The sequence below is a fragment of the Streptomyces huiliensis genome (assembly GCF_020037025.1).
GTDB lineage: Bacteria > Actinomycetota > Actinomycetes > Streptomycetales > Streptomycetaceae > Streptomyces > Streptomyces huiliensis.
On record NZ_JAIQLH010000036.1, the window covers coordinates 54,898 to 98,563 of the forward strand.

The following is a 43,666-nucleotide window of genomic DNA, read 5'->3' on the forward strand; positions in this document are numbered from 1 at the left end:
GACGAGGACGGGGAGGCGGACGCCGATTCCGTCGACGAGGGGCAGGAGCTCCTCGGCGTCGGCCAACTGCGGGACCCACTCGGGGCGGACGAAGCTCGTCGCCTCGATCGTGCGCAGGCCCGCGTCGGCGAGGCGGCGGATGAAGTCCGCCTTCACCTCGACCGGGACGATCGCCTTCTCGTTCTGCAGCCCGTCGCGGGGGCCGACCTCGTGGATCCGGACGCGGTCCGGGAGGGCGGGGTCCCGTACGGGCATGGGCAGGCCGTCGGCCGTCATGCTTCCTCCTGGGCGGCGGGCTGGGCTGCGGGCTCCGCGGCGAGCTCCGTGGCGGGCTGGTCCGGGGTGACGACGGCCAGGACCTGGTCCATGGCGACCGTGCTGCCGGGGGTGACGTCCAGTTCCGTGACCGTGCCGTCGTGGGGGGCGGCGATGACGCGCTCCATCTTCATCGCCTCCACGACGAGCAGGCTCTGGCCGGCGGTGACCGTGTCCCCGACGGCCGCCTTGACGACGGTGACCGTGCCCGGCATGGGCGCCGTGAGCGCTCCGGCGTGCGCGGCGGCGTTCGCGCCCCCGGCGGCTACGGGGTCGTGGTCGAGGACGTGCCAGGTGTCGCCGGCGTGCGCCAGCCACGCTCCGTCGGGGCTGGTGACGAAGGGGGTGGTGCGGCCGTCGAGGTCGAGGGTGAGGCGGTGGGGGCCGGTGCGGAGGAGGCGCGCGCGGCGGGGGGCGCGGTGAGGCGCGCCTGCGGCGGGCTGTTCCCCCACCCCGCCCCTTCCCGAAACCGGGGGCAAGCCCCCGGGCCCCCCGACGCCCTTGCCCTGCTGCGCCGGGCCGCCCGCGGGCTGGCCGCCGGCCGCCGCTGCTCCGGCGGGAGCGCCTGCGGACCGCCCGCCGGCCGCCGTACCCGCGCCGGCCAAGCCGGCCCGCGCCTCCGCGCCCTCCGGCGCGTCCAGCAGCACCTCCGCCCCCGACGCCGTCGCCCGGACCCGGACCGTCACAGGATCCCGCCCCGGAACCCGCAGGTGGTGCGGTGTCCAGGCGGGCTCGCCGCCCAGGCGCCAGGCGTCGGGGACGGAGAAGGGGTCCGTCCAGTCGTCGGGAGCGGCGGCCGGGGCCAAGGCGTCGTGGCGCGCCAGGGCCGCCGTCGCGTACACCTCGTCCGGGACCGTGTCCGTCAGGAGCGACGGGCCGTCGCGGTCGACCAGGCCCGTGTCCAGGTCTCCCGAGACCACCGACGGGTGGGCGAGGAGGCGGCGGAGGAAGCCGGTGTTGGTCTCCAGGCCGAGGATGGTCGTGTCGGCGAGGGCGGCGCGCAGGCGGCGGAGGGCCGTGGCGCGGTCGGGGCCGTACGCGATGACCTTGGCGAGCATCGGGTCGTAGTCCGTGCCGACCTCCGTGCCGGGGAGCAGGCCGGAGTCGACGCGGACGCCGGGGCCCTCCGGTTCGTGGAGCGCGACGATCCTGCCGGCGGACGGGAGGAAGCCGCGGGCCGGGACCTCGGCGCAGATGCGGGCCTCGACGGCGTGGCCGGTGAGCGACACGTCGTCCTGGGCGAAGTCCAGATGCTCGCCCGCCGCCACCCGGAGTTGCCATTCCACCAGGTCCAGGCCCGTGACCAGCTCCGTCACCGGGTGCTCGACCTGGAGGCGGGTGTTCATCTCCATGAAGTAGTAGGCGGACGGGTCGCCGCCGGGGACGATGAACTCGACCGTGCCCGCGCCCGTGTAGCCGCACGACCTGGCCGCCTGGACGGCCGCGGCGCCCATCGCCGCGCGGGTGGCCTCGTCCAGCAGGACGCTCGGCGCCTCCTCGATGATCTTCTGGTGGCGGCGCTGGAGCGAGCACTCGCGCTCGCCGAGGTGGACGACGTTGCCGTGGCCGTCCGCGAGGACCTGGATCTCGATGTGCCGGGGGCGGTCGATCCACCGCTCCACCAGCAGCGTGTCGTCGCCGAAGGAGCCGCGCGCCTCGCGCCGGGCCGCCGCGATCTCCTCGGCGAGCAGCGCCTCGTCGCGGACCAGCCGCATGCCCTTGCCACCGCCCCCGGCGGATGGCTTCAGGAGGACCGGCATGCCGATCTCCCGTGCCGCGTCGGTCAGTTCGGCGTCGGTCAGGCCGCTGCCCGTCGAGCCCGGCACGACCGGGACGCCCGCCGCGCGGACCGTCTCCTTGGCGCGGATCTTGTCGCCCATGAGGTCGATCGCGTCGGCCGGCGGGCCGATGAAGACCAGCCCGGCGTCCGCGCAGGCGCGGGCGAAGGCCGCGTTCTCGGCGAGGAAGCCGTAGCCGGGGTGGACGGCCCGCGCGCCGGACCGCTCGGCGGCGGCCAGCAGCCGTTCGACGGACAGGTAGCTCTCCGCGGCGGAGGCGGGGCCGAGGCGGACGGCCGTGTCGGCCTCGCGGACGTGCCGGGCGTCGGCGTCCGCGTCGCTGTAGACGGCGACCGAGCGGATGCCCAGCTCCCGCAGGGTGCGGATGACGCGGACGGCGATCTCGCCTCGGTTGGCGACCAGGACACTCTCGAACATCGTCGACATCGTCACGTCTCCTCTCACATCCGGAAGACGCCGTAGCCGGGCGCGTTCGGGTCGCGTTCGGGCAGGGGCGCGTTGGCGCAGGCGGTGAGGGCGAGGCCGAGGACCCGGCGGGTCTCCAGCGGGTCGATGACGCCGTCGTCCCACAGCCGGGCGGTCGCGTAGTAGGCGTTGCCCTGGGTCTCGTACTGCTCGCGGACGGGCGCCTTGAACGCCTCCTCGTCGTCCGCGCTCCACTCCTCGCCGCGCGCCTCCAGCTGGTCGCGCTTGACGGTGGCGAGGACGGAGGCGGCCTGTTCGCCGCCCATCACGGAGATCTTGGCGTTGGGCCACATCCACAGGAAGCGGGGCGAGTAGGCCCGGCCGCACATCGAGTAGTTGCCAGCGCCGTACGAGCCGCCGATGACCACCGTCAGCTTGGGGACGCGGGCGCAGGCCACCGCCGTCACCATCTTGGCGCCGTGTTTGGCGATGCCGCCGGCCTCGTACTGCCGGCCGACCATGAAGCCGGAGATGTTCTGGAGGAAGACGAGCGGGATGCCGCGCTGGTCGCAGAGCTCGATGAAGTGGGCGCCCTTCTGGGCGGATTCGGCGAAGAGGATGCCGTTGTTGGCGATGACGCCGACCGGGTGGCCGTGGATCCGGGCGAAGCCGGTCACCAGCGTCTGCCCGAACTCGGCCTTGAACTCGGCGAACCGGGAGCCGTCCACCACCCGCGCGATGACCTCGCGGACGTCATAGGGGGTGCGGGAGTCGACGGGGACGGCGCCGTAGAGGCCGGCCGGATCGACCTTGGGCTCCTCGACGGGCTCCACCCGCCAGGGGAGCGGCCCGCGGTCACCGAGCGTCGAGACGATCGTGCGGACGATCCGCAGCGCGTGCGCGTCGTCCTCCGCGAGGTGGTCGGTGACGCCGGAGACCTTGGAGTGCACCTCGCCGCCGCCCAGCTCCTCGGCGGTGACGACCTCGCCGGTGGCCGCCTTCACCAGCGGCGGGCCGCCGAGGAAGATCGTGCCCTGGTTGCGGACGATCACGGCCTCGTCGCTCATCGCGGGGACGTACGCGCCGCCGGCCGTGCAGGAGCCCAGGACGGCGGCGATCTGCGGGATGCCGGCGCCGGACATCCGGGCCTGGTTGTAGAAGATCCGGCCGAAGTGCTCGCGGTCCGGGAAGACCTCGTCCTGCATCGGCAGGAAGGCACCGCCGGAGTCGACCAGGTAGAGACAGGGGAGCCGGTTCTCCAGGGCGATCTCCTGCGCCCTGAGGTGCTTCTTGACGGTCATCGGGTAGTACGTGCCGCCCTTGACCGTCGCGTCATTGGCGACGATCACCGTCTCGCGGCCCGAGACCCGGCCGATGCCCGCGATCACCCCGGCGGCGGGGGCGGCCCCGCCGTACAGGCCGTCGGCGGCCAGCGGGGCCAGTTCGAGGAAGGGCGAGCCGGGGTCCAGCAGGGCGTCCACCCGGTCCCGGGGGAGCAGCTTGCCCCGCGCGGTGTGCCGGGCGCGGGCGCGCTCGCCGCCGCCCAGCCGGGCCGCCTCCAGCTTCTCGCGCAGCCGTGCGACGAGCTCGCGGTGCGCGGCCTCGTTGCCGCGCCAGCTTTCGGACGTCGGATCCGCGGCGCTGACCAGCGCCGGTGCCTGCTGCATGGACTCGAAGCTCCCTTGCTTCCGTGCCACGTGCGGTGAGTAACCGTTGCGTTGTACAGCCGTTGGTACAGCCGTTGCGGTTAATGAGCGTTAACAGATCCTCTTCAGGTTAACGGCCGCTAACGGCGCTGTCTACAATTTGTTCGGTGACCCCTGTGAACCCCGCCCCCACCGATGCGAGCCCCGCCCGCACCGCTCCCTCCGTCCCCGCCCCCACGCGCCGCGAGCAGATCCTCCGCGAGGCCGCGCGCCTCTTCGCCGAGCGCGGTTTCCACGGCGTCGGGGTGGACGAGATAGGGGCCGCGGTCGGCATCAGCGGCCCGGGGCTCTACCGCCACTTCGCGGGCAAGGACGCGATGCTCGCCGAGCTGCTGGTCGGCATCAGCGGCCGGCTCCTGGCGAGCGGCCGGGAGCGGCGGGCCGCGGCCGAGGCGGCGGACGCCGGTCCGGCCGCCGTCCTGGGCTCGCTCATCGACGGGCACATCGACTTCGCCCTGGACGACCGGGCGCTGATCATCCTGCACGACCGGGAGCTCGGCCAGCTCCGCGAGGCCGACCGCAAGCAGGTCCGCTCGCTCCAGCGGCAATACGTCGAGCTGTGGGTGGACGTGGTGCGCGCGCTGCACTGCGGGGTCGCCGAGGACGACGCGCGGGCCGCCGTGCACGCGGTGTTCGGCCTGCTCAACTCCACCCCGCACCTCGGCCGCGTCGGCGGGCTGCCCGGCCGCGACGCCACCGCGGCGCTGCTCCGCCGGCTGGCGCACGGCGCCCTCGCGGCCCTCACCGGCCCCGCCCGCCACTGACGTTCCGGACGCGCCCAACCCCGGCGGGATCTGGACAGTCCCGGAGACCGCCGGGTAGCTTTCGCTGAGCAAGCGCTCAGCCGACCGCGGGCCGGCGGAACCGGCCCCGCCGAGGGGGTAGTTGTGCGTCGGACGGTGTTCAACGAGGACCATGAGGCGTTCCGGGAGACCATCCGCGCCTTCGTCGCCGCGGAGGTCGTCCCCTGTTACGACGAGTGGCGCGAGGCCGGGCAGGCGCCGCGCGACTTCTACAAGAAGCTCGGCGAACTCGGCGTCTTCGGCATCGAGGTCCCTGAGGAGTACGGCGGCGCCGGCGAGACCAGCTTCAAGTACCAGGCCGTCATCACCGAGGAGTGCGCCCGCGCGGCCGTCAGTTTCGGCGGCAGCAGCGTGCACACCGCGCTCGTCCTGCCGTACCTCCTGAAGTACGCCACCGAGGAGCAGAAGCGGCGCTGGCTGCCGCCGTTCGTCAGCGGCGACATGATGACCGCCATCGCCATGACCGAGCCCGGCACCGGCTCCGACCTGGCCGGCATGAAGACCACCGCCAAGCTCTCCGCGGACGGCACCCACTACGTCCTCAACGGCGCCAAGACCTTCATCACCGGCGGTGTGCTCGCCGACCGCGTGATCGTCTGCGCCCGCACCGCCCCGCCCACCCCCGAGGACCGGCGCGGCGGGATCACGCTCCTCTTCGTCGACGCCCGCTCCGAGGGCTACGCGGTCGGCCGCAAGCTGGAGAAGCTCGGCCTGAAGACCTCCGACACCGCCGAACTCTCCTTCACCGACGTCAAGGTGCCCGTCGGCGACCGGCTCGGCGAGGAGGGCAAGGCCTTCTCCTACCTCGCGCACAACCTCCCGCAGGAGCGGCTGGGCATCGCCTTCTCGGCGTACGCGCAGTCCGCCGCCGCCGTGGAGTTCGCGCGGAAGTACGTGGCCGAGCGCACGGTCTTCGGGCAGCCGGTGGCCTCGTTCCAGAACACCAAGTTCGTCCTCGCCGACTGCAAGGCCGAGGTCGACGCCATGCAGGCCGTCGTGGACCGGGCGCTGGACGCGCACGACGCGCGCGAGCTGAGCGCCGCCGACGCCGCGTCCGCCAAGCTCTTCACCACCGAGCGCGCCGCCGTGGTCATCGACAAGTGCCTCCAGCTGCACGGCGGTTACGGCTACATGATGGAGTACCCCATCGCCCGGCTGTACGCCGACACCCGCGTCAGCCGGATCTACGGCGGCACCAGCGAGGTCATGCGCTCCATCGTCGCCAAGTCGATGGGCCTCTGAGCACCTTCGGAAACGGAACGGCACCGCACGTGAACGAACCCCCGGCCCCGCTGCAGGACCTCCTGGACCTCCTCGACCTCGAACGGATCGAGGAGGACATCTTCCGCGGCACCAGCCGGCCCGCCCTCATCCCCCGCGTCTTCGGCGGCCAGGTCGCCGCCCAGGCGCTGGTCGCGGCCGGCCGGACGGTCCCGGACGACCGGTTCCCGCACTCCCTGCACGCCTACTTCCTGCGGGCGGGCGACCCCGGCGCGCCCATCGTCTACACGGTGGACCGCATCCGCGACGGCCGCTCCTTCACCACCCGCCGTGTCGTCGCCGTCCAGCGCGGCCGGCCGATCTTCCACCTCTCGGCCTCCTTCCAGCTTTACGAGGAGGGGCTGGAGCACCAGGAGCCGGCCCCGCCCGCGCCCGACCCGCTCACCCTGCCGACCGCCGCCGAGCTGCTGCCCCGGTACGCCGACCGGTTCGCGGGCCCGGACGTCGTCGAACGGCTGCTGGAGGCCCGGGCCGCGGTCGACCTGCGGTACGTCGGCGACCCGCCGTTCGCCCGCTACGGGGAGCCGCGCGAACCCCGGTCGCAGGTGTGGTTCCGCACCAACGGCAAGCTCGCCGACGACCCGCTGCTCCACGTCTGCCTGGCCACCTACGTCTCCGACATGACGCTGCTCGACTCCGTCCTGCTCGCCCACGGGCGCGGCGGCTGGGTGGTCGGCGACGTCGTCGGCGCCAGCCTGGACCACGCGATGTGGTTCCACCGGCCGTTCCGCGCGGACGAGTGGCTGCTCTACGACCAGGAGAGCCCCACCTCCCAGGGCGGCCGGGGGCTGGCCCGCGGCCGGATCTTCACGGAGGGCGGGGAGTTGGCGGTGTCGGTGATTCAGGAGGGGCTGGTGCGGACGCCGCGTGCGCTCGGCTGAAGGGTCGTCAGTGCCGCCCGGTAGGCTCTTCCGCCGGAAGAGGGGGAGAGACCTGTGCGCAACGTCCTGTTGATGGCCGCGGGGGCCGTCGTCATCGTCCTGACGATCCTGCTGATGTTCTTCTGGCACCAGTGGCTCCTGGACCTCGCCGGCAACCCCCGGTTCGCCGCCGGCCTCGCCGGACGCGCCGCCGAGGCGGGGGCGCTGTACGGCGGGACGTGGCTGTGCGTCCGCGGCTGGAACGGGCGGAACGGGCGCCGGGCGGCCTGACTATCCAGCCCGTTGGGGGTGCCCCCTCTGGGGGAGTTTGAGGACGAGCGGCGAAGCCGCGACAGGGGGTCTGGGGCGCAGCCCCAGGAAGCGGCGAAGGGGTGGGACCGGGGCAGCTCACCCCACCGCCGGCAACCCCGCCGCGTCCAGCAGGTACGCCGTCATCGGCTCGTAGAACCGAGGGTCGACGACATGGTCGTCGAGCGGCACGGCGACCCGGAGCAACCCCTCCGCCTCCGCGAGGAACAGCGCCGGATCGTTGCAGTCCGCGAAGCCGACCGTGTCGATCCCGCGCTGCGCCGCGCACCCCGCCCAGCCGTGGTCGGCGACCACCAGGTCGGGCCGCGGGCGGCCCTCGCGGGCCAGCCCGTCCAGGACCGCCGCCATCGGGGCGGGGGAGTGGGTGTGCCACAGCGTCGCCCCGCGCTCGAACACCGCCACGTCCGCGACCTGGTACACCACGCCCTCGTCCGCCCGCAGCCCGCCGGGCACGGAGACGATCTCGCAGCCGGCGGCGCGCAGGGCCGCGGCCGTCGCCCGGTGCACGTCCAGCAGGCCGCCGGGGTGGCCGGTGGCGAACAGCACCCGCCGCCGCGCCTCCGCCGCCTTCCGCAGGAACAGGGCCGCCCGCTCCAGCGCGGCGATCGTCAGCTCCGGGTCGATGGCGTCCTGCCCGGACCGCAGCGCGGGGTCGTCGCTGACCCCGCAGCGCTCGGCCATGACGGCCAGCACGTCCTGCTCGTCCGTCCAGCGGTCGCCCAGCTCCACGCCCAGCCAGTGCGACCGGTCGCCGCGGGCGAGCGCGCGGTAGTGGTCGAGGCTGTTCTGCCGGGGCGTGGCGACCACCCCCGCGATGCGCGTCCGGACGAGGTGGTCGAACAGCTCGGCTCGGCTGGGTACGGTCTGCGGCGTCGGCATGCCCCCCATTCTTCCCCGCGGGCCGCGATGGACGCCGTGTCCATAAGGGGAGCCCGGACCCACAGTTCCGTATATGTGCGGAATCCCGGCCCCTGCCTACCCTCTGGTACGTCCCCGTACGTCCCAGGCAGCGATCCGAGAGGCTCCCCGCATGACCACCGTCGCCCCCCGTGAACCGCGCGGCCCCGTCGACTCGTCCCGCATCCCGCGCTACGCCGGACCGGCGACCTTCGCCCGCCTGCCGCGGCTCGACGAGGTCGGCACGGCCGACGTCGCGGTCGTCGGCGTGCCCTTCGACACCGGTGTCTCCTACCGCCCCGGCGCCCGCTTCGGCGGCAACGCCATCCGCGAGGCCTCCCGGCTGCTGCGCCCCTACAACCCGGCGCAGGACGCGTCGCCGTTCGCCCTCGCGCAGGTCGCGGACGCCGGTGACATCGCCGCCAACCCGTTCGACATCAACGAGGCCGTCGAGACGATCGAGGCCGCGGCCGACGACATCCTCGGCACCGGCGCCCGCATGATGACGCTGGGCGGCGACCACACGATCGCGCTGCCGCTGCTGCGCTCGGTCGCCAAGAAGCACGGCCCGGTCGCGCTGCTGCACTTCGACGCGCACCTGGACACCTGGGACACCTACTTCGGTGCCGAGTACACCCACGGCACCCCGTTCCGCCGGGCCGTCGAGGAGGGCATCCTCGACACCTCCGCCCTCTCCCACGTCGGCACCCGCGGCCCGCTGTACGGCAAGAAGGACCTGACCGACGACGAGAAGATGGGCTTCGGCATCGTCACCTCGGCGGACGTCTACCGCCGCGGCGCCGACGAGGTCGCCGACCAGCTCCGCCAGCGCATCGGCGACCGCCCGCTGTACATATCGATCGACATCGACTGCCTCGACCCGGCGCACGCCCCCGGCACCGGCACCCCCGAGGCCGGCGGCATGACCTCCCGCGAGCTGCTGGAGATCCTGCGCGGCCTGGCCTCCTGCAACCTGGTCTCGGCGGACGTCGTCGAGGTGGCGCCCGCGTACGACCACGCCGAGATCACGGCCGTGGCCGCGTCCCACACGGCGTACGAGCTGACGACGATCATGTCGCGGCAGATCGCGGCCGGGCGGGCGCAGGGCTGACCCCGCACGACGGGCCCGTTGCGTGGCACGTGGTGGCCCGCCGCGTGGCGCACGTGGCGGGCTCGTCGCGTAAAAGCGGCGTAAGCCCGGGCAGCCGGAGCGACAAGGGCGCGTAAGGAAGCGGTCACCGGGCGTGCCCGGCACGGTTGGGTGGGGTCACCGTCCACCCCGCCGCGACCGCGAAGGCCACCCCTCTGATGCTGCGCCTGCTCCCCGAACAGGAAGCCACCCCGCCGAGTCCCGCCCCGGCCGGAGGAGGGCGGCGCCGGCACCGGCGGGTGGCCGGGGGCGCGGTCGAGCCGCGGCAGCTGCTCGCGTCCTTCCCGGACGCGGTCCGCAAGCTGGACCCCCGGGTGATGGTGCGCAACCCGGTGATGTTCGTGGTGGAGGTCGGCTCCGTCCTCACCACGCTCTCCGCGATCGTCTCGCCGTCCGTCTTCGCCTGGCTGATCAGCTGCTGGCTGTGGCTCACCGTCGTCTTCGCCAACCTCGCCGAGGCCGTCGCCGAAGGGCGCGGCAAGGCGCAGGCGGAGACCCTGCGCCGGACCCGGAGCGCGACCGTCGCCCGCCGGCTGCGGTCCTGGCGGGTCGGCATGGGACGGGACGGCTGGGAGGAACAGCGGGTCCCCGCGGCCGAGTTGAGGCCGCAGGACTTCGTGGTGGTCGAGGCCGGCGAGACCGTACCGGGGGACGGCGAGGTCGTCGAGGGCGTCGCCGCCGTCGACGAGTCGGCCGTCACCGGCGAGTCCGCCCCGGTGATCCGCGAGGCGGGCGGCGACCGCTCGGGGGTCACCGGGGGCACGACGGTGCTCTCCGACCGGATCGTCGTCCGGATCACCTCCCGCCCCGGACACACCTTCCTCGACCGCATGATCTCGCTCGTCGAGGGCACCACCCGGCAGAAGACCCCCAACGAGCTGGCCCTCAACATCCTGCTCGCGTGCCTGACGGTCATCTTCATCCTCGCCGTGGTGAGCCTCCAGCCCATGGCCGGCTGGGCGGGCGCCCAGCAGAGCATCACCGTGCTCGTCGCCCTCCTGGTCACCCTCATCCCCACCACCATCGGCGCGCTGCTCTCCGCGATCGGCATCGCGGGCATGGACCGGCTGGTCCAGCGCAATGTGATCGCCCTGTCCGGGCGGGCCGTGGAGGCCGCCGGGGACGTCAACACCCTGCTCCTCGACAAGACCGGCACCATCACCCTCGGCAACCGGCGGGCGGACTCCTTCGTCCCGGTCAAAGGCGTCCCCCGGGAGCTGCTCGCCGACGCCGCCCAGCTCGCCTCGCTGTCCGACGGGACGCCCGAGGGCCGCTCGATCGTCGAACTCTCACGGCGGCAGGGCGTCCACCGCGACGAGGCCGACTTCGCGCACGGCCGGTTCGTGCCGTTCTCGGCGCAGACGAGGATGAGCGGCGCCGACTTCGCGCACGGCGACGCGTTCTGCCGCATCCGCAAGGGCGCGGCCGCGTCCGTCATCCACTGGGTCACCCAGCGCGGCGGCGAGGTCCCCGTCGACGCCCGCTGGATCGCCGACTCCATCGCGGCCGGCGGCGGCACCCCGCTGCTCGTCGCCCTGGAGGACCACGACGGCACCCGCGTCCTCGGCGCCGTCCACCTCAAGGACGTCGTCAAGGACGGCATGCGCGAGCGGTTCGAGGAACTGCGCCGCATGGGCATCAAGACCGTCATGGTCACCGGGGACAACCCGCTCACCGCCAAGGCCGTCGCGGCGGAGGCCGGCGTGGACGACTACCTGGCCGAGGCCACCCCGGAGCGCAAGCTCGCCCGCATCCGCGAGGAGCAGGCGGGCGGCAACCTCGTGGCGATGACCGGCGACGGGACGAACGACGCGCCCGCGCTGGCCCAGGCGGACGTCGGCGTCGCCATGAACACCGGCACCTCGGCCGCCAAGGAGGCCGGGAACATGGTGGACCTGGACTCCAACCCCACCAAGCTCATCGAGATCGTCGAGGTCGGCAAGCAGCTGCTCATCACCCGCGGGGCCCTCACCACCTTCTCCATCTGCAACGACGTCGCCAAGTACTTCGCGATCGTCCCCGCCATGTTCGGCGGGGCGGCGGGCTACGGAGGACTGGAGAAGCTCAACATCATGGGCCTGCACAGCCCGTCCTCGGCCATCGCCTCGGCGATCGTCTTCAACGCCCTGGTCATCATCGCCCTCATCCCGCTGGCCCTGCGCGGGGTGCGCTACGCCCCCTCGTCCGCCCACGACCTGCTCCGCCGCAACCTGAGCCTGTACGGCCTGGGCGGCCTCGTCGCCCCGTTCCTCGGCATCAAGGCCCTCGATCTGCTGATCCAGTACGTGCCGGGCATGTGATCCCGCCGGCCCCTCGTGTAGCGCCCCTCGTGTTGCGGCGGGATGAAATCCGCCGCCCCCGGCGTTTGCGCCTCTCGGTAAGGCGTACGAGGCGGGAGGACCCGGGTGGCGGTTCAGGCGGAGAAGGCGGCGAAGGCGGAGCATCGGACGGACGGTCCCGGCTGGGCCAGGCGGCTCGCCGGGTACTGCTGGCGGTACCGGCGGGCCGTGCTGCTCGCCCTCGGGTCCTCGCTGGGCGGCATGGCCGTCACGGCCCTCGTCCCGCTCATACCCAAGGTGATCATCGATGACGTCATCGGTGGTCACCACCGCTCCCTGGCCCCCTGGGCCACCCTGCTGATCGTCGCCGCGGTCGTCGTCTACGGCCTCACCTACGTCCGCCGCTACTACGGCGGCCGACTGGCGCTCGACGTCCAGCACGACCTGCGTACCGAGATGTACGCGTCCATAGCCCGGCTGGACGGCAAGCGGCAGGACGAGCTCTCCACCGGCCAGGTCGTCGGCCGGGCCACCAGCGACCTCCAGCTGATCCAGGGCCTGCTGTTCATGCTGCCGATGATGATCGGCAACATCCTCCTCTTCCTGATCTCGCTCGTCGTGATGGCGGTCCTGTCGCCGCTGCTCACCGTCGTCGCCCTCGCCGTCGCCCCCGCCCTCTGGTTCCTCGCCTCCCGCAGCCGCGTCAAGCTCTTCCCCGCCACCTGGTACGCCCAGGGGCAGGCCGCCGCCGTCGCCGGCGTCGTGGACGGCGCGGTCGGCGGCGTCCGGGTCGTCAAGGGCTTCGGGCAGGAGGCCCAGGAGTCCGGGAAGCTCCGGAAGGTCAGCCGCCGGCTGTTCGCCGGGCGGCTGCGCACCGTCAAGCTCAACTCCCGCTACACCCCGGCCCTCCAGGCCGTCCCCGCGCTCGGCCAGGTGGCCATGCTCGCGCTCGGCGGCTGGCTGGCGACCCGCGGGCAGATCACGCTCGGCACGTTCGTCGCCTTCTCCACCTACCTCGCGCAGCTCGTCGGCCCGGTCCGGATGCTGACGATGATCCTCACCGTGGGCCAGCAGGCCCGCGCCGGCGTCGAGCGCGTCCTGGAACTGATCGACACCGAGCCGGTGATCGACGAGCGTCCCGACGCCCACGAGCTGCCCGCCGACGCCCCCGCGACCGTCGAGTTCGACGACGTCTCGTTCGGCTACGACCCCGCGCGGCCCGTCCTCGACGGCGTCACCCTGCGGATCGAGCCCGGCGAGACGGTCGCCGTCGTCGGCGCGTCCGGCAGCGGCAAGTCGACGCTGTCCCTGCTGCTCCCGCGCTTCTACGACGTGACGTCCGGCGCCGTCCGCATCGGCGGGCACGACGTCCGCGACCTCACCCACGCCTCGCTGCGGGCCGCGATCGGGCTGGTGCCGGAGGACAGCTTCCTGTTCTCCGACAGCGTCCGCGACAACATCGCGTTCGGCCTGCCAGGCGCCACCGACGAGCAGGTCCGCACCGCCGCCCGGGCCGCGCAGGCCGACGGCTTCATCTCCGCGCTGCCCGAGGGCTACGACACCAAGGTCGGCGAGCAGGGCCTGACCCTCTCCGGCGGCCAGCGGCAGCGCATCGCCCTCGCCCGCGCGATCCTCGCCGACCCCCGGCTGCTCCTCCTCGACGACGCCACCTCGGCGGTCGACGCGCGCGTCGAGCACGAGATCCACGAGGCGCTGCGCGGCGTGATGGCCGGCCGGACGACGCTGCTGATCGCCCACCGCGCGTCCACCCTCGGCCTCGCCGACCGCATCGCGGTGCTGGACGGCGGCCGGCTGGTGGACGTCGGCACGGCCGACGAGCTCCAGGAGCGGTGCGCCCTCTACCGGCGGCTGCTCACCGACCCCGACGAGCTCGGCGGCGTCGCCAAGGACCCGGCGGGTGCGACGGAACCGCCCGTCGACACGGTCGAGGACGCGGTGGACGGCCGCGTGGACGGCGTCACGCCCGCGCTCTGGAACCGGGACGGCATGGCGGAAGCGGACGATCCGCACGGCTCCCTCACCGGCATGCCCGCCACCCCCGAACTCCTCGCCAAGGTCGCGGCCCTGCCGCCGGCCACCGACACCCCGGACATCGACGAGGAGCGGGCCGCCCGCCCCGAGGAGGCGTACGGGCTGCGGCAGCTGCTGCGCGGCTTCGGCGCGCCGCTGGCGGTGAGCCTGCTGCTGGTGGCGGTGGACGCGGTCGCCGGGCTGCTGCTGCCGGTGCTGATCCGGCACGGCATCGACCAGGGCGTGGAGCGGATGGCGCTCGGCGCGGTCTGGGCGGCGTCCGGGCTGGCGCTGCTGGTCGTCGCCGCCCAGTGGGCGGCCCAGGTCGGCGAGACCCGGATGACGGGCAGGACCGGCGAACGCATCCTGTACTCCCTCCGTCTGAAGATCTTCGCGCAGCTCCAGCGCCTCGGCCTCGACTACTACGAGCGCGAGCTCACCGGCAAGATCATGACCCGGATGACGACGGACGTGGACGCCCTGTCCACGTTCCTCCAGACCGGTCTCGTCACGGCCGTCGTCTCCGTCCTCACCTTCCTCGGCATCCTCGTCGCGCTGCTCGTCATCGACGTCCAGCTGGCCCTGGTGGTCTTCGCGACGCTGCCGCTGCTCGTCGTCGGCACGGTCTTCTTCCGGCGGCAGAGCGTCAAGGCGTACGAACTCGCCCGGGAGCGGGTCGGGCTCGTCAACGCCGACCTCCAGGAGAGCGTCGCCGGCCTGCGCATCGTCCAGGCGTACCGCCGCGAGGAGGCCGGCGCCGACCGGTTCGCCGAACGGAGCGACGGCTACCGGCGGGCGCGGGTGCGGGGGCAGTGGCTGATCTCGGTGTACTTCCCCTTCGTCCAGCTCCTGTCGTCGGTGGCGTCGGCGGCGGTGCTGATCGTCGGTGCGGGGAGGGTGGACGACGGGACGCTGACGACGGGCGCGCTGGTCGCCTATCTGCTGTACATCGACCTGTTCTTCGCCCCCGTGCAGCAGCTCTCGCAGGTCTTCGACGGCTACCAGCAGGCGACGGTGTCGCTGGGCCGGATCCAGGCGCTGCTGCGCGAGCGGACGTCCACGCCGGTGGCGGCGGACGCGCGGGCGGTGGGGAAGCTGCGCGGCGAGATCGTCTTCGACGACGTGCACTTCCGCTACGGTTCGGACGACCCCGATTCCGACTCCGGCACCGGTGGTCGCGCCCAGGCCCTCACCGGCATCGACCTGACCATCCCGGCCGGCCAGACCGTCGCCTTCGTCGGCGAGACGGGAGCGGGCAAGTCCACGCTGGTGAAGATGGTCGCCCGCTACTACGACCCGACGTCGGGGGCGGTCCGGGTGGACGGGGACGACCTGCGGGAGCTGGACCCGGTCGCGTACCACCACCGCCTGGGCGTCGTCCCCCAGGAGCCCTACCTCTTCCCCGGCACGGTCCGCGACGCCATCGCCTACGGCCGGCCGGACGCGTCCGACGCGGAGGTGGAGGCGGCGGCGCGGGCGGTCGGGGCGCACCCGATGATCGCGACGCTGGACGGCGGCTATCTGCATCCGGTCGCGGAGCGCGGCCGCAACCTGTCCGCCGGGCAGCGCCAGTTGATCGCCCTGGCGCGGGCGGAGCTCGTCGACCCGGACATCCTGCTGCTCGACGAGGCGACGGCCGCCCTCGACCTCGCCACGGAGGCCCTGGTCAACGAGGCGACGGACCGCCTGGCGGGGCGGCGCACGACCCTCGTCGTCGCCCACCGCCTGACGACGGCCGCGCGGGCGGACCGGGTGGTCGTCCTGGACGGGGGCAGAGTCGTGGAAGACGGCACCCACGCCGAACTCCTGGCGCTGGACGGCCGGTACGCGGAGCTGTGGCGCACGTTCGCGGGCGGCGCGGGCCGGGAGGAGGCGCTCGGGGTGGGCGCCTGAGGACGGGCTTGGGGCGTGTCATGGCGTCACCTCTAGGCTGACGCCATGACGTCACACCCGCACCAGCCGTTGCTGCGCCTGCTCTCCGACACCCACGTCCCCGCCGACGTCCGGCACGCCTTCGGCTACCTCCGCCCGGTGGCCGAGGGGCTGGTCGAGGGCATCGCCCTCGACACCCCCGACTCGATCGTGCTCCTGGACGACAAGGGCGTGGCGTCGGACGGCGACCCGGCGGCCCTGCGCGCGGCGGCCCGCGCCAACCTCGCGGCGCTGCCGATGGGCCACGACCGGCTGGACCGGCCCGACGGGACCGTCCTGTACATCGTGGGCGCGGGTTCCGCGCACGCCGCCAGCAAGATCCTCGTCCTGGACGAGCTGGTCCGCGAGGTCACCGGGCAGGCGCCGCCCGCCGAGGGCGTCCTCGTGACCGTACCGAGCCGGCACAACCTCGCCTTCCACCCCGTCGTGGACGGAACGATCGTCAGCGCCGTCAACGACCTGGCGGCGTTCGGTCTCGGCGCGTACCAGGACAACCCCGATACCTGCCTCTCGCCCCGGGTCTACTGGTGGCAGAACGGCACCCTGACCTCGCTGACGGTCATCGACCACGAGACGCGTCAGTTCTCCATCCGGCCGCCGGAGGAACTCCTCGCCATTATGCGGCGGTTGGCCGGGGTCTGAGTGGAGGTCCGCCTTCCGAACCATCCGCAGGGCTACAGGAGATCACGGATCGGGGGATACGGCACGGCTCCGGAAGTGAACTCCTTGTAGGCGCCCTGCGGGTACGTCATGATCGCCCAATGGGCGCTCTTCGCCCCTCGGACGGTGCGGAGTGCGCACATCACCGCCCCGGCACGCGACGTCGCGTTTCCGGGAATCCTTCGCCGTTGAGGAGTGATGGGCAGCATGCGAGGTTCAGGAAGGGCGAGATTACGTCCCGGCGGGCGCGGACGGAGCAGACGTCTGCGCGGCCACTGCCTCATCGCGTTCGCCTTGGCGATGGCGTTGCTGGTGGCGGGGGCCGGGGAATCCGCCGTGGCGCAGGGACGCGCCGAGACGTCCGGTGAGGCGTGCGGCGCGCACGCCACCTCCTTCGCCATCGAACAGAACGCGCCCGTGACGCTCCGGATGGGCTGCGCCCGTGACGCCGGGATGCTCCGGACGCTGGGGAAGAGCGATGACGACTTGATCGTCGCCCTCGATTTCAACGTTCCCCCCGAGGGTCGGGACCAGTTGGACAAAGTCACGTCGGACTGGGTCGCCTCGATCCGTGCCGACCAGGACGCGGGCATGACCTTGGGCCAGTCGGTGGCCAAGCGGCTCCAGCGGAACAGCGTGGGGATCTATCCCCCGAAGGACTGGAGTAACACCGCCGACTACGACGGGCGCGTGGTCTCCGTCGAGGACAGCGTCGTGATCGTGGTGCCCAAGGCGCAGGTCGGTACCACAGCGAACTACTGGCAGAAATTCATAGCCGGTGCTGTCGCCTTCGCAGTCACCGTCGTCTCCGGCGCCGCGTGCCTGCTCGCGTTCAACGTGGGGGCTCCGGCGGCGGCCCCGGTATGCGGAGCGGTGAGCGGGGCGATGGGCGCACTCGTCGGTGAGCTGATGAACGCCTATTTCGACAACCGTTCGCTGGGCGACGCCGACGTGTGGATGGAGGCGCTCGCCGTCGCGATATGGGGCGGCGTCAGCGGCGGCCTCGGCGGTCAGCTGCTGAAATGGGCTGCCTCGGGCACCACCTCCCTCATAACGGATGCTCAGCGAGGTCTGCGAGGCTGGATGACGAAGCTGGGGAACATGGGCAATGTCCTCGGATTCGTGGCCGACCGCCTCCAGGGCATGGCGCCGAGACTGCTCGAGAACCTGCAAAGGCTTTCCCGCGGCGTCGGACAGTCCGAGGTGCCGCTGAAGGTCATGGTGGTGGGCGATTCGATGTCCCAGGGCTACGAAGGGGACTGGACCTGGCGCTATCGCCTGTGGGAATGGTTCAAGCAGGAGCACATCGACGTCGACTTCGTCGGCCCGTACGAGGGAACCCGGCCGCAGGAGGCCCCCAAGGCCCCTGCTGCCCCGCCACTGCAGGGACAGGCGACGCAACCGGCCGAGAGCGCTCCCCTCACCTCGGGCGGGTACGCCGCCGGGGTGGCGCCGGAGTTCGACACCGACCACTTCGCGGTCTGGGGACGGCAGGCGGCGCAGGACAAGAAGCTGATCGCCGAGCAGGTGGCGAAATACCAGCCGGACATGCTGCTGGTGGGGCTCGGGTTCAACGACATGGGCTGGTTCGTCAGTGGCCCGGAAGGCACGCTGGACAGTATGCGGACGCTGGTCGACCAGGCCCGCGCCGTCAAACCGGACATCAATTTCGCTCTGGCCAATGTCCCGCAGCGGACGTTCATCGACGGCCGGGACGACCTGCCGGTGAACACCGAGAAGTACAACAGCATGCTCGCGGCCGCGATCCCGAAGTGGAGTACCGACAAGTCCCACGTGGCCCTGGTCGACTGGGCTCGCAACTACAGCTGCGACAGGGACAGATGCCATGCCGGTTACGACGGGCTGCACCCCAACGCCCTGGGCGAGTACCAGATCGCCCAGGCATTCGTGCGTACCTTGCACAACAGCTACGGCCTCGGCGAAGAACTGGTCCGCTTCCCCACGAACATCCCCGACCGGCCGGCGCTCACGCCGGGCACGATCTGGATCGATTCCGGACCGAGCGGAATCACCCTGAACTGGAAACCGGTCTACGGCGCCCGCGGTTACACGGTCCGGAACCGGATCAAGGGCTCCGGCACCTGGAACGAGGCCCCGGTCAGGGCGCCCCGCTTCGACACCACCTGGACGCTCGACGGCTGGGAGTGGGAATACCAGGTCCGCACCGACAACGCGGATGACGGGAAGTCCGGGTGGTCCGAGACGTTCAGCGCCACCGCACACCCGAAGACCGCCGCGGCGCCCAAGAAGATCGTCACCCGCGCCACCGCCACCGGCGTGGACGTGTCCTGGGACGCGCCGACCGGCCCGTACACCGACACGATCGACCGGTACGAGATCATCACCTGGGACAGGGACACCCCCGGGGCGTTCATCAACAGCACTGCGGTCAGGGGGACCTCAGCGCACATCGACGGGTTGATCCCGGACCACCACTACCTCGTCGCGGTGGTCACGTGGAACGCCGCCGGCGGTGGAATGCCGGGCGTCGCCCGTTCCGTCACCGTCGGCGCCGGGACGCCACCAGCCCCCGGCGACCTGAAGGTCACCTCCACCGATCCCACCACTGTGCAGTTGACCTGGGCCGGTTCCCGCCAGGCCGCCGGCTACCGCGTCTGGGTCCGCAATATCAACAGCGACAGCCCCTCCAAGGCCGACGAGTACGTCACCAACGAGACCAGCCGGGGCATCGCCTTCCTGTTCCCCGGCGTGTGGAACTACGAATTCTGTGTCACCGCCGTCAACGGCGAAGCGGAATCCGGCAAGTCCAACTGCGTGATCGCACCGCGGCCCCCGTCGAAAGGCACGGCCGCGGCCCCGCCAACGGCCCTCAGGAAGCCGGGCAACCCACTCTCCGCCCTGATCCGAGCACCCCGGACGCCGGCCGCGTCGGCCGGATAGCCCCGCCGGACGAGACGGCGCCTGGCCGTGCGGCTGGGCACCTTCACGCGTCGTCGCGGACAGGGGCTCCCCAACCGGACGTCAACGAAGATACGTCTCCTGCCACTGCACCGACGTCATACGCAACGCCGCCTCGGCGAGGGACTGCGCAGATGCGGTCTTGAGCCGAGAGCGGCTGGTGTCGATCCAGTTCTGGACGTTCTGATATCCCTGCTCGCGGTATTCCACTGCCTGAATCAGACACTCCAGCTTGTCGGCGTCATGGGCGCACAGAACCTCCAGTCCGGTTCCGTTCTCGTACTCCTCCACGATGCGCTGAACGCCAGCCCTGACAGCCGGATGGGCGCCCGAGACCTGGTCCGCGGTCACGCTCTCATTCGACGCCGCGGTCAGATACCGGCGTCCGATGTGCGGAATGTCCCCGACGCGCGTCTCCTGGGTGTCGTGGAAGAGGCAAAGGAGAGCCACCTTGGCAGGGTCGGCCCCCTCCATCATGGCCAGGACAGAGCCGATGATCCCCGTCCGGAACGAGTGCTCCGCGATCGACTCCGGTTCCTTCACTCCGGCGATCCACCACCCTGACCTCTTGGCCCGCTTCAACATGCCCATTTCCAGCAGGAAGCCGGCCGTCCCGTCGGTGTGCGACTCGCCCGTCATGGGGTGCCTTCCGGTGGTGAGATGACGTCAGAATTCGATGTCGGCTTTTTGGGCGAGCCTGACGAGTCGCGGATTGCTCCGCTTGTGCAGCGTCGTCAGGACTCGGATGAGTTCCTGGCTGGTGGGGTGCACTTTCGCCATTTGCGGAGCGATGCTCCAAGCCTTTTCCAGTTCCTCAAGAGCTCCGTCCCGATCGCCCAGCGCCAACTTGGAGCGAGCGGTGTTCATGTACATCGGGCTGGTTCGTGTGGCGGGAAGCCTCAACGGCCGCCGGACCGGGTCTTTGGTGAGGTCCTCCATGACCGCGATGGCGTCGGCGTACCTCCGGAGGTCACTGCACGTCGCGACGACGTGGATGGCGGTGTTCTGCGGGCCGAAGTGGATCCCGCCGATCCCGCCGGCGCGGTTGACGTCCCGGCCGAAATCCTCGGCGAGAGCCCAAGCGCTGTCGATGTGGCGGTCGGCCGTACGCTTGTCGCCCAGTCGGCCGGCCAAGGTCAGCCCCCGGAGGTGCAAGGTTCCCAGCGCGTAGGAGCGCTCGAATCCGGTGGCGCCCCCTCGCTCCACTTGAGTGATGGCGCGGTCCACGACGGCCAGGCCGTCTTCGAATTCTCCGTGGTTCAGATAGACCCCGGCTTCGTCCCTGGCGGCGACCGCGAGTGTCACCGGGTCGGCCTGCTGTGCGGCGATCTTTTGCTTGGTGACCGCCAAGTCGGCCAGGGTCATCCAACGGTGGCGTGCGGCAAGCCAGTAGACGCAGGAGTACGCCTCCGCCACCATGGCCCACGCCTCCGGAGTTCCCGTCCTGTGCGCGTGGTTCGTCACCTCCGACACAAGCGGCGGGAGTTTCAGCAGGACCTGGGTCAGGTCGGCCTTCCCGCGGATCTCGGACAGTTCGGTCAGCGCTGCCCTGAGCTGTTCCGGGCTCGTCGTGGATTCCGCCGGGAGGTCGAATCGCCGGATCGCCGAATTCAGGGCTTTCAGTGAGTCCTCGGCGCCGACAACCGGTGTGGATCCCAGAACCACTTCGAGGCTGACGCCGAATGCGCGCGCCAGCGCGGCAGCCACGCCCTGGGTCAGTGTCCGCTCGCCGCGTTCGATCTTTCCGATATGCGGCCTGGACAGCCCGGCGCGCCGTGCCAGCTCTTCCTGCTTCCAGCCGCGTTCGTCCCGGAGCACCCTCACGTTCGCTCCCGGCCCCGGAACCTCAATGATCGCGCTCATACTGCCCGGCTTTCGAATCGACGTTCGCCGTTGCCATGATCCAGCAACGGGCGCCCCTGGCAAGGTGTTTGGGTACCCGCTGGGTACCCCAAACCCCTGTCCTCCGACGTTACACAGGTCCAACCTGACAGTGCCCGATCACCGATGGCGGCTCGGTCGGTTGCTCATCGCCCACGAGCAGGATTTACGGAGGCCCGAACGTATGACGCACATGTCCTTCGGGATCGGGGCGCGCCCCGCGCTCGTGCCCAACCCGCACGTGCCGTGCGCCGCGTGCACGCGGATCACCGATGCGCGGCACGCCGCCGAGCGGGCCGGTGACTGGAAGCGTGTGGAGTTGCTGCGGCGGGAGGGGTTGCGGCACGGGGACGAGGTGCACCGTGGTTGACGACTGGGTTCCTCAACCGCTTGAACTCATCCTCGACATCGAACTCGACCGGTTCGGGGTCGTCGTCGGGTGGGACCAGGCCACCCGGCAGATCATCTTGCGCCCGCTCGGCGGCGGCCGGCCGTGGCGGCCGTCGCGCTACCGCCGCGCCACCACCACCGACAAGCTCCGCGCCCGCGTGCGCGAGCTGAACCGGGAGGGGAGGCGCGGATGGTGACCGCCGCAGGCAGCGGTGGTGATTCCCCGCCGGTGAGCAGCGCGCCGAGCGGCTGGGTCCGCAAGGAGTGCCCCGAGTGCGCCCGGTTGCAGGCCGAGTTCGGGCGGGCGCTCGGCGCCGGTGATCGTGGTGATGGCGAACGGGTGATGGCCGCTCGTGGGCTGCACCTGTACACGGCGCACTGGGGCCCTGCGACCCCTTGGGGCGCGTAGGCCCCCCCCGCAGGCTCCCGCCCGGCCGGACGGGGGCGCAACCGTACGGCGGCGTGGGGAGACACCCCACCCGCACCACTCATCCAAGGAGGATCCATGCCCTGGTGGCAGACGATGGCCGACGGCAACCCGCAAGACGACAGCGACAGCGGCAACAAGCACGGCGGCGGCGGGTCCGACGAGGGCGGCAACACCAACGACGGCAAGAACCCGGCGGACGGCGGCTGAGTGAACGCCGACGGCATGGAGGAGGCGGGTCCGAAGGGGCTCGCCTCCGCGCTCCTGGCGTCCGGAGCGCTGACCGGTGATTGGTTGCCCGCCTTCGAGGCGGTGCCCCGGCACTTGTTCGTGCCCGACGTCATCTGGCCCGGCCGCGCCGGCATGAACCGGCAAAGTGACCGGGTGGTTCGAAGGGACGAGCCCGAAGCCTGGTGGGCCGCCGTGTATCGAGACGCGCCGATCACCACCCAGTGGGACGACGGCACGTACACGGGGCCGGGGAAGGGAAAGGTGCCGTCCTGCTCCAACTCCATGCCCACCATGGTGTTCTCGATGCTCGATGCACTGAGTGTCGGAGAAGGGCACCGCGTGCTGGAGATTGGCACCGGAACCGGCTGGAACGCCGCCCTGCTGTCCCACCGCGTCGGCCCCGCGAACGTCGTCACGGTGGAGGTGGACGAGAACAGCGCGCACGAAGCGCGCACCCGGCTGGACGCGGCGGGGTACGCGCCGCTCACTGTGGTCGGAGACGGTGCCGAGGGGTTCCCCGACCGGGCTCCGTACGACCGGGTGATCGCCACGTGCTCCGTCGGCAGCCTGCCCCGGGCGTGGATCCGGCAGACGAAGCCCGGCGGCGTCATCGTCGCCCCATGGGGGCCCGTCTACGGCGGGGAAGCCGTGGTCCGCCTCACCGTCTCCGGAGACGGGTCCGCGTCCGGCCGGTTCGTCGGGTCGTCCGCGTTCATGCGGCTCCGGGCGCAGCGAACCGAGCGGACGCACGTCCGGGAGTACCTCGGGGGCCGGAAGTGGCCGGCCGACGGCGTGCGCGGCTTGACGGATCTGTCCCCGGAAGCGGTGGGCGACTGGCATGTGATGTTCGCGATCGGTGTGCAGGTGCCGGAAGCGTTCCCGTGGATGGAGGCGTACGGCGACGGCTCCTACACCCTGTGGCTGCGTGACACCGCCGTCACGTCGTGGGCGACGGTGGACTACGAGCCGGGGAGGGACGAGTTCGAGGTGTACCAGTCCGGGCCCCGGGAACTGTGGGCAGAGGTCAGTGCCGCCTTCCACTGGTGGGACGCTCGGGGGCGGCCCGGATTCGAACGGTTCGGTCTGACCGTCGACGCCGACGGCGAGCGCGTGTGGCTGGACGAGCCCGGTCGGCCCGTGCCGGTCGTGCGGCCGTGGAAGGAGCCCGTAAGGAGCCCGAAAGGACCCCAAGCCGTGTGAACTGCGAGGACAAAGGGTCTGGCGCAACGCATGTCACCCCAGGTAGGTTCACCGCGACCTTTGCGAACCCAGGGGAGGGCGCATGCGCAAGGCTGTCAGATCGCTGCTTGCGGCGTCGATGCTCATAGGAGCGATCGGCGCCGGCAGCGCCACGGCTGAGGCGGCGGCGATCACCGCTCCGCAGACCGACATCAAGGACCGCATCCTGAGCATTCCCGGGATGAAGTTCGTCGAGGAGAAGCCCTATCAGGGCTACCGCTACCTCGTGATGACGTACCGGCAGCCGGTCGACCACCGGAACCCCGGCAAGGGCACCTTCGAGCAGCGCTTCACCCTGCTGCACAAGGACACCGACCGGCCCACCGTGTTCTTCACGTCGGGCTACAACGTCTCCACCAACCCGAGCCGCAGCGAGCCGACGCGCATCATCGACGGCAACCAGGTCTCGATGGAGTACCGCTTCTTCACACCGTCCCGGCCGCAGCCCGCCGACTGGTCCAAGCTGGACATCTGGCAGGCGGCCAGCGACCAGCACCGCCTGTTCAAGGCGCTGAAGCCCGTCTACGGGAAGAACTGGCTGGCCACCGGCGGCAGCAAGGGCGGCATGACGGCCACCTACTTCCGCCGCTTCTACCCGAACGACATGAACGGCACGGTCGCCTACGTCGCGCCCAACGACGTGAACGACAAGGAAGACTCGGCGTACGACAAGTTCTTCAAGAACGTCGGCGACCAGGCCTGCCGCAACCAGCTCAACTCGGTGCAGCGCGAGGCGCTGGTCCGCCGGGACGAGATCGTCGCCCGGTACGAGAAGTGGGCGAAGGAGAACGGCAAGACGTTCAAGGTCGTCGGCAGCGCCGACAAGGCGTACGAGAACGTCGTCCTCGACCTCGTCTGGTCCTTCTGGCAGTACCACCTGCAGAGCGACTGCGCCTCCGTCCCCGCCACCAAGGCGTCCACCGACGAGCTGTACAAGTTCATCGACGACATCTCGGGCTTCGACGGCTACACCGACCAGGGCCTGGAGCGCTTCACCCCGTACTACTACCAGGCGGGCACCCAGCTGGGCGCCCCCACGGTGAAGAACCCGCACCTCAAGGGCGTGCTGCGGTACCCGAACATCAACCAGCCGCGCTCGTACGTCCCCCGGGACATCCCGATGACCTTCCGCAACGGCGCGATGGCCGACGTCGACCGCTGGGTGCGCGAGGACAGCCGCAACATGCTCTTCGTCTACGGGCAGAACGACCCGTGGAGCGGTGAGCCGTTCCGCCTCGGCAAGGGTGCCGCCGCGCGGCACGACTTCCGCTTCTACGCCCCGGGCGGCAACCACGGCTCCAACATCTCCCAGCTGGTGGCCGACGAGCGGGCCAAGGCCACGGCCGAGGTCCTGAAGTGGGCCGGCGTGGCGCCCAAGGCCGTCCAGAAGGACGAGAAGGCCGCCAAGCCGCTCGCGCCGTTCGACGCCAAGCTCGACCGGGTGAAGAACGACAAGCAGACCGCGCTGCGTCCGTAGGGACGGAGTACGGATGACGGCGGGTGCCCCCGAAGCGTAGGGGGCGCCCGCCGCTCGCGTGCGCGGGTGCCGCCGCCGGTGCTTCGGGAGGGCGCGCACAGGCGGCGGCGTGCCACCGGCCGCGGCCGGCGGGGAGGGCTGCCGGACGACGCGGCGCGCGACGGCCCCGGCACCGCACCGGGAGGACTCGCCGGCGGCACGGACGTTGGACGGACCGCCCGGCCGCCCGGTTCCTGCGCTATTCCCCAGCCGCCGCTGCACGGAGCAGCCGGACCGTCTCGGTGATCGCCGGTCGGCGGGCCGCGCCGGTCCGCCAGTACGCGTACAGCCGCCGTACGGGCACCGGGTCCAGCCGCAGCGCCACCACGCCGGACGGCAACGCTCCGCGGCCCAGCCGGGGGACGAGGGCGATGCCCAGCCCGGCGTCGACCAAAGCCAGTTGGGTCTGGAACTCGGCCACCTGGTGCGCGAGGTTCGGTTCGTGGCCGGTCTCCCGCAGGGTCCGGACCAGCCAGTCGTGGCAGACGGTGCCGGGCGGCTGGCAGATCCAGCGTTCGTGGACGAGATCGGTCGTCACGATCACGTCGCGTGCGGCCAGCCGGTGGCCCCGGGGGACGATCACGTCGCACCGGTCCTCGCCCAGCGTCGCCCGTTCCATGCCCTCCGGCGCGGGCAGCGGGTTGATGTCCCAGTCGTGGGCCACGGCCAGGTCGATGGCCCCCTGGGCGACCAGCCCCACCGACAGATGCGGGTCGACCTCCGACATCCGGGCGTCCACGGTCGGGTGCTCCCGGGCCAGCCGGGCCAGGACGCCCGGCAGCAGGTCCCGGGCGGCCGTGGGGAACGCGGCGACGGTCAGCCGCCCGGTGGGCAGGCCGCGGCGCTCGTCCAGCTCGGTCTCGGCCCGCTCGACCAGCGCCAGCAGCTCCCGCGCGGTGTCCGCGAGCCGTACGGCGGCGTCGGTGAGCACCACGCCCCGGCCGCGCCGCTCCAGCAGGGAGGTCCGGGTCTCCCGTTCCAGCTTGGCGATGGCCTGGGACACGGCGGACGGGGTGTAGCCCAGGGCGATCGCCGCCGCGCTGACCGAGCCGTGGACGGACACGGCGTGCAGGGCGCGCATCCGGGACAGGTCCAGCACGTTCGCCCACCTCCAATCGTTGAAGCATCGCTCAATCCCATAGTGAAGGAAGATGAACTGGTGCTGCACGGTTCCGGCCCGTGATGCTGATCGCATGCGTCCGCACCACCTCCTCCTCGCCGTCCTCGTCGCCGCCTTGTGGGGCGTCAACTTCGTCGTCATCGACGTCGGACTCGACCACTTCCCGCCCCTCCTCTTCGGTGCCCTGCGCTTCCTCGCCGCCGCCGTGCCGGCGGTCTTCCTCGTCGGCCGACCGCAGGTGAAGTGGCGCTGGGTCATCGGGGTCGGACTGGTCCTGGGCGTGGGCAAGTTCGGGCTGCTGTTCGTCGGCATGCGCTCCGGGATGCCCGCCGGACTGTCCTCGCTGGTCCTCCAGGCGCAGGCGGTGTTCACCGCCCTCTTCGCCGTCGTCGCGCTGGGCGAACGGGTGCGCGGGGCAAGGGCGGTGGGCCTGGCCGTCGCCGTCGCCGGGATCGTGGTCGCGGCGGTCGACGAAGGGCTGTCCGGGCCGTTCCTCGGCTTCGCCCTGGTCATCGGCGCGGCGGCCTTCTGGGGCGTCTCCAACATCCTCACCCGCAAGGCCGCCGCGCCGGACGCCTTCCGGTTCATCGTCTGGGTGAGCGCCGTCCCGGTCCTGCCGCTGCTCCTGCTCTCCCTCGCCGTGGAGGGCCCGCACGCCGACGCCGAGGCGCTGCGCTCCCTCGACTGGGGCGGCGTCGGGGCGCTGCTGTTCGTCGCCTGGGTCAGCACGGTGCTCGGCTTCGGCCTCTGGGGCCATCTGCTCCGCACCTACGACGCCTCGGCCGTGGCCCCCTTCTCGCTGCTCGTGCCCGTCTTCGGGATGTCGTCGGCGGCACTGCTGCTCGACGAGGGGGTGAGCCCGCTGGGGTGGTGCGCGGCGGTGCTGCTGGTCGGTGGCATCGCGGTGGCGTCGTTCGCGGGGTCCGGGCGGCCGGCCTTCCGCCGGGCGGCGCGTACGGGCGGGGCGCGTACGGGCGGGGTGTCTACGGGCGGGGTGTCTACGGGCGGGGGCGGACCGGCCGCCGCCCGTACGAGCACCACTCAGTGACCTGACCCCCATTCCTCCCTACGAACAAAGGAGTTCCCCGTGGTCACCTGGCACGCGGTGACGGGCATGGCCCTGGTGGCCCTGGGCATGGTGCTCACCCCTGGCCCCAACATGATGTACCTGGTGTCCCGTTCGGTCACCCAGGGGCGGCGCGCGGGGCTGATCTCGCTGCTCGGGGTCGCCGCGGGCTTCCTCGTGTACCTGCTGGCCGCGGTCGCCGGGATCGCCGCCCTCTTCGCCCTGGTACCGGCCGTCTACACGGCGGTCAAGCTGGCCGGCGCCTGCTACCTGGCCTGGCTGGCGTGGCAGGCCCTGCGGCCGGGCGGCACCTCGGCGTTCGACCCGAAGCCGCTGCCGCCGGACCCGGCCCGCCGCCTCTTCGTGATGGGCTTCGTGACCAATCTGCTCAACCCGAAGATCGCGATCCTCTACGTCTCGGTGCTGCCGCAGTTCGTCGACCCGGACCGGGGGTCCGTCCCCGTGCAGAGCCTGCTGATCGGGCTCACCCAGATCACCGTGGCGCTCACCGTCAACGGCCTGATCGCCGTGACGGCCGGGTCGGTCGCCTCGTTCCTCGGCCGCCGTCCGCGCTGGCTGCGCGTCCAGCGGTACGTGACGGGGGCGGCGCTGGCGGGCATCGCCGTGACCGTCGCCGCCGACTGAGCGGACGGCCGAGGGGCCGGACGTTTCGCGGCCGACGGTCCGTCAGCGCGCGAGCAGGCCGCTCAGGTACTCCCGCCCCGGCCCCGCGATCCCCGCGAAGTCCGGCGCCCCGGGGTGCCACCGCTTCTCGTACTCCCAGCACAGCCAGCCCTCCCAGCCGGCCGCGGCGAGCTCCGCGACGCACTCGGCGACCGGCACCGCGCCCGCGCCCGTGCCCAGCGGCAGCGGAGTGGTGTCCTCCGCCGAGACGACGTCCTTGACCTGGACGTAGCCGAGGTGTGGGGCGAGGGCGGGCAGGGTGACGGCGGGAGGCTCGCCGTTGCGCCAGGTGTGCAGGACGTCCCAGAGGGCGCCCACGTTCCGGTGGCCGACCGGACCCAGCACCCGGACCGCGTCCTGGGCGCGGGGGTGCGAGTCGTGGGTCTCCAGCAGCACCCGGACGCCCAGGTCGGCGGCGAGCGGGGCGGCCCACGCCAGCCGGCGCGCGGCGGTGGCCTCCGCCTCCTCCGCCGGCTGCTCCCCGGCGCCCGGGAACACCCGGACGAAGGGGGCCCGCAGGTCGGCGGCGAGCCGGACGAGCGCGTCCAGCTCGTCGAACACCGGCTCGTCGGGGCCGGGACCGGCCACCCGGGCGTACCCGGCCACCCCCAGGATCTCCACCCCTTCCGCCGCGAACGCCCGTACCGCCGCCGCCCGTTCGTCCGGGCCGCTGCCCGGGTGGAGGGGCTCTTCGGGGTGGGCGCGGAGCTCGACGCCGTCCCAGCCGTGCGTGGCGGCGAGCCGGGAGACGTCGGGGAGCGGGAGACCGGGGACGGCGAGAGTGGAGAAGGCGAGTTTCACAGAGAACCGGCTTCCCCGTGCGTAACGGACTTCCCGCCACTTCGGGTAACGGATCGATAACGCTTCGGAAGGGCCGCAACCTCCCGGGCCCCCCGGCTGTCGTATGTGGCATCCGGCTTCCCGGGGGAGGTATCCGGGGGGATCAAGGGGGAGCCGGTGGGGGGAAGCGAGGGGCTCGGTCAGGGGACCGGGCCCCTCGAATCGTCCTCGGGGCTTCCCCCGGATCGTCCTCGGGGCTTTCCTCGAAGCGTCCCCGGGGGCGTCCCTTGGATCGTCCTCGGGGCGTCCCTCGAATCGTCCCCGCGGCAGGGGATGTCGTACCCCGGCGATACCGTCACTCCATGGCGCAACCGGCAGTGGTCGAAGGGGTGCTCGAACGCATCACCTACGCCAACGAGGAGAACGGCTACACCGTCGCCCGGGTGGACACCGGCCGCGGCGCCGGCGACCTGCTCACGGTCGTCGGCTCGCTCCTCGGCGCCCAGGTCGGCGAGTCGCTGCGGATGGAGGGGCGCTGGGGCTCCCACCCGCAGTACGGCCGCCAGTTCACGGTGGAGAACTACACGACGGTGCTCCCCGCCACCGTCCAGGGCATCCGCCGCTACCTGGGCTCCGGCCTGGTCAAGGGCATCGGCCCGATCTTCGCCGACCGCATCACGCAGCACTTCGGCACCGACACCCTCCGGATCATCGAGGAGGAGATCGGCCGGCTGATCGAGGTCCCCGGTCTCGGTCCCAAGCGGACGCGGAAGATCGCCGCCGCCTGGGAGGAGCAGAAGGCCATCAAAGAGGTGATGCTCTTCCTCCAGACCGTCGAGGTCTCCACCTCCATCGCCGTCCGCATCTACAAGAAGTACGGCGACGCCTCCATCTCCGTCGTCCGGAAGGAGCCGTACCGGCTGGCCGCCGACGTCTGGGGCATCGGCTTCCTCACCGCCGACCGCATCGCGCAGTCCGTCGGCATCCCGCACGACAGTCCGGAGCGTGTCAAGGCCGGTCTCCAGTACGCCCTTTCGCAGTCCGCCGACCAGGGGCACTGCTTCCTGCCCGAGGAACGGCTGATCGCCGACGCGGTGAAGCTCCTCCAGGTGGACACCGGCCTGGTGATCGAGTGCCTGGCCGAACTCGCCGCCGAGGAGGAGGGGGTGGTGCGCGAGAGCGTGCCCGGGCCGGAGGACGGGCTGCCCGTCACCGCCGTCTACCTCGTCCCCTTCCACCGGGCCGAACTCTCCCTCTCCGCCCAGCTGTCCCGGCTGCTGCGCGCCGAGGACGACCGGCTGGCCGCCTTCCGGGACGTCGACTGGGACCGCGCCCTGACCTGGCTCGCCGCCCGGACCGGCGCCGAACTCGCCCCGGAGCAGCGGGAGGCGGTCCGGCTCGCGCTCACCGACAAGGTCGCCGTCCTCACCGGCGGCCCCGGCTGCGGCAAGTCCTTCACGGTCCGGTCCATCGTCGAACTCGCCCGCGCCAAGAAGGCGAAGGTGGTCCTCGCCGCGCCCACCGGCCGCGCCGCCAAGCGGCTGGCGGAGCTCACCGGAGCCGAGGCGTCCACCGTCCACCGGCTGCTGGAGCTCAAGCCCGGCGGCGACGCCGCGTACGACCGGGACCGGCCGCTCGACGCCGACCTGGTCGTCGTCGACGAGGCGTCCATGCTCGACCTGCTGCTGGCCAACAAGCTGGTCAAGGCGGTGGCCCCCGGCGCCCACCTGCTGCTCGTCGGGGACGTTGACCAGCTGCCGTCCGTCGGCGCGGGCGAGGTGCTGCGCGACCTGCTGGCCCCCGGCAGCCCCGTCCCCGCCGTCCGCCTCACCCGCATCTTCCGGCAGGCGCAGCAGTCCGGCGTGGTCACCAACGCGCACCGCATCAACTCGGGTCTGCCGCCGGTGACGACGGGCCTCGCCGACTTCTTCCTCTTCGCCGAGGAGGACACCGAGGCGGCCGGCCGGCTCACGGTGGACGTTGCGGCGCGTCGCATCCCGGCCAAGTTCGGGCTGGACCCGCGCCGGGACGTCCAGGTGCTGGCCCCGATGCACCGCGGCCCGGCCGGGGCCGCCGCCCTCAACGGGCTGCTCCAGCAGGCCGTCACCCCCGCCCGCCCGGACCTGCCCGAGCGCCGCTTCGGCGGGCGCGTCTTCCGGGTCGGCGACAAGGTGACGCAGATCCGGAACAACTACGAGAAGGGCGAGAACGGCGTCTTCAACGGCACGGTCGGCGTCGTCACCGGTCTCGACCCGGTCGAGCAGCGGCTGACCGTCCGCACCGACGAGGACGAGGAGGTCGGCTACGACTTCGACGAACTCGACGAACTGGCCCACGCCTACGCCGTCACCATCCACCGCTCCCAGGGCAGCGAGTACCCGGCCGTGGTGATCCCGGTGACGACGGGCGCGTGGATGATGCTCCAGCGCAACCTTCTCTATACGGCGGTAACCCGGGCAAAACGCCTCGTCGTCCTCGTCGGCTCGCGGCGCGCTCTGGGGCAGGCGGTACGCACGGTGGGGGCGGGCCGGCGGTGCACCGCTCTCGATCACCGGCTCGCCATGGGAGGTGGTGTTCGTCTCTGAGCGGTTTACCAATCGGGGCGAAGGGGGCAGGATGGCACGCTGGACGGCACTCAGTGCCGCTCTTGGGCCCTATGGCCGACCCCGAGTGCACGGACCGCGTCCAAATGGGGGAAGGTAGGGGTAGTCAGGGCACCTCGAAGAAGAGGCACAACGTCGGTGAGGGATGACGTGAGCGACAACTCTGTAGTAGTGCGTTACGGGGACGGCGAGTACAGCTACCCGGTGATCGACAGCACCGTCGGTGACAAGGGCTTCGATATCGGCAAGCTGCGTGCCCAGACCGGTCTGGTGACCCTGGACTCCGGTTACGGCAACACCGCCGCCTACAAGTCCGCCATCACCTACCTGGACGGCGAGCAGGGCATCCTGCGCTACCGCGGCTACCCGATCGAGCAGCTGGCCGAGCGCAGCACGTTCATCGAGACGGCGTACCTGCTGATCAACGGTGAGCTGCCGACCGCCGACGAGCTGGCGCGCTTCCAGGACGAGATCACCCGCCACACCCTGCTGCACGAGGACGTCAAGCGGTTCTACGACGGCTTCCCGCGTGACGCCCACCCGATGGCGATGCTGTCCTCCGTGGTCAGCGCCCTGTCGACGTTCTACCAGGACAGCCACAACCCCTTCGACGAGAAGCAGCGCGATCTCTCCACGATCCGCCTCCTCGCCAAGCTGCCGACGATCGCGGCCTACGCGTACAAGAAGTCCGTCGGCCACCCCGTGGTCTACCCGCGTAACGACCTCGGCTACGTCGAGAACTTCCTGCGCATGACCTTCTCGGTGCCGGCCGCCGAGTACGACCTGGACCCGGTCGTCGTCAACGCCCTGGACAAGCTGCTCATCCTGCACGCCGACCACGAGCAGAACTGTTCCACCTCGACCGTGCGCCTGGTGGGCTCCTCGCAGGCCAACCTCTTCGCGTCGATCTCCGCGGGCATCAACGCCCTGTGGGGCCCGCTGCACGGCGGCGCCAACCAGGCCGTCCTGGAGATGCTGGAGTCCATCAAGAACTCCGGCGGCGACGTCGACTCCTTCATCCGCAAGGTGAAGAACAAGGAGGACGGCGTCCGCCTGATGGGCTTCGGGCACCGCGTCTACAAGAGCTTCGACCCCCGGGCGAAGATCATCAAGGCGGCGGCGCACGACGTCCTCAAGGCCCTGGGCAAGGACGACGAGCTGCTCGACATCGCCCTGAAGCTGGAGGAGCACGCGCTCAGCGACGACTACTTCGTCTCGCGCAACCTCTACCCCAACGTGGACTTCTACACCGGTCTCATCTACCGGGCGATGGGCTTCCCGACCGAGATGTTCACCGTGCTCTTCGCGCTCGGCCGGCTGCCCGGCTGGATCGCCCAGTGGCACGAGATGATCAAGGAGCCGGGTTCGCGCATCGGCCGCCCGCGCCAGATCTACACCGGCGTCGTCGAGCGGGACTTCGTGCCCGTCGAGGGCCGCTGACGCCCGTAGGGGCCGCCTGGTACGGCGCCCTCGCCTCCCCTCCTGGGGACGGCGGGGGCGCCGTTCGCGTACCGGCACTGACATGTCAAGGGGATACCGGCGGTTACCCCTAATAAAAAAGATGATGTACGTAGCACATGTACATGGCAATCGAGGAAGTTGTACATGGCATCAATGAAAAGCGCCCCGGCTCCGATCCCCCCACGGGTCGGAGCGGGGCGCTTTCCGTCCCGAAGCGGATTCCCCCCACGGGATCCGCCCGGGAGTCCGTATGCGCGCCGCGCGCTCACCGTTCCCGCGGCGCACCGGGTGCGCCGCCTCTCGGACGCGATCTGCCGGGACAACGTACGGACGGGAGGGCCGCTCAAAGCTCCCCGGGTACGTGTCCCGGCCACGCGTGGCCGGCCCGTCCCCCAAGACGATCCAGCACTGCCTGGTTAGACCAATCCAGGTGCGGAATGGTTACCCCGGAATTGCTGTGATCTAGGTCTCTTGTTTTCGTCACTCAAAGGGGACGGAAAAGGGCAAGGGCCCTGAACGGAAATCAGGGCCCTTGTCGTACGGGGGCGCGCCGGGGTGGGTGCGGCGGAGGTGGGGGTCAGGCGCGGCCCACGAGCTCGTAGCCCGCCTCGTCCACGGCGGCCCGGACGGCCTCGTCGTCCAGCGGGCCGGTGGAGACCACGGTGACCCGGTTCGCGGACGCCTCGGCCTTGACGGAGGTCACCCCGTCGAGCGCGGAGAGCTCGCTGCCGATCGCGCTCTCGCAGTGGCCGCAGGTCATGCCGGTCACCTGGTAGACGGTGGTGGTGCCGGCGGTCGTTCCGTGCGTCATGCTGTGCTCCTCGGTGAAGTGGACCGGTTGGCGCTGCGCCGCCATCGTACCCCCCGGGGGTATCGGTGCGGGGTCCGGGGCGGTTCAGCCCCGGCGCTCGCGCCGGGCCCGGTTGCCGGGGCGTTCGGCGACCCACAGCCGGATGGTGTCGGCGAACCAGTACGGTTTCCCGCCCTCGGTGAGGTCGGGGGCCGGCAGCAGACCGTGCTTGCGGTAGGACCGCACCGTATCGGTCTGCACCCCGATGTGTGCGGCGATCTCTTTGTAGGACCAGAGTCGACGGTCGGTCATCTCTCGCGCCTCTCCACTGCGCCGCGGCCACGGAGGGGGTCCGTCGGGGGGTCCGCGGCGCTGCCGTTCTCGATCACGCAGCCTCGCTCCGGGGGCGGTCCGGGCGAGCCGGGCGGGCGGAGCTGTCGAACGGCTGTCGAGGAAGACTGACCGGGTCGTGACGGTCGTAACCCGGTGGCGACGTGGTGTTCGGACGCGCGCCGTCCGGACGGTCAGCCGAGCCCGGCCGCCGCGGCCGGTTCGGCCGGGCTCACCGGCCGGTTCTCCCGGCGGGAGAGCTCGCACGCCTCGGCGATCAGCAGGGCGTTCAGGCCCTCGCGACCGGGGCACGGGCTGTTCCGTGCGCCGCGCACGGCGCGCACGAAGGCGTCCAGCTCGGCACGGTACGCGCTCTCGAACCGTTCGAGGAAACCCGGCCAGGGGCGGCGGGGTGCGCCCGGCCCGGCCGGCTCGGCGGAGGTGAGCGGCGTCCGTTCGTCCAGGCCCACCGCCCACTGGTCGCGCTCCCCGCACAGCTCCGTACGGACGTCGTAGCCCGCGCCGTTGTACCGGGTCGCCGTGGCCGAGACCAGCGTGCCGTCGTCCAGGGTGAGCAGTGCGCACGCGGTGTCCACGTCACCGTGCTCCCGGAACGCCGGCGCGCCCGCGTCCGAGCCCCGGGCGTACACCTCGGTCACCTCGCGTCCCGTCAGCCACCGGACCGTGTCGAAGTCGTGCACCATGCAGTCGCGGAACAGCCCGCCGGAGAGCGGGAGGAACTCCGCCGGCGGCGGCGCCGCGTCGGAGGTGACCGCCCGGATCGTGTGCACCCGCCCCAGCCGCCCGCTCCGCAGCGCCTCGCGCGCCGCGCGGTAGCCGGCGTCGAAGCGGCGCTGGAAGCCGATCTGGAGCAGGGTGCCCGTTCGCTCCGCCTCAGCCAGGGCGCGGGCCGTGCCCGGGAGGTCGACGGCGATCGGCTTCTCGCAGAAGGTGGGGAGGCGGGCGTGGGCGGCTCGGGTGATCAGGTCGGCGTGGGCGGCTGTGGCTGTGGCGATGACGACGGCGTCGACGGCGCCCGCCGTGAACGCCTCCTCCGGCGCGTCGAGTGCTTTCGCCCCGACTCGTGCGGCGAGGGCGGCGGCGCGGGGCGGGTCGGCGTCGGCGATGAGGAGGTCGGTGACGCCTTCCAGGTGGTGGGTGAGGGTGGTGGCGTGGAAGGCGCCGATGCGGCCTGCGCCCAAGAGGGCGATGCGGAGGTTTCTCATGCGGTGGGTCCTTGTGGGTGGGAGGGGTGCCCCGGTCCCGCCCCTTCGCCGTTTCCTGGGGCTGCGCCCCAGACCCCCTTTTCGCGGCTTCGCCGCTCGTCCTCAAACGCCGGACGGGCTGAATCAGCCTGTCCGGCGTTTGAGGACAGCGCCCGCAGGGCGCTTCGGGGGTGCGGGGGCTTGCCCCCGCAAGAAACGGTGAAGGGCGGGGCAGGGGTCAAACCACGCGGCGCTACGCGCCGCACGAGCGCAGGAACGCTCGCGTCCGCCGCGCGATGGGCAAGGGAGCATCCGGCGCGCACGGATACATGTCCTGCTCGACGATCGCGAACAGGTCGACGTCGAGGCGCGCCGCGGCGGCGAGCACGGGCTCTAAGGCCGGCACGCCGCGAGGCGGCTCACACATCACCCCCTGCCGCACCGCGGGCCCGAACGCCGTCCCCCGCGCGACGACGTCGGCAAGCACCTCGGGATCCACCTGCTTCAGGTGGAGGTACCCGATCCGCTCCCCGTACGTCTCGATGAGCTTGACGCTGTCACCCCCGCAGTACGCGTAGTGCCCGGTGTCCAGGCACAGCCGCACCAGCTCCGGATCGGTCGCGTCGAGGAAGCGCGCGACGTGCTCCTCGGTGTCGATGTGGGTGTCGGCGTGCGGATGGACGACGATCTCCAGCCCGTACGCGTCGCGGACCTCCCGGGCGAGCCGCTCGGTGCCGGCGGCCAGGTGTCGCCACTGGTCGGGGGTCAGTTCCGGGTCCTCCAGGCGTTCGGCGGTCCGGTCGTCGCGCCAGAAGGACGGGATGACGACGAGGTGGCGGGCGCCGGTGTCGCGGGCGAGGGAGGCGACCCGGGAGACCTGCTCCCAGGTCGCGTCCCAGACGGCCGGGCCGCGGTGCAGGGCGGTGAAGACCGTCCCGGCCGAGACGCCCAGGCCGCGCCGGGCGGTCTCGTCGCGCAGCCGGGCGGGGTCGGTGGGGAGATAGCCGTACGGGCCGAGCTCGATCCAGCGGTAGCCCGCGTCGGCGACCTCGTCCAGGAAGCGCCGCCAGGGCACCTGCGCGGGATCGTCGGCGAACCAGACGCCCCAGGAGTCGGGCGCCGAACCGACGCGGATCCGGTCGAGCATGCGGCTCTCCTCTCGGACGAGGTCTCACCGGGGATGTCCGTAGCTTCCTGGGCCGGTGAGAGGGTGTCAAGGCTTCGACAGGACATACGGACGTAACGTCAAGTGACAGGTGGAGGACGTCAATATGTAAGGACAAATCCTTGACAGTGTTCGGCGGGCCCGGTTACACCTGACCCCATGAGCGAGCCGGACGGACCGCAGCCCCCCGACAGCCACGACCTGATCGCCATGGGCCGGCTCGGCGTGGACCTCTATCCGCTCCGGGCCGGCGTACCGCTGGCGGAGGTGGACGCCTTCGGGAGGTTCCTCGGCGGCTCGGCGGCCAACGTGGCCGTCGCCGCCGCCCGGCTGGGCCGCCGCACGGCCCTGATCAGCCGCACCGGCGCCGACCCCTTCGGCGCCTACCTGCACGCCGAACTCCGCGGCTTCGGCGTCGACGACCGGTGGGTGACGCCCGTCCCCGCCTACCCGACGCCCCTCACCTTCTGCGAGATCTTCCCGCCCGACGACTTCCCGCTGTACTTCTACCGCCGCCCCAAGGCCCCCGACCTGGAGATCCGTCCCGAGGAACTCGACCTGGCGGCGATCCGCGCCGCCCGCATCCTCTGGGTCACCGGCACGGGCCTGTGCGAGGAGCCCAGCCGGTCCGCCACCCTCGCCGCGCTCGCGGCCCGCGAACGGCGCGGCCACACCGTCTTCGACCTCGACTGGCGGCCGCTGTTCTGGGGCGGGGAGGGCGGCGCCTCCGGCGCGGGCGGCCGGACGGGCGCCGCGGCGGTCGCCGCCGCGCGCCCCCACTACGCGGCGGCCCTCCGGCAAGCGACGGTCGCCGTCGGCAACCTCGACGAGTGCGAGGTCGCCACCGGCGAACGCGAACCCGAGGCCGCCGCCCGCGCGCTGCTCGCCGCCGGCGTGGAACTCGCCGTCGTGAAGCGGGGACCCGCCGGCGTCCTAGCCCTGCACCGCGACGGCACCCGCGCCGACGTACCGCCCGTCCCGGTAGAGGTCCTCAACGGCCTCGGCGCCGGTGACGCGTTCGGCGGCGCCCTCTGCCACGGCCTCCTCGCCGGCCGCCCGCTGTCGGACGTCCTCCGTTACGCCAACGCCGCCGGCGCCCTCGTCGCCTCCCGGCTCGCCTGCTCGTCGGCCATGCCGCGGCCGGAGGAGGTCGAGGCGCTGCTGGCGGCCAACGGGGGCGAACGGCCATGACCCCGCGCCCGCGCATCGCCGACCTCACCACCGTCCGCAGCCGGCACCCCGAGGCCATCGCCGAGGCCGCCGCCCGCCGCCCGCGCCGCCCGCTGCTCGGGCCCTCCGGCCGGTTGCTGGTGGTCGCCGCCGACCACACCGCGCGCGGCGCCCTCTCCGCCGGCGGCCGCCCCCTCGCCATGGCCGACCGCGCCGACCTGCTGGAACGCCTCTGCCTCGCGCTCTCCCGGCCGGGCGTGGACGGTGTGTTGGCCAGCTCCGACATCCTCGACGACCTGCTGCTGCTCGGGGCCCTGGACGGCAAGGTCGTCATGGGGTCCATGAACCGCGGCGGTCTCGCCGGCGCCTCCTTCGAGCTCGACGACCGCTTCACCGGCCCGAGCGCCGAGGACCTCGCGCGGCGCGGCTTCGACGCCGGGAAGCTGCTGCTCCGCATCGACCCGGACGACCCCGGCTCGCTGCGCACCCTGGAGTGCGCCGCCCGGGCCGTCGACGCGATGGCCGCGCACCGGCTGCCGGTCTTCGTCGAACCGTTCCTGTGCCGGCGGGACGGGCCTGGTGGGGCCGGCGGGCCGCTCCACACCGACCTCACCCCCGACGCCGTCACCACCTCCCTCACCATCGCCTCCGGCCTCGGCGCCACCTCCGCCTACACCTGGCTCAAGGTCCCCGTCACCGCCGACGCCGGCGCCATGGCCCGGGTGCTCCGGGCCACCACTCTCCCCGTCGTCCTCCTCGGCGGCGACGCGGGCCCCCGCCCCGACGACGCCGAACGGGCCTACGAACGGTGGGGCGCGGCGCTGCGGTTGCCCGGGGTACGGGGGATGGTGGCGGGACGGGCGCTGCTCTATCCGCCGGACGGGGATGTGGCGAAGGCGGTGGACCGGGTGGCGGGGCTGGTCCGGTGCGGCTGACCACTCAGCCCGTTGGGGGTGCCCCCCTCTGAGGGAGGGACAGGGGCAGACCCACGCCCCCAACGCCCCACGCGTCCCCGTCCGCGGCCGGGGGAAGGGAGGAGTGGAGGCCGGGAGGTCCGGACCGGCCTCGCTCCGCCCGATCCCGTTCCGCCTGGCCCCGCCCCCGACCCGCAGGAGCCCGCACCCATGACCCACCTCCCCGCCGGCAGCGCCGCCCGCGGCCCCTACGCGCTGGACGTCGACCCCGCCCGCGCCGGCTGGGACCGCTCGTCGCTGCGGATCCTGACCCTCCCGCCCGGCGGAACCCACGCCTTCGCCACCGGCGACAGCGAGTGGATCGTGCTGCCGCTGGCGGGCGGCTGCACGGTCGACGTCCTCGACGACGGGACGTTCACCCTGCACGGGCGGGACAGCGTGTTCACCGCCGTCACCGACTTCGCGTACGTCCCCCGGGACACGCGCGTCACCGTCACGGCGCCGGCCGGCGGGCGGTTCGCGCTCGCCGGGGCGCGCTGCGAGCAGCGCTTCCCGGCCCGGTACGGGTCCGCCCCCGCCGTCCCCGTCGAACTGCGCGGCGCGGGCGGCTGTTCGCGGCAGGTCAACAACTTCGCGGCGGCGGACGTGTTCGCCTGCGACCGGCTGATCGCCGTCGAGGTGCTCACGCCCGGCGGCAACTGGTCCTCGTACCCGCCGCACAAGCACGACGAGGAGCGGCCGGGGGAGGAGTCCCGGCTGGAGGAGATCTACTACTTCGAGATCGCCCCCGGCCCCGGCGGCGAACCGGGCCTCGGCTACCAGCGGGTGTCGCCCTCCCGCGCCGGGGGAACCGATGTCCTCGCGGAGGTCCGCACCGGCGACGCGGTGCTGATCCCCGACGGCTGGCACGGCCCGTCCGTCGCCGCGCCCGGCCACCCGATGTACTACCTCAACGTCATGGCGGGCCCCGGCCCCCGGGAGTGGCTGATCCGCGACCACCCCGACCACGCCTGGATCCGCGCCACCTGGCCCCGGCAGCCGGCCGACCCCCGGCTGCCGTTCTACCCCGCGGGAGACGCCCGATGAAGACTTCAGGGACCCGGCGGCTGACCGTCGCCCAGGCCCTGGTGGAGTTCCTGGCCCACCAGTACACCGAACGGGACGGCGAGCGCCGCCGCCTGATCGCCGCCTGCTGGGGCATCTTCGGGCACGGCAACGTCGCCGGAGTCGGGCAGGCGCTCCTGGAGACCGGCCGCGACCGCATGCCGTTCCACCAGGGCCGCAACGAACAGGCCATGGTCCACGCGGCCGTCGGCTACGCACGCACCGCCGGCCGGCTGTCCACGCACGCCGTCACCACGTCCATCGGCCCGGGCGCCACCAACCTCGTCACCGGCGCCGCCCTCGCGACCGTCAACCACCTGCCCGTCCTCCTGCTCCCCGGCGACACGTTCGCGACGCGCCCGGCCGACCCCGTCCTCCAGCAGCTCGAACACCCGGGCGCCGGGGACGTGTCCGTCAACGACTGCCTGCGGCCGGTGTCGCGGTGGTCCGACCGGATCACGCGTCCCGAGGCGCTGGTCCCGGCCGCGCTCCAGGCCATGCGCGTCCTCGCGGACCCGGTGGAGACGGGCGCGGTGACCCTCGCCCTGCCACAGGACGTGCAGGCGGAGGCGTACGACTGGCCGGAGGAGTTCTTCGCCGACCGCGTCTGGCACGTCCGCCGCCCGGCCCCCGACCCGGCGGCCGTGGCGGAGGCGGCGGCCGTCCTCCGGTCGGCGCGCCGGCCGTTGCTGGTCTGCGGCGGCGGAGTCCGGCACAGCGGCGCGGAGGCGGCGCTGCGTTCGCTGTCCGAGACCACCGGCATCCCGGTCGCCTGCACCCAGTCCGGCAAGGGCGCCCTGCACCACGCGACGCCCACGGACGTCGGCGGCATCGGGCACACGGGGACGGCGGTCGCCGACGCGCTGGCCCGGACGGCGGACGTGGTCGTCGGTGTCGGCACCCGCTACACGGACTTCACCACCGCCTCGTCCACCCTCTTCGCCGCCCCCGGCGTCCGCTTCGTCAACCTCAACATCTCGTCCGCGGACGCCCACAAGCTCGCCGGCCTCGCCGTGGCGGCCGACGCGCGGGCGGGCCTGGAGGCGCTGGCGGGGGCGCTCGACGGTTATCGGGTGCCGGAGGCGTACGCGCGGGAGTACGCCGGGGGACGGGCGGCCTGGGACCGGGAGGTGGAACGGGCCTTCGCGCCGCACCCGGACCCGTCCGCCCGTCCGACGCAGGCCCAGGTCCTCGGCGCGCTCGACCGCCTCGCCGACGGGACCGACGTGCTCGTCAACGCGGCCGGCTCGCTCCCCGGCGATCTGCACAGGCTGTGGCGCTCGCGCGGTGGCGACTACCACGTCGAGTACGGCTACTCCTGCATGGGCTACGAGATCCCGGCCGCGATCGGCGTCCGGCTGGCGGGCCGCGGCCCGGTGTGGGCGCTGGTGGGCGACGGCACGTATCTGATGATGCCGACGGAGCTGGTGACGGCGGTGCAGGAGGGGCTGGACATCAAGGTGGTGATCCTCCAGAACCACGGCTACGCGTCGATCGGCGGTCTGTCGGAGGCGGTGGGCGCGGAGGGGTTCGGCACGGCGTACCGGCGGTTGGCGCCCGACGGCACGTACACCGGCGACCCGCTCCCGGTCGATCTCGCCGCCAACGCGGCCTCCCTCGGCCTCGACGTGTTCCGCGTCCGGACCGCCGGCGAGCTGCCGGAGGCGCTGGCGGCGGCGCGGGCGGCGACGCGGCCCACATGTGTCCACGTGGAGACCGCGACGCCCGACAGTGTGCCGGGCGCGCCGCCCGCCCAGGCGTGGTGGGATGTGCCCGTCGCCCGCACCGCGACCCGCCCGGCCGCCGTGCGGGCCCTGGAGGAGTACGAGCGGGGGGTCGCGGGGCGCCGCCGCCATCTGTGAGCGTGGGATGGGCGAGGGATGGCGGGGCCGGTTTCCGAGGGACGCCCGAAGACGAAGAAGGATCTTCGAGGGACGCCCGAAGACGAAGAAGGAGACGTGGAGATGACGTCGGAAACGAAGACCGTCGGCCACTGGATCGGCGGCCGGGCCGTCGAGGGCGCGTCGGGCGCGTACGGGCCGGTCACGGACCCGGCGACGGGCGAGGTGACGACGCGGGTCGCGCTGGCGTCGGCGGAGGAGGTGGACGCCGCGGTGGCGGCGGCGAAGGCCGCGTACGCCACGTGGGGGACGTCCTCGCTGGCCGCCCGGACGTCCGTCCTCTTCGCCTACCGCGCCCTGCTCGACGCGCGCCGCGACGACCTGGCCCGGCTGATCACCGCCGAGCACGGCAAGGTGCACGCGGACGCGCTCGGCGAGGTCGCGCGCGGCCTGGAGATCGTCGAGCTGGCCTGCGGCATCACCACCCAGCTCAAGGGCGAGCTGTCCACGCAGGTGTCGAACCGGGTGGACGTCGCCGCGATCCGGCAGCCGCTGGGGGTGGTGGCGGGCATCACGCCGTTCAACTTCCCGGCGATGGTGCCGATGTGGATGTTCCCGCTGGCGATCGCGTGCGGGAACACGTTCGTGCTCAAGCCGAGCGAGAAGGACCCGTCGGCGGCGCTGCTGCTGGCGGAACTGGCCGCGGAGGCCGGGCTTCCGGAGGGCGTCCTCAACGTCGTCAACGGCGACCGGGTGGCGGTGGAGCGGCTGCTGGAGCACCCGGACGTCGCCGCCGTCTCGTTCGTCGGATCGACCCCGATCGCCCGGCACATCCACGCCACCGCCTCCGCGCACGGCAAGCGCGTCCAGGCGCTCGGCGGCGCCAAGAACCACATGCTCGTCCTGCCCGACGCCGACCTGGACGCCGCCGCGGACGCCGCGGTGTCGGCCGCGTACGGCTCGGCGGGGGAGCGGTGCATGGCCGTCTCGGCTGTGGTGGCGGTCGGCGACACGGGCGACGCGCTCGTCGCGAAGATCCGCGACCGCGCCGAGAAGATCAAGATCGGCCCGGGCTCCGACCCGACGTCCGAGATGGGCCCGCTGATCACCGCGGAGCACCGCGACCGCGTCGCCTCGTACGTGCGCGGCGCGGCGGCGCAGGGCGCCGAGGTCGTCCTCGACGGCACCGGCTTCACGGTCGAGGCCGAGGGGTACGAGAAGGGCCACTGGATCGGCCTGTCGCTGCTCGACAAGGTGTCACCGGACGCGGACGCCTACCGCGACGAGATCTTCGGCCCGGTGCTGTGCGTGCTGCGCGCGGAGACGTACGAGGAGGGGATCGCCCTCATCAACGCCTCGCCCTGGGGCAACGGCACCGCCGTCTTCACGCGCGACGGCGGCGCGGCGCGCCGCTTCCAGCTGGAGGTGCAGGCGGGGATGGTGGGCGTGAACGTGCCGATCCCGGTGCCGGTGGGGTACCACTCCTTCGGCGGCTGGAAGGACTCCTTGTTCGGGGACCACCACATCTACGGGAACGACGGGGTTCACTTCTACACGCGGGGCAAGGTCGTGACGACGCGGTGGCCGGATCCGGAGGACGGTGGGGTGGATCTGGGGTTCCCGAGTCACAAGTAGGAGGGCGCTTGGGGCCGCGGGGGCGAAGCTCCTGTGAGAAACGGTGAATGGGGGTCCCCCTCTGGGGGAGGGACCGGGGCGAACTCATTCTGGAACCTGATCGTCCGGAACGTAAGCTCAAGATCATGCCCTGGTTGAGCGCCCTCAAGGAAACGGCCCGCACCGGCCTGACCATCGAGCGGGCCACCCTCGAACCCCTGGTGGCCGTACGCAGCACAGCGGGCGTGGCGATCGTCATGGCCCTCATGCTCACCTACGGCAGCCCCGCCCTCGCCGTCTCCTCCGCGTTCGGCGCCTTCGCCGCCGGCCTCGCGACGTTCCAGCGCAGCTGGCGTCCGAGGCCGGTGCTGGCGCTGGGCGTGGCGGTCGGACTGGCCGTCAGCACGTTCCTCGGCTACCTGGCGGCCTACAGCCACGTCCTGTTCCTCCTGCTGCTGGCCGCCTGGACGCTGCTGGCGGGCATGGCGTGGGCGGTGGGGCCGGTCTCCGGGCTGGTGGCCACGCAGACCGTCGCGGTGATGCTGATCACCGTGACCCTGCCGACGTCCGTCGCGGGAGCGGCCGAGCACGCCGGGCTGATCGCCGTCGGCGGCCTGGTGCAGGCGCTGCTGATCGTGGTGTTCCCGATCAGACCGTGGGGCCGGCAACGGGACGCGCTCGCCGACGCGCTGGCCGCCGAGGCGGACTACGCGCGCCGACTCCGGCACGACCCGGTGGCGAACTTCG

Annotated in this window: 37 protein-coding genes (1 of these 37 cut by a window edge); 25 read left to right on the forward strand and 12 right to left on the reverse strand. The window is 72.4% G+C overall.

Translation table 11 applies throughout. The annotated features are described in order from the left end of the window. The 3 genes in view from JNW98_RS08130 to JNW98_RS08140 are tightly spaced (at most 23 nt apart) and all read right to left on the reverse strand, a layout consistent with a single transcriptional unit that may run on beyond the window. Positions 1-276: the start of a hydroxymethylglutaryl-CoA lyase gene (locus tag JNW98_RS08130; protein ID WP_223767414.1), read on the reverse strand. Its footprint begins 666 nt before the window's first position; 276 of the gene's 942 nt are visible here — the first part of the coding sequence; its start codon is at positions 274-276; the stop codon falls past the left edge of the window. Next, complete coding sequence (locus JNW98_RS08135) at positions 273-2,531, reverse strand: acetyl/propionyl/methylcrotonyl-CoA carboxylase subunit alpha (RefSeq protein ID WP_223767415.1); 2,259 nt, start codon at positions 2,529-2,531, stop codon at positions 273-275. The genes JNW98_RS08130 and JNW98_RS08135 overlap by 4 nt, the downstream gene beginning before the upstream one ends. 23 nt (positions 2,532-2,554) lie before the next feature. Next, entirely contained in the window at positions 2,555-4,186 is a 1,632-nt protein-coding gene (locus tag JNW98_RS08140; protein ID WP_223767416.1) for a carboxyl transferase domain-containing protein, read from the reverse strand. Between the two features lie 155 nt (positions 4,187-4,341). On the opposite strand from JNW98_RS08140, the gene JNW98_RS08145 reads away from it, so the two are divergent. From JNW98_RS08145 to JNW98_RS08160, 4 genes are all read left to right on the forward strand, one after another. Then, positions 4,342-4,989 carry an SACE_7040 family transcriptional regulator gene (locus JNW98_RS08145; RefSeq protein WP_308015523.1) on the forward strand — a complete coding sequence of 216 codons (648 nt, stop codon included), beginning with the start codon at positions 4,342-4,344 and terminating at the stop codon, positions 4,987-4,989. A 123-nt stretch (positions 4,990-5,112) separates the two neighbouring features. Beyond that, complete coding sequence (locus tag JNW98_RS08150) at positions 5,113-6,270, forward strand: acyl-CoA dehydrogenase family protein (RefSeq protein ID WP_223767417.1); 1,158 nt, start codon at positions 5,113-5,115, stop codon at positions 6,268-6,270. A gap of 29 nt (positions 6,271-6,299) precedes the next feature. After that, positions 6,300-7,190: an acyl-CoA thioesterase gene (locus JNW98_RS08155; RefSeq protein ID WP_223767418.1), complete on the forward strand. Its 891-nt coding sequence runs from the start codon at positions 6,300-6,302 to the stop codon at positions 7,188-7,190. Positions 7,191-7,244: 54 nt separating this feature from the next. Continuing rightward, positions 7,245-7,460 carry a hypothetical protein gene (locus JNW98_RS08160; RefSeq protein WP_223767419.1) on the forward strand — a complete coding sequence of 72 codons (216 nt, stop codon included), beginning with the start codon at positions 7,245-7,247 and terminating at the stop codon, positions 7,458-7,460. 117 nt (positions 7,461-7,577) lie between these two features. Here JNW98_RS08160 and JNW98_RS08165 read toward each other — a convergent pair whose 3' ends face one another. Then, positions 7,578-8,387, reverse strand: a complete 810-nt coding sequence (locus JNW98_RS08165) for a phosphatase (protein ID WP_223767420.1) — start codon at positions 8,385-8,387, stop codon at positions 7,578-7,580. A gap of 142 nt (positions 8,388-8,529) precedes the next feature. On the opposite strand from JNW98_RS08165, the gene speB reads away from it, so the two are divergent. The 5 genes from speB (at position 8,530) to JNW98_RS08190 (ending at position 19,370) form a co-directional block, all read left to right on the forward strand. Then, the gene (speB, locus tag JNW98_RS08170) at positions 8,530-9,507 is read left to right on the forward strand and encodes an agmatinase (protein ID WP_223767421.1); all 978 of its coding nucleotides are present in this window, start codon (positions 8,530-8,532) and stop codon (positions 9,505-9,507) included. 197 nt (positions 9,508-9,704) lie between these two features. After that, entirely contained in the window at positions 9,705-11,846 is a 2,142-nt protein-coding gene (gene kdpB / locus JNW98_RS08175; RefSeq protein ID WP_223767422.1) for a potassium-transporting ATPase subunit KdpB, read from the forward strand. Positions 11,847-11,951: 105 nt separating this feature from the next. Then, positions 11,952-15,749 carry an ABC transporter ATP-binding protein gene (locus tag JNW98_RS08180; RefSeq protein WP_223767423.1) on the forward strand — a complete coding sequence of 1,266 codons (3,798 nt, stop codon included), beginning with the start codon at positions 11,952-11,954 and terminating at the stop codon, positions 15,747-15,749. 45 nt (positions 15,750-15,794) lie between these two features. Next, entirely contained in the window at positions 15,795-16,430 is a 636-nt protein-coding gene (locus JNW98_RS08185; protein ID WP_223767424.1) for a hypothetical protein, read from the forward strand. Positions 16,431-16,748: 318 nt separating this feature from the next. Beyond that, complete coding sequence (locus tag JNW98_RS08190) at positions 16,749-19,370, forward strand: fibronectin type III domain-containing protein (RefSeq protein ID WP_223767425.1); 2,622 nt, start codon at positions 16,749-16,751, stop codon at positions 19,368-19,370. Positions 19,371-19,451: 81 nt separating this feature from the next. Here the strand turns inward: JNW98_RS08190 and JNW98_RS08195 are convergent, their stop codons facing one another. Both JNW98_RS08195 and JNW98_RS08200 read right to left on the reverse strand, forming a co-directional pair. Beyond that, entirely contained in the window at positions 19,452-20,027 is a 576-nt protein-coding gene (locus JNW98_RS08195) for an HD domain-containing protein (RefSeq protein WP_223767426.1), read from the reverse strand. A 27-nt stretch (positions 20,028-20,054) separates the two neighbouring features. Beyond that, on the reverse strand, positions 20,055-21,251 hold the full coding sequence (locus JNW98_RS08200; RefSeq protein WP_223767427.1) for a helix-turn-helix transcriptional regulator: 1,197 nt from the start codon (positions 21,249-21,251) through the stop codon (positions 20,055-20,057). A gap of 202 nt (positions 21,252-21,453) precedes the next feature. On the opposite strand from JNW98_RS08200, the gene JNW98_RS08205 reads away from it, so the two are divergent. From JNW98_RS08205 to JNW98_RS08225, 6 genes are all read left to right on the forward strand, one after another. Continuing rightward, positions 21,454-21,639, forward strand: a complete 186-nt coding sequence (locus tag JNW98_RS08205; RefSeq protein ID WP_223767428.1) for a hypothetical protein — start codon at positions 21,454-21,456, stop codon at positions 21,637-21,639. Further along, complete coding sequence (locus JNW98_RS08210) at positions 21,632-21,856, forward strand: hypothetical protein (RefSeq protein WP_223767429.1); 225 nt, start codon at positions 21,632-21,634, stop codon at positions 21,854-21,856. The genes JNW98_RS08205 and JNW98_RS08210 overlap by 8 nt, the downstream gene beginning before the upstream one ends. After that, positions 21,850-22,068: a hypothetical protein gene (locus tag JNW98_RS08215; protein WP_223767430.1), complete on the forward strand. Its 219-nt coding sequence runs from the start codon at positions 21,850-21,852 to the stop codon at positions 22,066-22,068. The genes JNW98_RS08210 and JNW98_RS08215 overlap by 7 nt, the downstream gene beginning before the upstream one ends. Before the next feature lie 96 nt (positions 22,069-22,164). Then, positions 22,165-22,296: a hypothetical protein gene (locus JNW98_RS36090; RefSeq protein ID WP_263420546.1), complete on the forward strand. Its 132-nt coding sequence runs from the start codon at positions 22,165-22,167 to the stop codon at positions 22,294-22,296. 15 nt (positions 22,297-22,311) lie between these two features. Further along, complete coding sequence (locus JNW98_RS08220; RefSeq protein ID WP_223767454.1) at positions 22,312-23,517, forward strand: methyltransferase domain-containing protein; 1,206 nt, start codon at positions 22,312-22,314, stop codon at positions 23,515-23,517. A gap of 82 nt (positions 23,518-23,599) precedes the next feature. Then, positions 23,600-25,033, forward strand: a complete 1,434-nt coding sequence (locus tag JNW98_RS08225; protein WP_223767431.1) for a S28 family serine protease — start codon at positions 23,600-23,602, stop codon at positions 25,031-25,033. Between the two features lie 238 nt (positions 25,034-25,271). On the opposite strand, the gene JNW98_RS08230 is transcribed toward JNW98_RS08225, so the two are convergent. Continuing rightward, complete coding sequence (locus JNW98_RS08230) at positions 25,272-26,171, reverse strand: LysR family transcriptional regulator (RefSeq protein WP_223767432.1); 900 nt, start codon at positions 26,169-26,171, stop codon at positions 25,272-25,274. A gap of 94 nt (positions 26,172-26,265) precedes the next feature. Here JNW98_RS08230 and JNW98_RS08235 point away from each other — a divergent pair, with 94 nt between their 5' ends. Further along, positions 26,266-27,240: an EamA family transporter gene (locus tag JNW98_RS08235; protein WP_223767433.1), complete on the forward strand. Its 975-nt coding sequence runs from the start codon at positions 26,266-26,268 to the stop codon at positions 27,238-27,240. A 39-nt stretch (positions 27,241-27,279) separates the two neighbouring features. Next, on the forward strand, positions 27,280-27,903 hold the full coding sequence (locus JNW98_RS08240) for a LysE family translocator (RefSeq protein ID WP_223767434.1): 624 nt from the start codon (positions 27,280-27,282) through the stop codon (positions 27,901-27,903). Between the two features lie 42 nt (positions 27,904-27,945). Here JNW98_RS08240 and JNW98_RS08245 read toward each other — a convergent pair whose 3' ends face one another. Then, complete coding sequence (locus tag JNW98_RS08245) at positions 27,946-28,743, reverse strand: sugar phosphate isomerase/epimerase family protein (RefSeq protein WP_223767435.1); 798 nt, start codon at positions 28,741-28,743, stop codon at positions 27,946-27,948. Between the two features lie 341 nt (positions 28,744-29,084). Between JNW98_RS08245 and recD2 the strand changes: the two genes are divergently transcribed. Next, on the forward strand, positions 29,085-31,307 hold the full coding sequence (recD2, locus tag JNW98_RS08250) for an SF1B family DNA helicase RecD2 (RefSeq protein WP_223767436.1): 2,223 nt from the start codon (positions 29,085-29,087) through the stop codon (positions 31,305-31,307). A gap of 168 nt (positions 31,308-31,475) precedes the next feature. Further along, the gene (locus tag JNW98_RS08255) at positions 31,476-32,765 is read left to right on the forward strand and encodes a citrate synthase (protein ID WP_223767437.1); all 1,290 of its coding nucleotides are present in this window, start codon (positions 31,476-31,478) and stop codon (positions 32,763-32,765) included. Positions 32,766-33,363: 598 nt separating this feature from the next. Here the strand turns inward: JNW98_RS08255 and JNW98_RS08260 are convergent. The 4 genes from JNW98_RS08260 to JNW98_RS08275 all read right to left on the reverse strand — a co-directional run bounded on the left by JNW98_RS08260 (position 33,364) and on the right by JNW98_RS08275 (position 36,258). Then, positions 33,364-33,597, reverse strand: coding sequence for a heavy-metal-associated domain-containing protein (locus JNW98_RS08260; RefSeq protein ID WP_223767438.1), 234 nt, complete (start codon positions 33,595-33,597; stop codon positions 33,364-33,366). A gap of 84 nt (positions 33,598-33,681) precedes the next feature. Beyond that, on the reverse strand, positions 33,682-33,888 hold the full coding sequence (locus JNW98_RS08265) for a helix-turn-helix transcriptional regulator (protein WP_223767439.1): 207 nt from the start codon (positions 33,886-33,888) through the stop codon (positions 33,682-33,684). A 212-nt stretch (positions 33,889-34,100) separates the two neighbouring features. Continuing rightward, positions 34,101-35,132: a Gfo/Idh/MocA family protein gene (locus JNW98_RS08270; RefSeq protein WP_223767440.1), complete on the reverse strand. Its 1,032-nt coding sequence runs from the start codon at positions 35,130-35,132 to the stop codon at positions 34,101-34,103. A gap of 232 nt (positions 35,133-35,364) precedes the next feature. Continuing rightward, complete coding sequence (locus JNW98_RS08275) at positions 35,365-36,258, reverse strand: sugar phosphate isomerase/epimerase family protein (RefSeq protein ID WP_223767441.1); 894 nt, start codon at positions 36,256-36,258, stop codon at positions 35,365-35,367. Positions 36,259-36,435: 177 nt separating this feature from the next. Between JNW98_RS08275 and iolC the strand changes: the two genes are divergently transcribed. The 6 genes from iolC to JNW98_RS08305 all read left to right on the forward strand — a co-directional run. Further along, on the forward strand, positions 36,436-37,467 hold the full coding sequence (gene iolC / locus JNW98_RS08280; protein WP_223767442.1) for a 5-dehydro-2-deoxygluconokinase: 1,032 nt from the start codon (positions 36,436-36,438) through the stop codon (positions 37,465-37,467). Continuing rightward, a complete protein-coding gene (locus JNW98_RS08285; protein WP_223767443.1) occupies positions 37,464-38,381 on the forward strand; it encodes a Cgl0159 family (beta/alpha)8-fold protein in 918 nt (305 codons plus the stop codon). The genes iolC and JNW98_RS08285 overlap by 4 nt, the downstream gene beginning before the upstream one ends. Positions 38,382-38,570: 189 nt before the next feature. Next, positions 38,571-39,446 (forward strand): 5-deoxy-glucuronate isomerase, encoded by an 876-nt coding sequence (gene iolB, locus JNW98_RS08290; RefSeq protein WP_223767444.1) that lies wholly within the window; start codon positions 38,571-38,573, stop codon positions 39,444-39,446. Next, positions 39,443-41,326, forward strand: coding sequence for a 3D-(3,5/4)-trihydroxycyclohexane-1,2-dione acylhydrolase (decyclizing) (gene iolD, locus JNW98_RS08295; protein ID WP_223767445.1), 1,884 nt, complete (start codon positions 39,443-39,445; stop codon positions 41,324-41,326). The genes iolB and iolD overlap by 4 nt, the downstream gene beginning before the upstream one ends. Before the next feature lie 102 nt (positions 41,327-41,428). Beyond that, positions 41,429-42,940: a CoA-acylating methylmalonate-semialdehyde dehydrogenase gene (locus tag JNW98_RS08300; RefSeq protein ID WP_223767446.1), complete on the forward strand. Its 1,512-nt coding sequence runs from the start codon at positions 41,429-41,431 to the stop codon at positions 42,938-42,940. Between the two features lie 125 nt (positions 42,941-43,065). Further along, positions 43,066-43,666, forward strand: a 601-nt coding sequence (locus JNW98_RS08305) for an FUSC family membrane protein (protein ID WP_308015522.1), incomplete at its 3' end; no start/stop codon positions are given.

Excerpts from the sequence above, each read along its gene's own strand:
- JNW98_RS08135 (WP_223767415.1), bottom strand. The coding sequence starts at position 2,531 with ATGTTCGAGAGTGTCCTGGTCGCCAACCGAGGCGAGATCGCCGTCCGC.
- JNW98_RS08140 (WP_223767416.1), bottom strand. The coding sequence starts at position 4,186 with ATGCAGCAGGCACCGGCGCTGGTCAGCGCCGCGGATCCGACGTCCGAA.
- JNW98_RS08165 (WP_223767420.1), bottom strand. The coding sequence starts at position 8,387 with ATGGGGGGCATGCCGACGCCGCAGACCGTACCCAGCCGAGCCGAGCTG.
- speB (WP_223767421.1), top strand. The coding sequence starts at position 8,530 with ATGACCACCGTCGCCCCCCGTGAACCGCGCGGCCCCGTCGACTCGTCC.
- kdpB (WP_223767422.1), top strand. The coding sequence starts at position 9,705 with ATGCTGCGCCTGCTCCCCGAACAGGAAGCCACCCCGCCGAGTCCCGCC.
- JNW98_RS08185 (WP_223767424.1), top strand. The coding sequence starts at position 15,795 with ATGACGTCACACCCGCACCAGCCGTTGCTGCGCCTGCTCTCCGACACC.
- JNW98_RS08190 (WP_223767425.1), top strand. The coding sequence starts at position 16,749 with ATGGCGTTGCTGGTGGCGGGGGCCGGGGAATCCGCCGTGGCGCAGGGA.
- JNW98_RS08195 (WP_223767426.1), bottom strand. The coding sequence starts at position 20,027 with ATGACGGGCGAGTCGCACACCGACGGGACGGCCGGCTTCCTGCTGGAA.
- JNW98_RS08200 (WP_223767427.1), bottom strand. The coding sequence starts at position 21,251 with ATGAGCGCGATCATTGAGGTTCCGGGGCCGGGAGCGAACGTGAGGGTG.
- JNW98_RS08205 (WP_223767428.1), top strand. The coding sequence starts at position 21,454 with ATGACGCACATGTCCTTCGGGATCGGGGCGCGCCCCGCGCTCGTGCCC.
- JNW98_RS08215 (WP_223767430.1), top strand. The coding sequence starts at position 21,850 with ATGGTGACCGCCGCAGGCAGCGGTGGTGATTCCCCGCCGGTGAGCAGC.
- JNW98_RS36090 (WP_263420546.1), top strand. The coding sequence starts at position 22,165 with ATGCCCTGGTGGCAGACGATGGCCGACGGCAACCCGCAAGACGACAGC.
- JNW98_RS08220 (WP_223767454.1), top strand. The coding sequence starts at position 22,312 with ATGGAGGAGGCGGGTCCGAAGGGGCTCGCCTCCGCGCTCCTGGCGTCC.
- JNW98_RS08225 (WP_223767431.1), top strand. The coding sequence starts at position 23,600 with ATGCGCAAGGCTGTCAGATCGCTGCTTGCGGCGTCGATGCTCATAGGA.
- JNW98_RS08235 (WP_223767433.1), top strand. The coding sequence starts at position 26,266 with ATGCGTCCGCACCACCTCCTCCTCGCCGTCCTCGTCGCCGCCTTGTGG.
- recD2 (WP_223767436.1), top strand. The coding sequence starts at position 29,085 with ATGGCGCAACCGGCAGTGGTCGAAGGGGTGCTCGAACGCATCACCTAC.
- JNW98_RS08260 (WP_223767438.1), bottom strand. The coding sequence starts at position 33,597 with ATGACGCACGGAACGACCGCCGGCACCACCACCGTCTACCAGGTGACC.
- JNW98_RS08265 (WP_223767439.1), bottom strand. The coding sequence starts at position 33,888 with ATGACCGACCGTCGACTCTGGTCCTACAAAGAGATCGCCGCACACATC.
- JNW98_RS08270 (WP_223767440.1), bottom strand. The coding sequence starts at position 35,132 with ATGAGAAACCTCCGCATCGCCCTCTTGGGCGCAGGCCGCATCGGCGCC.
- JNW98_RS08275 (WP_223767441.1), bottom strand. The coding sequence starts at position 36,258 with ATGCTCGACCGGATCCGCGTCGGTTCGGCGCCCGACTCCTGGGGCGTC.
- iolC (WP_223767442.1), top strand. The coding sequence starts at position 36,436 with ATGAGCGAGCCGGACGGACCGCAGCCCCCCGACAGCCACGACCTGATC.
- JNW98_RS08285 (WP_223767443.1), top strand. The coding sequence starts at position 37,464 with ATGACCCCGCGCCCGCGCATCGCCGACCTCACCACCGTCCGCAGCCGG.
- iolB (WP_223767444.1), top strand. The coding sequence starts at position 38,571 with ATGACCCACCTCCCCGCCGGCAGCGCCGCCCGCGGCCCCTACGCGCTG.
- iolD (WP_223767445.1), top strand. The coding sequence starts at position 39,443 with ATGAAGACTTCAGGGACCCGGCGGCTGACCGTCGCCCAGGCCCTGGTG.
- JNW98_RS08300 (WP_223767446.1), top strand. The coding sequence starts at position 41,429 with ATGACGTCGGAAACGAAGACCGTCGGCCACTGGATCGGCGGCCGGGCC.